37 protein-coding genes and 1 other RNA gene are annotated in these 55,920 nt (G+C 61.4%); 11 read left to right on the top strand and 27 right to left on the bottom strand.

Annotation, left to right across the window (positions count from 1 at the left end):
- Positions 1–281: 281 nt before the first annotated feature.
- The 4 genes from ONB52_08670 to ONB52_08655 form a co-directional block, all read right to left on the bottom strand.
- Complete coding sequence (locus ONB52_08670; protein MDZ7416217.1) at positions 282–1,937, bottom strand: carboxypeptidase regulatory-like domain-containing protein; 1,656 nt, start codon at positions 1,935–1,937, stop codon at positions 282–284.
- Between the two features lie 91 nt (positions 1,938–2,028).
- A complete protein-coding gene (locus ONB52_08665; GenBank protein ID MDZ7416216.1) occupies positions 2,029–3,207 on the bottom strand; it encodes a hypothetical protein in 1,179 nt (392 codons plus the stop codon).
- A gap of 193 nt (positions 3,208–3,400) precedes the next feature.
- Positions 3,401–5,830, bottom strand: a complete 2,430-nt coding sequence (locus ONB52_08660) for a PP2C family protein-serine/threonine phosphatase (protein ID MDZ7416215.1) — start codon at positions 5,828–5,830, stop codon at positions 3,401–3,403.
- 24 nt (positions 5,831–5,854) lie between these two features.
- Complete coding sequence (locus ONB52_08655) at positions 5,855–6,754, bottom strand: toast rack family protein (GenBank protein MDZ7416214.1); 900 nt, start codon at positions 6,752–6,754, stop codon at positions 5,855–5,857.
- Positions 6,755–7,579: 825 nt separating this feature from the next.
- On the opposite strand from ONB52_08655, the gene clpB reads away from it, so the two are divergent.
- The 3 genes from clpB to ONB52_08640 all read left to right on the top strand — a co-directional run bounded on the left by clpB (position 7,580) and on the right by ONB52_08640 (position 14,832).
- Positions 7,580–10,201, top strand: coding sequence for an ATP-dependent chaperone ClpB (clpB, locus tag ONB52_08650; GenBank protein ID MDZ7416213.1), 2,622 nt, complete (start codon positions 7,580–7,582; stop codon positions 10,199–10,201).
- 194 nt (positions 10,202–10,395) lie between these two features.
- Entirely contained in the window at positions 10,396–13,662 is a 3,267-nt protein-coding gene (locus ONB52_08645) for a PDZ domain-containing protein (protein MDZ7416212.1), read from the top strand.
- A gap of 123 nt (positions 13,663–13,785) precedes the next feature.
- Positions 13,786–14,832 (top strand): alcohol dehydrogenase family protein, encoded by a 1,047-nt coding sequence (locus tag ONB52_08640; protein ID MDZ7416211.1) that lies wholly within the window; start codon positions 13,786–13,788, stop codon positions 14,830–14,832.
- Between the two features lie 148 nt (positions 14,833–14,980).
- On the opposite strand, the gene ONB52_08635 is transcribed toward ONB52_08640, so the two are convergent.
- Positions 14,981–16,099, bottom strand: coding sequence for a HupE/UreJ family protein (locus tag ONB52_08635; protein ID MDZ7416210.1), 1,119 nt, complete (start codon positions 16,097–16,099; stop codon positions 14,981–14,983).
- Between the two features lie 280 nt (positions 16,100–16,379).
- On the opposite strand from ONB52_08635, the gene gcvP reads away from it, so the two are divergent.
- From gcvP to ONB52_08610, 5 genes are all read left to right on the top strand, one after another.
- Positions 16,380–19,268 carry an aminomethyl-transferring glycine dehydrogenase gene (gcvP, locus tag ONB52_08630; GenBank protein MDZ7416209.1) on the top strand — a complete coding sequence of 963 codons (2,889 nt, stop codon included), beginning with the start codon at positions 16,380–16,382 and terminating at the stop codon, positions 19,266–19,268.
- A 345-nt stretch (positions 19,269–19,613) separates the two neighbouring features.
- On the top strand, positions 19,614–20,360 hold the full coding sequence (locus ONB52_08625) for an SH3 domain-containing protein (GenBank protein ID MDZ7416208.1): 747 nt from the start codon (positions 19,614–19,616) through the stop codon (positions 20,358–20,360).
- Between the two features lie 402 nt (positions 20,361–20,762).
- Entirely contained in the window at positions 20,763–20,927 is a 165-nt protein-coding gene (locus ONB52_08620) for a hypothetical protein (protein MDZ7416207.1), read from the top strand.
- A gap of 167 nt (positions 20,928–21,094) precedes the next feature.
- Complete coding sequence (locus ONB52_08615) at positions 21,095–23,251, top strand: patatin-like phospholipase family protein (protein ID MDZ7416206.1); 2,157 nt, start codon at positions 21,095–21,097, stop codon at positions 23,249–23,251.
- Between the two features lie 129 nt (positions 23,252–23,380).
- Positions 23,381–24,469, top strand: a complete 1,089-nt coding sequence (locus ONB52_08610) for a cytochrome c (GenBank protein MDZ7416205.1) — start codon at positions 23,381–23,383, stop codon at positions 24,467–24,469.
- 210 nt (positions 24,470–24,679) lie between these two features.
- On the opposite strand, the gene ONB52_08605 is transcribed toward ONB52_08610, so the two are convergent.
- On the bottom strand, positions 24,680–24,889 hold the full coding sequence (locus ONB52_08605; GenBank protein ID MDZ7416204.1) for a hypothetical protein: 210 nt from the start codon (positions 24,887–24,889) through the stop codon (positions 24,680–24,682).
- Positions 24,890–25,181: 292 nt separating this feature from the next.
- Between ONB52_08605 and ONB52_08600 the strand changes: the two genes are divergently transcribed.
- The 3 genes from ONB52_08600 to ONB52_08590 all read left to right on the top strand — a co-directional run bounded on the left by ONB52_08600 (position 25,182) and on the right by ONB52_08590 (position 28,938).
- Positions 25,182–25,778: a hypothetical protein gene (locus ONB52_08600; GenBank protein ID MDZ7416203.1), complete on the top strand. Its 597-nt coding sequence runs from the start codon at positions 25,182–25,184 to the stop codon at positions 25,776–25,778.
- A gap of 180 nt (positions 25,779–25,958) precedes the next feature.
- Positions 25,959–27,431 carry an NCS1 family nucleobase:cation symporter-1 gene (locus ONB52_08595; protein ID MDZ7416202.1) on the top strand — a complete coding sequence of 491 codons (1,473 nt, stop codon included), beginning with the start codon at positions 25,959–25,961 and terminating at the stop codon, positions 27,429–27,431.
- Positions 27,432–27,696: 265 nt separating this feature from the next.
- Complete coding sequence (locus tag ONB52_08590) at positions 27,697–28,938, top strand: ectonucleotide pyrophosphatase/phosphodiesterase (GenBank protein ID MDZ7416201.1); 1,242 nt, start codon at positions 27,697–27,699, stop codon at positions 28,936–28,938.
- A 203-nt stretch (positions 28,939–29,141) separates the two neighbouring features.
- On the opposite strand, the gene ONB52_08585 is transcribed toward ONB52_08590, so the two are convergent.
- From ONB52_08585 to ffs, 21 genes are all read right to left on the bottom strand, one after another.
- Positions 29,142–30,002 carry a ParB/RepB/Spo0J family partition protein gene (locus ONB52_08585; GenBank protein ID MDZ7416200.1) on the bottom strand — a complete coding sequence of 287 codons (861 nt, stop codon included), beginning with the start codon at positions 30,000–30,002 and terminating at the stop codon, positions 29,142–29,144.
- The gene (locus ONB52_08580; GenBank protein ID MDZ7416199.1) at positions 29,956–30,756 is read right to left on the bottom strand and encodes an AAA family ATPase; all 801 of its coding nucleotides are present in this window, start codon (positions 30,754–30,756) and stop codon (positions 29,956–29,958) included. The genes ONB52_08585 and ONB52_08580 overlap by 47 nt, the downstream gene beginning before the upstream one ends.
- 274 nt (positions 30,757–31,030) lie before the next feature.
- Positions 31,031–33,670 (bottom strand): putative LPS assembly protein LptD, encoded by a 2,640-nt coding sequence (locus tag ONB52_08575; GenBank protein MDZ7416198.1) that lies wholly within the window; start codon positions 33,668–33,670, stop codon positions 31,031–31,033.
- Positions 33,671–33,674: 4 nt separating this feature from the next.
- Entirely contained in the window at positions 33,675–35,039 is a 1,365-nt protein-coding gene (locus tag ONB52_08570; protein ID MDZ7416197.1) for a replication-associated recombination protein A, read from the bottom strand.
- A 351-nt stretch (positions 35,040–35,390) separates the two neighbouring features.
- Positions 35,391–37,088, bottom strand: coding sequence for a hypothetical protein (locus ONB52_08565; protein MDZ7416196.1), 1,698 nt, complete (start codon positions 37,086–37,088; stop codon positions 35,391–35,393).
- Between the two features lie 108 nt (positions 37,089–37,196).
- Positions 37,197–38,594, bottom strand: a complete 1,398-nt coding sequence (locus tag ONB52_08560; protein ID MDZ7416195.1) for a sigma-54 dependent transcriptional regulator — start codon at positions 38,592–38,594, stop codon at positions 37,197–37,199.
- Positions 38,595–38,806: 212 nt separating this feature from the next.
- The gene (gene hflX / locus ONB52_08555) at positions 38,807–40,117 is read right to left on the bottom strand and encodes a GTPase HflX (protein MDZ7416194.1); all 1,311 of its coding nucleotides are present in this window, start codon (positions 40,115–40,117) and stop codon (positions 38,807–38,809) included.
- Positions 40,118–40,233: 116 nt separating this feature from the next.
- Positions 40,234–42,369, bottom strand: a complete 2,136-nt coding sequence (locus tag ONB52_08550) for a BatA domain-containing protein (GenBank protein MDZ7416193.1) — start codon at positions 42,367–42,369, stop codon at positions 40,234–40,236.
- Positions 42,370–42,918: 549 nt separating this feature from the next.
- Positions 42,919–43,722: a hypothetical protein gene (locus ONB52_08545; protein ID MDZ7416192.1), complete on the bottom strand. Its 804-nt coding sequence runs from the start codon at positions 43,720–43,722 to the stop codon at positions 42,919–42,921.
- Positions 43,723–43,822: 100 nt separating this feature from the next.
- The gene (locus tag ONB52_08540; protein MDZ7416191.1) at positions 43,823–44,575 is read right to left on the bottom strand and encodes a geranylgeranylglyceryl/heptaprenylglyceryl phosphate synthase; all 753 of its coding nucleotides are present in this window, start codon (positions 44,573–44,575) and stop codon (positions 43,823–43,825) included.
- A 100-nt stretch (positions 44,576–44,675) separates the two neighbouring features.
- Positions 44,676–47,279 carry an alanine--tRNA ligase gene (gene alaS / locus ONB52_08535; GenBank protein MDZ7416190.1) on the bottom strand — a complete coding sequence of 868 codons (2,604 nt, stop codon included), beginning with the start codon at positions 47,277–47,279 and terminating at the stop codon, positions 44,676–44,678.
- A gap of 455 nt (positions 47,280–47,734) precedes the next feature.
- Positions 47,735–48,310, bottom strand: a complete 576-nt coding sequence (locus tag ONB52_08530) for a recombination regulator RecX (GenBank protein MDZ7416189.1) — start codon at positions 48,308–48,310, stop codon at positions 47,735–47,737.
- 12 nt (positions 48,311–48,322) lie between these two features.
- Positions 48,323–49,408 carry a recombinase RecA gene (gene recA / locus ONB52_08525; protein ID MDZ7416188.1) on the bottom strand — a complete coding sequence of 362 codons (1,086 nt, stop codon included), beginning with the start codon at positions 49,406–49,408 and terminating at the stop codon, positions 48,323–48,325.
- An 85-nt stretch (positions 49,409–49,493) separates the two neighbouring features.
- Complete coding sequence (gene thpR, locus ONB52_08520; protein MDZ7416187.1) at positions 49,494–50,081, bottom strand: RNA 2',3'-cyclic phosphodiesterase; 588 nt, start codon at positions 50,079–50,081, stop codon at positions 49,494–49,496.
- Complete coding sequence (locus tag ONB52_08515) at positions 50,078–51,325, bottom strand: competence/damage-inducible protein A (GenBank protein ID MDZ7416186.1); 1,248 nt, start codon at positions 51,323–51,325, stop codon at positions 50,078–50,080. Before ONB52_08515 ends, thpR begins: the two co-directional genes overlap by 4 nt.
- A 105-nt stretch (positions 51,326–51,430) precedes the next feature.
- On the bottom strand, positions 51,431–51,910 hold the full coding sequence (locus ONB52_08510; GenBank protein ID MDZ7416185.1) for a phosphatidylglycerophosphatase A: 480 nt from the start codon (positions 51,908–51,910) through the stop codon (positions 51,431–51,433).
- 2 nt (positions 51,911–51,912) lie between these two features.
- The gene (gene pgsA, locus ONB52_08505; GenBank protein ID MDZ7416184.1) at positions 51,913–52,536 is read right to left on the bottom strand and encodes a CDP-diacylglycerol--glycerol-3-phosphate 3-phosphatidyltransferase; all 624 of its coding nucleotides are present in this window, start codon (positions 52,534–52,536) and stop codon (positions 51,913–51,915) included.
- A 63-nt stretch (positions 52,537–52,599) separates the two neighbouring features.
- Positions 52,600–53,205: a recombination mediator RecR gene (gene recR / locus ONB52_08500; protein ID MDZ7416183.1), complete on the bottom strand. Its 606-nt coding sequence runs from the start codon at positions 53,203–53,205 to the stop codon at positions 52,600–52,602.
- A 1-nt stretch (position 53,206) separates the two neighbouring features.
- Positions 53,207–53,545, bottom strand: coding sequence for a YbaB/EbfC family nucleoid-associated protein (locus ONB52_08495; protein ID MDZ7416182.1), 339 nt, complete (start codon positions 53,543–53,545; stop codon positions 53,207–53,209).
- Between the two features lie 138 nt (positions 53,546–53,683).
- Positions 53,684–55,522 carry a DNA polymerase III subunit gamma/tau gene (dnaX, locus tag ONB52_08490; protein ID MDZ7416181.1) on the bottom strand — a complete coding sequence of 613 codons (1,839 nt, stop codon included), beginning with the start codon at positions 55,520–55,522 and terminating at the stop codon, positions 53,684–53,686.
- Between the two features lie 203 nt (positions 55,523–55,725).
- Positions 55,726–55,825: signal recognition particle sRNA small type (gene ffs / locus ONB52_08485), an RNA gene on the bottom strand.
- Positions 55,826–55,920: the final 95 nt, after the last annotated feature.

The following is a 55,920-nucleotide window of genomic DNA, read 5'->3' as shown; positions in this document are numbered from 1 at the left end:
AGGGCAAGACGCGCCGCGGGACACACCCGCCGTCTGCGAGACCACATGGGACTCCTCCTGGTGAATTTTGCGCAAAGATACGCAGCGATTCACCAAGAGGAAAGATGCGGTTCACCGAGGGGATACGCCTGGCAAAGACTGGCAAAACTAGGCTGGCTCTCCAGCGAACGCCAAACGGCATTGGGAAACGCCCCCACGCCGCAGATTGTATGATCCGCCCAAGAATGCCGATACGTGTCATCGTCAATCTCCCGTGATTGTGCAGCAGCTCACCTGCTTGCTCACTTCACCACCGTCACTCTCCGCTGCCGCACCTGCGCCCCCGCCTGCAACTTCACATAGTAAACCCCCGCACTCAGTTGCCGGCCGGCTTCGTCCCGACCGTTCCAACGGACTTTGTACTCCCCGGCATTCTGCACCTGATCGACGAGCGTAATCACTCGCTGGCCGAGCGCGTTCCACACCGCCAGCCGCACCGGTGCCAACTCCGGCAACCGGTAGGTGAGCTGAATGGCGCCGCCCTTCGCGGCCATGGCGGTCACTGAAAATGGATTGGGATAGCCCGGCAGCAGCACAAAATCCCGCCGCGCGCTTTTCACCAGACGGTCGGCAACGGTTGTGACACTTTTCTGCAAAAAGAAATCCAGCCGGGTGGTGCCGCTGGCGGTCACATTGACCCGCAGGGTGTCGCCGCGATACCCGCGCGCCTCCGCTGCCACCCGCACTTCGCCATCCTTGAACCAGGGCAATTCATAGTTGCCGGCCGCCGTGCTGCGGGTGGTGGCATACTCATCAGGCAGATAGACACAAGCTCCAGCGATCGCGGCCCCCGTGGCGGCATCCCGCACATGGCCCACAAGATTGGCGGGGGGATGCTGATCAAACTCGAAAACGTGCAGGCCGAGATTCATGTCACTCGCGTAGATATACCGCGAAAAAGGATAAATGCCCCAGGTCGAGCTGTAGCCGCTGCACGGCCCGTTGCCGTTCAAATCATACGCTGCAACTGCCACGGGCCGCCGGGGATCAAGCATATCGAGGATGCGGATGCCGTCGCAATAGTAGCTCATGTAGGCATAGCGGCCGCGCACATAAACGTTGTGAATGATCGCGCCCGGCCGTGTCTCATACTCCGCCACCAGGTTGAGACTGCCCGGCGTCTGCGCGTCCCAAATCTTGAGATTGTGCGCCGTGGTGCCGACTTCGTCGGTGGTGAGCACATAGCGTTCGTCCTCCGTGGGCCAGGCATTATGCGTGCCGGCACCCGGATAAAAGGCCGTGGCGAGGTTGCGCGGGGTGAAAGGTTCACGCACGTCTGCCAGCCACAGCCCGGCCGGCTGGAAAATGAAAGCCGCATACAGCCTGCCGCGGATGACGGTGTTGTCGTGCGAGGTGCCGAAGCCGTTGTTGAGCACACCCTTGCGGATGAAGTTCGTCTTGTCGGTGATGTCAAAAACACTGATGCCGCCGGCGAAATTGTCGGCGATGTACAGGGCATTGCCCGCAACCCAAAACGTGTGCGGGCTGATGCGGGGCGAGCGCGGCTCGAAGTGCTGCACCAGCACCGGGGCGGCGGGGTCGAGGAGGTCGAAGACATCGATGTAGTTTTGATTCTGCGCCGCCACATAGAGATAACGGCCGTGCATCTGCACGTCATACACCGAGCCGCTGCTCGGCACCACCGCGAGCTGGCGCGGCGCAGCCGGATCGCTCACCTCGTACACATACACGTTGCGCGCGCTGCCGTCGAAACTCCAGCCGGCGAGAAATGCCAAATCGCCGCAGCCCGTGACCTCACTGTAGCGCACCGGATTGCCGGCAGCCGGGGTGGGGTCAAGCACACTTAACAGCCGCAAATTGGGGGTGTTCTGGGCGAGCAGCAGAGAACAACGCAGACCCAGCAGCAGGGCAGGAGCATACCGTAAAAAGCGCATCATAAACATCTCCTGATTATCTCCTGATTAAATGAAGGGGTGCGCAAGTCCGGGCAGCCGGAATTGAGCGGACATGCCGTTTGTCCCGCCGGCCTCATTCATACAGACACCCGGAGGAACCGATCCATTCCTTGTTTTTGTTGTAATCAACACCCATCATCTTGCCCTTGCTCAGGCGGGCGAGCCAGTTCACCAGCCGCGGCCGGTCCTGCCAGAGGAACATCATGCGGATTTCGACCCTGGCCGGCTCGTCAGGCGTTTGAATGACGGGCGCGTAGCTGATCTTCTCCTGCAAGATATAGTTGTGGCGTTCGGCGGCTGGAATGGCATCGAGTTGTTCGCGGCTCACGTCGATCACCACTCCGCTGCCGGCAAACGAGAACAGCGGCTTCAGGACGTAATCGCTGAGCGGCTCGGGATAGTGTTCGAGCGTGTGCAAAAAATATGTGCGCGGCACCACCGGATGGTCGAGATAGGGCAGGGAAAATTTGCTGATGCGGAAATACCAGTTCGGATGCCCGGCCCACTCCACCTCCAGGTCATCGCGGAAATCGAAGGCGATGGGCAGGCCCTTTTTGACGAACTCATCAACGATGACGCGATTGTAGATGCGGTGAATCGCAATCTCCCGGCCGTTGGCGCGGTAGAACAGCCGGCGGCCGCGCTTCTGCACGCGCGTAATGCACACCGCTTTGACCCCGGTGAAGCGTTCCGTGCAGACGAAATCCACCGCGGTTTTCTGCTTCTCCGGCTCGATTTCCATCAAAATGACATTCTCCGGATCATGGCCGGCGAGCAGGGCCTGACGCAACAGGCGCAGGTATTCCGTCTCGCTCAAATCATCCGGCAAATACCGCAACTCGCCCAGCCCGTAAGCGCGCACATAACTCTGGCACAGCACGAGCTGATAGGCATAGAGCGAGGGGAAACCCTGCAGCTCAATGAGCCTGGGCTGAAGCTGCCCGCGCTCATCGCGCGTGACGGCGAAGTCGATGGCCAGAAACAGGGGATGATCGTCATCGTGCGGCACGTGAAAGGCGGGCGGCACCGCGGCCTGCGAGGCCGCCAGGTAGGCGGGTTGACTGATCAACTGCACCAGCTCCCGCGCCGCCTGCTGGAAGCCCAGCCGCATGGCCGGCGGCAGGAACACCGGGGTTTCACACACACGAAAATCCACCGTGGAGCCGGCTGCCTGCGTCAGCGTGGCGAGGAAATGCTGATAGCGCGCGGCGGTAAAACGGCGGTTGAAATCGTCACGCAAATGGGGAACCATGTCCGCTGCCTCCTCGAGTAGACATGTAAGTTGAGGTCGGGATCGCCCCGGGGACGCCCGTGGTCTGTTACCAATAGAAAACCCGCCCTCGCACTCATGCTGCGGCAAGCCGGTTGGGAGTCACCCGGCACTACGCAGGATTTGCCTGCATGAGATTGCGCGGGCCGCTCTTGCAAATCAGGGCAACAGGGTGTCAGCTCAGCTTCACCACCACACAGGTCAAATCGTCGTATTGATCCTCGCGGCCGATGAACTCTCGGTGTGCCTGGCGGATGGCGTCGAGCAGGCCAGGTGCGCGGCGCTGCTGGTTGCGGGCGATCACCTCGAGCAGGCGGTGCTCGCCGAATTCTTCGCGGCGGTGATTCATGGCTTCGGTGAGGCCGTCGGTATACAACACCAGGGTGTCGCCCGGTGCCAGGATATGCTGTTCCTGTTGCAGGATGCGGTCAAAAATTTCGCCGCGTTCGAGGCCGAGCGCGATGCCCGGCGGCTGCAGCAACCGCACACCGGCGCCATTTTGCGGGTGCACAATGACAGGGTTGTGGCCGGCACGCGCACAGGTCAGGCGGCGGGCCACGGGATCAATGACGAGATAGAACAAACTCACGAACACGTTGCGGTCGGCGGTGGCATAGAAAGCGCGATTCATGCGGCAGAGAATTTCCCCGGGCGAGGCGTGCGGCGAGGCATGCGCCTGCAGAAAACCCTTGGTGAGCGTCATGTAGAGCGCGGCGGGCATGCCCTTGCCGGAGACGTCGCCGATCACCACGCCCAGGCGCTGTTCGTCGAGCATCACGAAATCATAGTAGTCACCCCCCACCTCGCGGGCGGGCTCGGAACAGGCGGCAATGTCGAGTCCGGCGATCCGGGGAAGGTGCTGCGGCAGCATGCGCAATTGCGCCTTGCGCGCGATCTCGAGTTCCATCTTCAGACGCTCGCGCTCGCTGAGATAACGCACGTAACGCGGCGTAATGGCGCGTTCACTCACCGGTTTGCCATGCCGGGCAGCGGCATAGCCATAGAGCAACAGGCCCGCGAGCAAGCCGAGCGACACCATGCCCGCGGCGCGCAACAGGCCGTCGGGCTGCAGCGCCAGACTCAGCGCGCCGGGCAAAGCCGTGGCCATGCCCAGACCCGCAGCCACCGTGAGCAAATCATAGCGCAGGTAAAAAATGTAGATGACACTACTGGCCACCAGCGCCAGCGCCGCCTGCAACCAGCGATCGTGAATGGTGACGGTGCCGTCGCAGACGCTGCAAAAAAAGAACGCGGTGAGCAGGAGGGCGGGGAGCGTATGATGAAATCTGCGCCGCAAAAAACCCAGGGTGAACAGGGGAGCGTAGGCGGTGAGCAGGAGGCTGTGATAAATGCCGAACAGCAGCGGCAGGGCAAATGGCATAAAGGCCGCGAAAACCTCCTCGTCGTAAGGCCCGGACACCAGCCAGTGACCGGGTTGCTTCACCAAGAGATGGAACAACAGATAACTGGCGCCCAAATGAACAAAGGCGAGGGCACTGCCGCGCAGCAGAGCCTGGCCCAATTCGGGGAAGAACATGCGCCCGGCGAACAGGGCATCAAACGCGCGCAACTTCTCGGGCCAGACTTCGCGGGTGAAGGTTTCGCCGCTCATCCACACAATGAAGATGCCGACGGCGGCCGCCAGCGTGAGCAGCAGCAGGTTGATATACGTGGCAAAAATGAAGAAACCGCGGTTGTCGGAGAGCAGGCCGTCGCGGACAACCGCCTGTGCCGGCAGGGTGTCGATGGCCAGCAGCAACACGCAGATGAAAGCGAACCCGGCGAGCAGCAGGGCGTTGCGCAAACCCACCTCGCCGGCGCGGAAACGCAGCACAAAAATCACCAGGCTGATGACAAAGAGGAGAATGAACAAAATCTGTTCGGCAGCCTTGAACCAGTTGGCGGTATTGAGACGACGGGTATACCATTCTGAAAACTCGCGCGGATACTGCACCTGCTGCATCCAGCCGCCGACCCGGTCCCCCAGCACGACTGCTTTCAAGCGCAGCCGCAGGCCGCCGGTGGCGGGCGTGCGGTTTTCCCAAATGAAATTGTGATCCGTGCGCGCCTCCTGCTTGATCATTTGCGCGTCGACGGTTTCGTAGTCCTGCCAGTCGATGCCGCGGTGCTGCACCAGGAAGTCGCGTACCAGCAGGCGCGCCGCAGCCAGCGGCATGCGTTCGCCCGCGACGTTGGGGGGCAGCATGTGCTCGCAATGAAACACCTCGCCCTGCGGGGACAGCCGGAGCTGAAAACGTTCACTGGTTTCAGGATGGCGGTAAATCACCTCCCACGCCGCCACCGGATGATGGCGGGTGATGATCTTCCGCTGTGCCGCCGTGACGTTGTGCGCCTGCAGAAAGCTTTCCAGCTTGTTGTCGATGATCAGCGCGACGTTGTAATCGAAGCCCGTCACGTTGTGGTCCAGGGTCTTCAAATAGTCGCGCGCCGCGCTTTCCGCCTCGCCACGGTTGAGCTCGAGGCCGAGCTTCGCGGCGGGGGTCACCGGCTGGAACAGCTCGAAAAACAACGCCGCGCCGGCGAGTGCCAGCAGCAGGAGCAGGAGATTTTCGCGGGGGGAGGCAGTCTTGGCTTCAGCATTCATGATGGTGCCGGCAACGGGCCGGGGTCACTCGATCCAGCGAATCGAGGTGTGACCCACGCCCATTTTGATGTCGAAAAAGAGTTTGGCCGCGGCCTTCTCGAAGTTTTCGGAGTAATAGGTGTCGCCCCGCTTGTTGAAAGCGCGCAGGCTGATGGGCGCCAGAAAAGAGCCTTCCTTGCGCAGGCGCACGCCCAGCTCACGGTTGAGCAAAACGGTGTTGACGCCCACGCCGAAATTCAGGTCAACCTCCCCCTCGCCGGAGTAACTGCCGTCAAATATCAAATCGGTTTTGCCGGCACCGCCGTTGAACACCAGACGGCGGAAGTTGGCATAACACAAACCGCGAGCTTCCACGGCGGCGGCGCCGGAGTTGATGCGCAGATTGGGTGATTCGGTGTTGGGTTCGCGGAAGGCAATGTCCAGCTCACCTGCACCCACATCGAGATTGAGGCCGGCCACCTTCATGCCGCTGAAATCAAACGAAGCATCAAAGGCCCCGCCTTCAATATCGAACGTGAGGGGAATCTGCCGTGACAACTTCAAACGCCAGTGGTTGTCGCGCAGGCGGTCGATATCCCCCTGGTCCCTGTGCAAACGGGGGCTGCGAATTTGCAGGCGGGCTTCGACCTCGCTGCTGTCAAAATCGACCGTCGGGCGCAACTGCTCGCGGGCGAAAGCAAACTCCAGCTCGGCCAACACACCGGAATCTGCCGGCACCAGCTCCAGGCGGCCGGCGGTGCACTCCAAATCCACATACAGGGACTGTTGCCGCGTGAGTGGAATCGTCTGTTTCTCAACCATGTGGTCCTTCTCCAGGCGTGCGGTGCGGCGGCGGTCGCCGGCGGCCTCCCGGTCGGCCGGTCTTTCCCGACAACCCAGGGCAAGCAGCAGGCTCAGCAACAAAAACGCCCATGATTTCTGCATCGGTCACCTCACACAAAAGCGGTCGGAGGATCGTCGCAGGCTCAGCGCGTGCAGACGGCAAGAGGATTTGGCGGCTCGGTTTTACGCAGGGTGATTCCAAAAGTTGGAAGGCAAGTTGCAACCGGCCGGGGACAAGCGCAAGGGATTTTTTGGGGCGGACTTTGGCGACGAGGCTAGGCAACGGCCAGGCGGTTGCATCATGACGAGGATTGGCGACATTGCCAAAGTCCGGGAACAAACACCGGACAGGGTCGCTTCATCGGCGTCAGGGTCAAACACAAGCACTCCGCCCACGAAAGCGAAGTGCCACAAAAAAATATTTCGCGGGATTTCATTTTCGTGGGCGAAAGTATGAATCGCTCTCGGCGCCAAACACAAACATTCCGTCCACGAAAACAAAACTCACACGGAAAAACATTTCACGGGAAGGTATTTTGGTGGGAAAAAAGTGAAGCCTTGAGCACGCGAGCTAATTTTGAAACGCAAAGCTTCAGCTTGGCACGCCAACTTTTAAAACAACCCTGACGGGTATGGCAGCATTGGGCAGTTTGCCCGCGCTACGCAAACTTCGTGGCCCTGGTAACTTTTCCAGAGCCCCACAATCGCCGGCAAGTTTGCCGGGCTGTGATACTCTGCCATGATGTCTGCCGGATGCTGTCATCTTTGATTTTATAGCAAGTTTTTGCTTGCCAGCTTGTCAGAAAATTACAGTGGTACACTCTTTGTCCATTTCCGTGCGAACGCGGTAACGCAAACATTCCTGTCAAGTCATCCTGTGGGGTTTGGCAGAGATCAAATGCAATACGGAAAGGCGGAGAAGAAATCATGACTCTCGATAAATTCACTCTTAAAGCGCAAGAGGCGATTACCGCCGCGCAGCAGCTTGCCGCAGAGGGCGGGCAGCAGCAAATCGAAGTCGAGCATCTGCTGCAGGCCTTGTTGCGCGACAGCGAGGGCGTCGCGGTGGCGATCTTGAAGAAGCTGGGCGCCAACCTGGGTCTGCTGCAAAGCCGGCTGGAGGAGGAACTGCGGCGCCTGCCGCGTGTTTCCGGCGCCGGTGCCGTCGGCAGCATTTACATTTCGAACCGGCTGGCCGGCGTACTCAATCAAGCACAAGCCGAGATGCGCCAGCTCAAAGACGAGTATGTCAGCACCGAGCATCTGCTGATTGCGATCGCAGAGGAGAAACAGGGCGCGGCCGGCAATTTGTTGCGGCAGCAGGGTGTCACGCGCGACAACATTTTCAAGGTGCTCAAGGAAATCCGCGGCACACAGCGCGTCACCGACCAGAATCCCGAGGGCAAATATCAGGCGTTGGAGCGGTATGGCCGCGATGTCACCGAACTGGCGCGCAGCGGGAAACTCGATCCGGTGATCGGCCGCGATGAGGAAATCCGGCGGGCGGTGCAGGTGTTGTCGCGCCGCACCAAAAACAATCCCGTGCTCGTCGGCGATCCCGGCGTCGGCAAAACCGCGATTGTCGAGGGCATTGCGCAGCGCATCGCGCACGGCGACGTGCCGGAGTCGCTGAAGAACAAGCGCCTCATTCAAATCGAAATGGCGTCATTGGTGGCGGGCGCGAAATATCGCGGCGAATTCGAAGAGCGCCTGAAAGCCGTGTTGAAGGAGATTGAGAGCGCGGAAGGCGAGATCATTCTCTTCATCGACGAGCTGCACACCATGGTGGGCGCGGGCGCCGCGGAGGGCGCGGTGGATGCCGCCAACATGCTCAAGCCCATGCTGGCGCGCGGCGAGCTGCGTTTGATCGGCGCGACGACGCTGGACGAGTATCGCAAATACATCGAAAAAGACAAGGCGCTGGAGCGCCGCTTCCAGCCGGTGCTGGTGGACGAGCCTTCGGTGGAGGATACCATTTCGATTCTGCGCGGCCTGAAGGAGCGTTACGAGGTGCATCACGGCGTGCGCATCGCGGATTCCGCGCTGGTGGCGGCAGCCACGCTGTCACACCGCTACATCTCCGAGCGCTTTCTGCCGGACAAGGCGATCGACCTGATCGACGAGGCCGCGGCCAAACTGCGCACCGAGATCGACTCCATGCCGGAGGAGATCGACGAAATCGAACGCCGCATCAAACAGCTTGAAATCGAGCAGGTGGCGTTGAAGAAGGAGAGCGATGCCGCCTCGAAGGAACGGCTGGCCAAACTCAAGGAGGAGCTGGGCAATCTCAAGGAACAATCGTCCCGGCTCAAGGTGCGCTGGCAGGTCGAGAAGGACACCATCAAACAAATCCGCAGCGTGAAGGAGCAGATGGAACAGGCCAGACAGCAGGCGGAGAAAGCCGAGCGCGCCGGCGACCTGAACAAAGTTGCAGAGCTGCGCTACGGCACGCTGCCCGGCCTGGAAAAGCAGCTCAGTGCCCTGAATGAAAAGCTGGCCGCGCTGCACAAGGACGGCGCGCTGCTGAATGAAGAGGTCACCGAAGCCGACATCGCCGAAGTGGTGGCGCGCTGGACCGGCATTCCGGTGGCGCGCATGCTGGAAAGCGAAAAGGAAAAGATTTTGAAAATGGCGGACCGCCTGCGCCAGCGCGTGGTGGGGCAGGACGAGGCGATCGAGGCCGTCTCGTTTGCCGTGCGCCGCTCGCGCGCGGGCCTGAGTGAGGAAACCCGGCCCATCGGTTCCTTCATCTTTCTCGGCCCCACGGGCGTCGGCAAGACCGAGCTGGCGCGCGCCCTGGCGGAATTCATGTTTGACGATGAAAACGCGGTAGTGCGCATCGACATGTCGGAGTACATGGAGCAGTTCAATGTCTCGCGCTTGATCGGCGCGCCGCCGGGCTACGTGGGATACGAAGAAGGCGGCCAGCTCACCGAAGCCATTCGCCGCCGGCCCTATGCCGTGATCCTGCTCGATGAAATTGAGAAGGCGCATCCCGAGGTGTTCAACATTCTGCTGCAGGTGCTGGATGACGGCCGGCTGACCGACAGCAAGGGCCATGTGGTGAATTTCAAGAACACGATCATCATCATGACCTCGAACCTGGGCGCGGAAACGATCATGCAGCGTTTCGAGCAGGCCGGCGGGGAGAATCAGGAACGCATCTATCAGCGCACCAAGGAGGAGGTGCTGGAGATGCTGCGCCGCCGGTTGCGGCCGGAATTCCTCAACCGCGTGGACGAGATCATCATGTTCCATCCGCTCTCCCGCGCGCACCTGCGCGAGATTGTCGACATCCAGTTCAAACGCCTGGTGGCGGGCGTGCTGCAACGCCAGGGCATCGAAGCGACCCTGACGCCGGCGGCGAAGAATCTGCTGGCCGAGCAGGGCTTCGATCCGGTGTTCGGCGCGCGGCCGCTCAAACGTTTGATGCAGCGGCAAATCATCAACGCGCTGGCCACCCGCATCCTGAGCGGCGAGCTGGCCAAGGGAGACAAGCTGCGCATCGACGCCAAAGACAACAAGCTGATTTATGAAAAGGTGAAATGAACGGCGGCTGACATTGCCCACGGTGGGCCGCCACAGTGTGCCGGCCGGCCGGGCTCTCCCGCCCGGCCGGTTTTCTTTTTCGGACAACTTCCGCCTTGCTTTGCTGTGCCGCATTCTGTAGATTGCCCCGCAGTATCACCAGCACACCGGCTCTTGCCCCTCTCACCCCAAGCGCGCGATGCAAGGAGGCTTCCGTGGCGGAAACTCGCCAAGGTTACTATCATCACCCGACGGTGCAGGGCGATCACGTCGTCTTCATCTGTGAAGATGATTTGTGGAGCGTGCCGCTGGCCGGCGGTATTGCACGGCGACTCACGAGCAATCTTGGCATAGTCAGTTTTCCCCGCCTTTCCCCCGACGGCCGCTGGCTGGCGTTTTGCGGCCGCGAAGAGGGCCAGCCCGATGTCTATGTCATGCCTGCCGAGGGCGGGGAAATGCGGCGCCTGACTTTTTTGGGCGATGTCAAGAAAATCGTCGCCTGGACCGCCGACAGTCAGGCGGTGCTGTTTCTGAGCCGGCATCAATGCCGCGTGGTGCTGGATGATCCCATCGTTTACCGCGTCTCGCTGGCCGGCGAATATCCCCGGTGTTTCCTGCCCTGCCCCACGCTCAACCTGGCGCTCGAACCCGGCGGCCCGGGCGTGGTATTGGGCCGCAACAACGAAGACAACGCCCGCTGGAAACGCTATCGCGGCGGCACCACCGGCGAAATCTGGATTGACCGCGAGGGCCGCGGCCACTTCGAAAAACTGCCGCTGCCGGCCGGCAACCCCAACGCGCCAATGTGGATCGGCGGCCGCATTTACTTCACCTCCGATCATGACGGCATCGGCAATCTCTACTCCTGCCGCCTCAATGGCACGGACATGCGGCGCGAGACCGAACACCGCGAGTTTTTCGTGCGCCATCCTGCCAGTGACGGCCGCACCATTGTTTACCAATGCGGGGCGGATTTGTACGCCTTCGATGTCGCCTCCCGCCAAAGCCGGCGCATTGCCATCGCCTGGCACAGCCCGATGGTGCAAACCCAGCGCAAATTCGTAACGGCTGCCCGCTACCTGGAGCATTATCATTTGCACCCGCGCGGCCACTCGGTGGCGCTCACCGCCCGCGGCAAACTGTTCAGCATGCCGAATTGGGAGGGTGCGCCGTTGCAATACGGCCGCCATGATGGCGCGCGCCATCGCCTGGCACGCTGGCTGCATGATGGCCAGCGGCTGGCCGCCATCACCGATCAGGAAGAAGGGGAGGAAAAAATCGTGGTGTTTGCTGGCGAGCCGCTGCAGGAGCCGGAACGCTTGTTCCCTGCCCCCCCCGGCCGCGTGCAATCGCTGCAAACCTCCCCCACCGCCGCGCAGGCGGCACTCACCACCAGCCGCCTCGATCTCTGGCTGGTCGATTTGGAGAGTGGTGACAGCCGGCGCCTGGACGACAACCCCTTCGGCGAAATTCAAGAGCCAACCTTCTCGCCCGACGGCCAGTGGCTCGCCTATTCCAAGCAGCTCAACGAAAACCAGCGGGCGATTTTTCTGTGCGAACTGCGCAGCGGCACGGTGCATCAGGCCACCGCGCCCATCCTGTTTGATTTTGCGCCCAGCTTCGATCCGGATGGCCGTTACCTTTATTTTCTTTCGATGCGGGTGTTGAATCCGGTTGATGATGCCGTGCAGTTTGCCGTGGGCTTTCCCGCCGCCACCAAGCCCTATCTGCTCACGCTGCGCCGCGAGCTGGCCAGCCCCTTCATTCCCACTCCCGCGGCACCCGGCGAGGAAAGCGCACCCAAGCTGCCGGCCAACGGCGCCCAAAGCACGGCGGACACGGCGGAGAAAAAAGGCGAGGAGAAAGCCCCGCTGGTGATCGATCTCGACGGGCTCGCCCGCCGCATCGTCGAGTTTCCGGTGAAAGAGGGCATTTACGGCCAGGTGCTGGGCATCCGCGACAAGGTGGTGTTCACTTCCTACAATGTGCGCGGCCGGGCCGATCTCGGTGATTTTTCCGCGCTCAATGAGGATGACGAGAAGGGCACGCTGTGGTGCTATGATTTCACCACGCACAAACTGGAAACCCTGGTCAGCGACGTGCAAAACGGCAGCCTGCAAGTCGCCAACAACGGCAAGACCCTGGCCTATCGCAGCAACCGCCGGTTGCGTGTGCTCAAAGCCGGCGAAAAGCCGACGGAAAACAGCGATGCCTCGCCGGCTCGCAAAAACGGCTGGCTCGATCTCAACCGGGTCAAACTCTCGGTCGAGCCGCGTGCCGAATGGCGCCAGATGTTTCGCGAGGCCTGGCGGCTGCAGCGTGAGTTTTTCTGGAATGAAAACATGTCGGGCGTGGACTGGAGCAAGGTGTATGAGCGCTATTACCCGCTGATTGATCGTCTCGCCAGCCGCGCCGAATTTTCCGATTTGATCTGGGAAATGCAGGGCGAGCTGGGTACTTCACACGCCTATGAAAGCGGCGGCGATTACCGCCAGCCGCCGTACTATTCCATCGGGCATCTGGGCGCAGACCTCGAGTTCGACACGGAACGCCAGCAATACCGCCTCTCCAAAATTTATCGCGGCGACCCGTGGCTGAAGGACAATTTTTCCCCTCTATGCGCCGCCGGCCTCAACCTGGAAGAAGGCGACTATCTGCTCGAAATCGGCGGGGTCCCGCTGCGCGCCACCGTCACTCCCGGCCAGCTCCTGGCCAATCAAGCCGGCCAGGAGGTCACGCTCACGGTGCAATCCGCCCGGCCCGGCAGCAAGCCGCGCAAGGTGGTGGTGCGCACGCTCTATTCCGATTTCTGGCCGCGCTATCGCGAATGGGTGGAGCGCAATGCCACGCGCGTGGCCGAAGCCACCGCCGGCCGCATCGGCTACCTGCATGTGCCGGATATGAACACCATGGGCTTGATCGAATTTCACCGTTATTTCCTGGCACAGGCCGGCAAGGATGGCCTCATCATCGATGTGCGCTACAACAGCGGCGGCAATATTTCACAAATACTGCTGGAAAAATTGCAGCGCCGGCCTCTCGCCTACCTGGTGCGGCGCTGGGGCAAGCCCTCCACCTACCCCCGCCATGCCATCCGCGGCCCGATCATCGCGCTCACCAACGAGCATGCCGGCTCGGACGGCGACATCTTCTGCCATGCCTTCAAGCTGCTGAAGATCGGGCCGCTGATCGGCAAGCGCACCTGGGGGGGAGTGATTGGCATCGACAAACGGTTCACACTCGCCGATGGCGGCCGCCCGACACAACCGCAAAATCTCTTCTGGTCGATCGCCGCCGGCGCGCAAATTGAAAATTACGGCGTCGATCCCGACATCGAGGTCGATTGCGATCCCAATGCCCATCTGCGCGGTGAGGATCCGCAACTGGAGCGTGCCATTGTCGAAGCCCTGCGGCTGCTGGAGGAACTGCGCACCGAGCTGCCGGTCTTTCGTGAGCCCATGCCCTTCTCACCGCCGGAATGAGGTCGAAAGGAGATGAGTGAAGTCCGACTTGGGCGCGGCGGGTTTTCAAATCGCAAAATCTGCTGCCCAAGTCGGACTTCGCCCTTTCACCCTGCGTATCACACTGTGCACCGGAATCCTCCCATGCGCGCCCTCACTTTTCACGGCAGAGAAGACATCCGTTGCGAATCGCTTCCCGATCCCGCACTGCAGGCACCCACCGATGTCATCGTCAAAGTGCATCTCGCCGGCCTCTGCGGCTCGGACCTGCACATCTATCACGGACGCGAGAAGGGCCTGGACCCCGGCACGGTGATGGGGCATGAATTCGTCGGGGAAATAGCCGAGGTCGGACGAGAGGTGGAAAAATTCAAGCGCGGCGATCGCGTGTTGGCGCCCTTTACGACGAACTGCGGGAAGTGCTTTTACTGCCATCGCGGTTTGACGGCGCGCTGCCCGCACGGACAGCTCTTTGGGTGGGTGCAGAACGGTGCGGGATTGCAGGGCGGCCAGGCGGAGTTCGTGCGGGTGCCGCTTGCCGATGCGACTTTGCTGAAAATGCCGGCGGAAGCCCTGCCCGAAGAAGCCTTGTTGCTGGGCGACGCCTTTTCAACCGGATACTTTTGCGCGGAGATGGCGCAGCTCGATCCCCGGGCAACCTGTGCGGTGATCGGCTGCGGACCGGTGGGCTTGATGGCGATCCTCGCCGCGCGCCACCTGGGCGCAGAACGCATCTATGCGATTGACGCCATTCCCGAGCGGCTGGCGCTGGCGCAAGACTTCGGTGCCATCCCGGTGAATTTCCATCAGGAAAATCCCGTGGACATTGTGCGCGCGGTGACCGAGGGCCGCGGCGCCGATGCCGTCCTGGAAATTGTCGGGAATGAATCCGCGCTGCGCCTGGCCATGGCCCTGGTGCGGCCGGGAGGCATCATTGCGGCCGCCGGCGTGCACCACGAAGCACAATTCGCGTTCACACCCGCGGAAGCCTACGACAAAAACCTGACCTACCGCACCGGCCGCTGTTCCGCGCGCTATTATGCCGGCCGCCTGCTGTCCCTCCTGCAACAAAGAAAGCATGAACTGGCCCGCCTCATCTCCCATCGCCTGCCGCTCGCACAGGGCGCGCAGGCTTACCAGATCTTCGCGGAAAAACAGGACGGCTGCATCAAAGTCATTCTGCAACCCTGAGGTCGCCGGCAGGTTTTCTGCCCACCGAGGGCCAACCCGCGTCTGCGCCACGCCCGCGCAGGCCTCCATCCGGTGATTGCAAGCCACGGCCCGGCCATTGGCCGGTTGTCGTGCCCGGGCCAACCGCCCGCGCCCGCGGGTGCCCTGCTCAGAAAGGCATGAAGCTCAGAGCCAGTGAACGCTCGATGAACCAGGAGAAGCCGAAAATGAAAATGATCGAGGAGAGCACAAAAACCACACGGCGTTGAAACGTGGTTTTGGTGAGCCACAAGACCGGGGGAAACAGCAGGCCGACAATCACCATCTGGCCCAGCTCGACGCCGAGGTTGAAAGAGAGCAGCGAACCGATCAGGCCGTGGGCCGGCAGACCGAGGTCGCGCAACACATTGGCGAAACCAAAGCCATGCACCAGGCCGAAGAAGAAGGTCAGCAGCCAGCGGTGGCGCATCAGCCGTTCCGTCTCGGCGCGGTCGTTGCCGGCAAAGATGATGAAATTCTCTGCCGCCACGTAAGCGATGCTGAGCGCAATGCCGGACTCGATCAGGCGCGTGGGCAGAGCGAGGATTTCGAGCGCCGCCAGAATCAAGGTCAGACTGTGGGCAATGGTAAAAGAAGTGACGATTTTAACGAGATCGAGAAAACGCCCACCGATGGCGATCAGGCCCAACAGGAACAGGAGATGATCATAGCCCAGAAAAATGTGCTCGACGCCCAGGCGGACAAACTCGCCCAACTGCGCCAGCAACGGCACCGGGCCGCCCAGGCGGAAACGATGGCGCGGCTGCTCCCGACTCAGCACCGCCGTCTGCACGGTATCGCCGGCCACCGCCTTGGCGAGCGTCAGATGCGTTTCACCAAATTTTTCAAAGAAAGCCACGCGCAACGCCACTTCCGCCGGCGGCGGTGACTGGCGCGTGCGGAAGATGAAATCAATGAAGACGTTGCCAAATTCATCCTGATGGAAGCCGGAGGGTTGTTGCGTCAGCTCGGCCGGCGTGTAGCCCAGGGCGAGATTGAAATGCCCGGCAACATAGGTCTCCAGCTCGGGCATGGCCTGCAACAATTCCGCGCGGGCAACGACGCCGTCATGGTCGCGATCGAGCGGGAAAACTCTTTGCAGATCGCCGAGGTCGAACGTCAGCGTGACGGTGATTTCCTCCGCCTGCACGGTGAGGGTGGCATAGCTGCTGTTGATCTGATGCGCGTGGACACCGGCCGCGCTCGCGCCCAGCAGGCCGGCCATCCAAATGAGTGCTCGTTTTCTCAAGAAAAATCCTCCGGCAGTTTTGCTGCTGCCCGGTGTTTTGGGGTTGGCTTCGCGGGGAAGCGGAATGCTGTCGCCACCGCCGGAGCGGGTGCTGTCGCAGCCGCCGGCGGCATTTTGTTGAAGAAATATGAAAGGGCCCGCAAAGTAATTCACGTCCGGCAATTAGTCAAGCCCGCCCTTGAAATTGACCGGCTAATTTGTTATGCTGCCAGCGCATTGCTGTGCGTCTCTGCCAGAGTCCTCCCACTTTGACGATATGCTCGAGAAGGAGTGTGATGCCATGCCGATCGATCTGTCCCGTACCAATGCCTTCCTGCGCCGCCACCTCGGACCAAGCGAGGAAGAGACCGCCGAAATGCTCAATGCCCTGCAATTCCCCTCCCTGGATGCTTTCATCGCAACGGTGGTGCCCGCCCATCTGCGCAGCACACGGCCGCTCGAACTGGGGGCGATTCGCACCGAGTACGAAGTCACCACCCGGCTGAGAGCCATCGCGGCCAAAAATAAAATTTACCGTTCGCTCATCGGCATGGGGTATTCGGATACCATCACCCCGCCGGTCATTCAACGCAACATCCTGGAGAATCCCGGCTGGTACACGCAATACACCCCCTACCAGGCCGAGATTGCGCAGGGCCGGCTGGAGGCGCTGCTCAATTTTCAAACGATGGTCATCGATCTCACCGGTTTGCCGGTGGCGAATGCCTCGCTGCTGGATGAAGCCACAGCGGCGGCGGAGGCCATGACCACGTTTTACCGCGCCAGACACGAGCCGGCCGGCGGCCGTTTTTTCGTCTCCCAGGATTGCCATCCGCAAAACATCGCGGTGGTCAAAACCCGCGCCCTGCCACTCGGCATCGAGATCATAGTCGGTGACCATGAGAAATTCGAGTTCACCCCGGAGGTGTTCGGCGCCCTGTTGCAGTATCCGGCGAGCGACGGCGCGGTGTACGATTACCACGACTTCTGCCGGCGCGCGCACGCGGCCGGCGCCCTGGTGGCGGTGGCAGCGGATCTCATGAGCCTGGTGCTGCTCACCCCGCCCGGCGAATTCGGCGCGGATGCGGCAGTGGGCAGCACGCAGCGCTTCGGGGTGCCGCTCGGCTACGGCGGCCCGCATGCCGCCTTCTTTGCCGTTCGCGAAGAATTCAAGCGTCTGATGCCGGGCCGCATTATCGGCGTGTCGATCGATGCCCACGGCCAGCCCGCCCTGCGCATGGCGCTGCAAACACGCGAGCAGCACATTCGCCGGGAAAAGGCCACCTCCAACATCTGCACCGCGCAGGTGTTGCCCGCCGTGATGGCGGCCATGTATGCCGTCTACCACGGCCCGCAGGGGCTGCGGCGCATCGCCACGCGCATCCACAACCTGACCAAGGTGCTGGCGCTCAGCCTCACGCGCCTGGGCTACCGGCTTTATCATGAGGATTTCTTCGACACCCTGCGCGTGGAGATCGGGCAAAGCGCGCTGCCCAAAATTCTTGCGGCAGCCGATGCGCGGCACTTCAACTTCCGCAAGTATGACAACGGTTCACTCGGCATTGCGCTCGATCAAATTTCCAGCGCCGAGGAGGTGGCGGAATTGCTCAACATCTTCGCGCTGGAGCGCGTGCCGAAATTCACGGTGGCCGAGGTGGCGGCGGCGGCGCCCTCGGGCTATGCCGGCAAGATGCCGCGCCGCTCCGCCTTTCTGCAGCATCCCGTCTTCAACCGATACCACTCCGAAACCGAAATGCTGCGCTACCTGCGCCGGCTGGAGTCCAGGGATCTCTCGCTCACCACCAGCATGATCCCGCTGGGCTCCTGCACGATGAAGCTCAACGCCACCAGCGAAATGATGCCACTGAGCTGGCCGGAGTTCAGCAAACTGCACCCCTTCGCGCCGGTGGAGCAGGCGGCCGGCTATCAGGAATTGTTTCACCAGCTCGAAACCTGGCTGGCGGAAATTACCGGCTTTGCTGCCATTTCCCTGCAGCCCAATTCCGGCGCACAGGGCGAGTACACCGGCCTGCAGGTGATTCGCGCCTATCACCGCGCGCGCGGCGAGCAACACCGCACGGTGTGTTTGATTCCACAGTCCGCGCACGGCACCAATCCCGCCAGCGCCGTAATGGCGGGATTGGAAGTGGTGGTGGTGCGCTGCGACGAACAGGGCAACATCGATGTGGCGGATTTGAAAGCCCGGGCGCAACAACATCGCGACCGGCTGGCGGCATTGATGGTGACCTATCCTTCCACCCACGGTGTCTTCGAAGAGGCAATCACGGACATTTGCGAGGTGATTCACCGGAACGGCGGGCAGGTTTACATGGACGGCGCCAATCTCAACGCGCAGGTGGGGTTGTGCCGGCCGGCGGAGCTGGGCGCGGATGTCTGCCATTTGAATTTGCACAAAACCTTTGCCATTCCCCACGGCGGCGGCGGTCCGGGCATGGGCCCGATCGGCGTGGCTGCACATCTCGCGCCGTTTCTACCCACGCATCCGGTGATTGCAACCGGCGGCGAACAGGGCATCGGGCCGGTGGCTGCCGCGCCCTGGGGCAGCGCCAGCATTCTGGTGATCTCGTGGGCCTATATCGCGATGATGGGCGGCGCCGGCTTGACCACCGCCACCAAAATGGCGATCCTCAACGCCAACTACATGGCACACCGGCTGCAGAAGCATTTCCCGATTTTGTACAAAGGCATCAACGGCCGGGTGGCTCACGAGTTTATTTTGGACCTGCGCGGTTTCAAGAGCAGCGCCGGCATCGAAGTGGAAGACATCGCCAAACGTTTGATGGACTACGGCTTTCATGCGCCCACCGTCTCCTTTCCGGTGGCTGGCACGCTGATGATCGAGCCCACGGAAAGCGAATCCAAAGCCGAGCTGGACCGTTTCTGTGACGCCCTGATTGCGATCAAAGGTGAAATCGAAGAGATCGAGCAAGGCCGGGCGGCACGCGGCAACAACGTGCTGGTGAATGCCCCGCACACCGCCACTGCCGTGGTGGCAGACAACTGGCAAATGCCCTACAGTCGCATGAAAGCGGCCTTCCCGGCGCCGTGGCTGCGACAGTACAAATTCTGGCCGGCCGTCGGTCGCATCAACAACGCCTATGGCGATCGCAATCTTGTGTGCGCCTGCCCGCCGGTTGCTTCTTATCACCGCGAGAACCACGGCACCTGAACCCGGAGCGCCAGGTCCGGGCAAAGCTCGCGGTTTTGTGAGGAGGGAATTTACAGAAGCGGGCTGCAAGTTTGTTGTTCCCTTCAAGCCCGTCTAAAAACAACGCAACGGCGGCGTACAGGTGACCGCCTTCCGGGCGGACCAGGCAAAAGGCCGCAGCAGTGTGTGCTTGTGTGCGGATGAGCAGGCCCGCAGCTTTGCGGAAGCGGAAAGCGCCGGCAGGCAAACGGCCCGCTGCTGGCGGGTGCAAGCGGCGTGAGTTGTTGCCGCAGCCCGGGGGCAGCATCGCCTGCGCCAGCATGTGCCGCCATGCAAAAAGCATGAATCCGATCGAGGAGACTTGTTTTGGTTCAAACCGCCCAGGCAACGGAAATGTTGCGCCATGTCGCATGGCTCGTGATGGCCGGGTTTTGCGGTTGTTCGCCGCACCAGAACACCCCCTCACCCTCTCCCGAGCCGCCGGCTTCACCCCCGCCGGCCATGCAAGCCGCGATCAGTGAGGATTACACCAAAATCATACTGGGCGGGCGGGTGCTGCTGGAGGCGGAGAAAGACGGTTTTCTTTCCGTTCACACCGTGCGCTATTCTCCGGCGCAGGATTATTTCCTGGTGATCGGCTGCGGCTATGAATGCAATGACAACATCGGTTTCCTTTTTGCAGCCGATGGCAGCGGCAGACGCAAATTCACCGGGCGCTGGGACTTCATCCTGCAGGACGCCGCCGAGTGGTCGGCAGACGGCAAGTATCTCTACTACTACCGCATCAACTCCAGCGGCGCCGAAGTTCCGGCAGATGCGCCTGCTCCGGGCTGGGTGCAGGTGGAAGTCGCCAGCGGGGCAAAAACACCGGCAACCACGCGGCGGTTGAAGCCAACGGCGACCTACCGCGTCTTCAATGTTGCCAGCGATGACGTTTTGAACGTGCGCACGGCGGCAGGCCCGAGAGCGCCGCTTGCCGGCACGCTGCCGGCGGCTGCCACGGGCGTGCGCGTAACCGGCGACGGCGTGTTGGTGGGCGGCAGCCTGTGGGTGCCCATCCGGCACGGCGGGTTGACGGGATGGGTCAATCAAAATTTTTTGTGTGAAGAATGAGGCACCCGCAGTCCGGCATCGCCGGGCCGCAGCACATGGCCTCTGCACCGGAAATACAATTCCCCGGGCAGACAGCGATGCAGTTGCTGTGATCAATTACTACTACTAAGTTCTAAAATCCGCTCCGCAACCCCAAACTGTCATTGCGGAGAAATTTGTCCTGCCCGTATGGACACCATCGGAATGAAAATGTAGCGCAGACTTCTTGTCTGCAGCAGGCTGGAAGCCTGCGCTACGGCATTTTCGTGGCAATCTTCCCGAGTATCGGGATTGATGCTTATTCTGACATTATCCCAAGCCCTCAAGAAAATTCTTACAGAATGACATTGCGGGATGGAGGTGCCAACTTAACGTTGTACCATTACCTACATCACTTTAATCTTCCAACACAAGGAGTGAAACATGGCCCGCAAGCTGACCCGAACCACACATCGCAGTGTCGCCGGCAAGAAGCTTTATGCTGTGCGCGATGCCAGGGGACGTTTTGTCGACATTCAAACCTATGAGCGGGCACACCGCCAGGATTTGAAACGCAAGGCCAAAAAGGAGAAGGGCCAGAAGGGATAAGCGTTTCACGGGTACTCCGCCCTGCGGAACCGGCCTGAGTAAAGCAAAGTCGCAGCCGGCGGTTTGCCTTCATAACGGAACGCAGATTTTTCCACTCACAAAGCGCCACCTGCATGAGGCGCGGCGGGATTCATCTGCGTTCCCCTTTCAGGCACAAGCGGATGCGAATGAAGTTTTGGTTCCGGCTGGTGTGCAGCCTGGCAATCTGTTGGCAGGCGGCACCTGCGACTGCGGCGCAATCCGAAAAACCGCGGCCCCGCGTCGGTCTGGCGTTGAGCGGCGGCGGTGCCAAGGGTTTTGCTCATATCGGGGTTTTGCAGGTGTTGCAGGAGGTCGGACTCCCGGTGGATTGCATTGCCGGCACCAGCATGGGGGGCATCATCGGCGGCTTGTATGCCATCGGCTACTCGCCGGATTCGCTGGCAGCGCTGGCGCGCAAGGAAAACTGGGCGGAACTTTTTAACGATGCCGTCACGCGGCGGGATTTGCCGATGAAGGAGAAGCCGTGGGATGGCCGCTATCTCGGCACCTTCCCGATTCGCGAGCGCAACGTGCAACTGCCCATCGCGCTGATCGCGGGTCAAAAAGTAACGGCATTGCTCGCCCGTCTTACCTGGCGGGTGGGAGCCTGCACCGATTTCAAGCAGTTTCCCATTCCCTTTGTCTGTGTCGCCACGGATATTGAAACCGGCGAGGCGGTGACGCTCGACCATGGCCACCTGCCGGAGGCGATGCGCGCCAGCATGGCCATCCCCACCATTTTCACACCCGTCCGGCACGGCCACCGGCTGCTGCTTGACGGCATGCTGGTGCGCAATTTTCCCGTGACCGAAGTGCGGCAGTTGGGCGCTGAGGTGGTGATCGGCGTCGATGTCGGCGCGCCGCTGGCCACCGCCGACAAACTCACTTCGGTGTTCAGTATCATAGATCAGACCATCAGCTTTCGCGGGGCGGAGATCAATGCACAACAGCGGCAGCAATGTGACGTGCTCATTCTTCCCGATCTCAGCGGTCTGGGCGCGGCCAGCTTCGACCGCGCCGACACCTTGATCCAGCGCGGCGTGGTGGCGGCCCGCCGGGTGCTGCCGCGCTTGCGCGCGCTGGCGGACTCGCTTGCGGCTTTCGACCAGCCGGCACCCCGCCGGCGTCTGCCGCCGGCCGACTCGGTGTTTGTAAGCGAATTGACGGTGCAGGGGCTGCGCCACGTTTCCCACCGCCTGGTCATGGCGGAATTCGGTTTGCGGCCGCCGGTGTGGGTCAATGCGATGCAAGTCGAGCGCGCGATCAATCGTGTCTACCGTTCGCAATTCTTCGAGCGTGTGAGCTATCGCTTCGAGCCGCGCGCGGATGGCATGCGCTTGATCATCGAGGTCATCGAAAAATCCGCCGATCTCTTTCGCCTGGGTTTGCGTTACGACACCAGTAGCAAAGCGGCGCTGCTGCTCAATACCGTTTTCCACAATCGTGCCGAGCATGGCTCCACCCTCAGTTTTGATCTGCGCCTGGGAGAACAATTCGAAGCCGCTGCCCAGTACTATCTGCACCTGGGTTTGTTCTCCCATTTGGGCTTGCGCCAGCGCCTGAACTATGGTCGCACTTCGCTGGAGATTTACTCCGGCAGCCGCACCATCGCGCGCTACCGCCAGCGCATGGCCTTCGCCGAGCTGGCGCTGGGCAGCTTTTTCTCCAATGTCCTGGCCGCCGGTTTGGGCGCGCGGCTGGAGTCCAGCCATTTCACTCCCGAAGTGGTTGTGCCCTTCTTTCCCGAGCGCAAAACCGGCATGTTTGCGCTGTTCGGCCTGTTGTGGCTGGATACGCTCGACCGCGCCGTCTTCCCCACCCGCGGCCAGGCGTTGCACCTGCAAAGCACCGCCGCCTACCAGCGCCCCGGCCGCCGGCTGCAGTACCTGCGGCATGCCGTGGATTGGCAGGGCTTCTACCCGCTCTCCCGGCGCCTGACATTGCTCCAGCGCGTGCAACTCGGCAGCGTCAGCAAAGGCAATCCGCCCTTGCATGATTACTTTTTCCTCGGCGGCGCCGACTCGTTTTTGGGTTACCGGCCGCAGGAGCTGTCCGACCGCAACGTGCAAGCCCTGCAACTGGGCGGACAATATGAGTTCATGACAAACCGTTTTTTATCGGTGCGGTGGAATATCGGCGGCGTTACGCCAGTGTGGGAGTGGAACTTCAAGCGCCGGCGCTTTCTCACCGGCGCCGGCCTGTCAGTTGGCACCCCCACGGTCCTGGGCCCGATCGAATTGACGCTCATGAGCAGCAACCGCCATCCCCTCCTGGCGCATTTGAATATCGGCTACAAATTTTAGACGCACGCGGGCGATGCGTTTCGACCGCTGTCAGGCAATCGCACCGCCCTTGCCGGGTGCAACCGTGACTGTTTCGCACACAAACAGGTAACAAGTGGCAAACATTCAAAGAAAGGAGACAAATATCTCATGAAGAAAAAGTTGTTGATCATGGTGTTGCTGATGGCAGGACTTTGCGTTGCAGGCTTCTCCCAGGAGCAAAACGCCACACTCCATTCCCGCGGCAAGTTTTTGTATGAAGAATATGCCGGTTGCGCAAGCTGTCACGGCTTTGACGGCCGCGGCAAAGTCGAAGGTGTCACTCTCAACCCGCCGCCGCCCGATCTGAGTAACTGCGGTTTCAATACCCGCGAGCCACGCCGGGACTGGTTTGCCGTCATTGCACGCGGCGGCAGTGCCCGCGGCCTTTCCATGAGCATGCCCGCCTATGGCGATGTCTTGACCTCCGCGGAAATCGACACCATCATCAGCTATCTGAAAACCTTTTGCCGCGAAGACGACTGGCCGCCCGGCGAGTTGAACTTCCGCCGGCCGCATGTCACCTCCAAAGCCTTCCCGGAGAATGAAGCAGTGCTGGTCCCGACCTACACCGCTGCCACCACCAAAGCCGCCACCACCAAAATGGTTTATGAGAAACGTTGGCGCAGCCGTGGCCAGTGGGAAATTGCGGTGCCCTTCGTCCATGAGACCGGCTCATCCGCCGCCACCGGCCTGGGTGACATCGAGTTGAGCGCGAAATATGTGCTCGCTTACCATGCCCCCAGTCTGTTCATCCTCAGTGGCGGCCTGGAAACCGCCCTGCCCACCGCTGATCTGCAAAGCATCGGTTTGGGAAACGGTGTGTGGAAATTGTCACCCTATCTGGCGGCAGCCCGGGGCTTCAGTAATTTTTACCTGCAATCCAGCGTCAAATTCGAAAAGCCGGTGCACGCCAACGAGGGAGAAAGCGAACTGCGCTACAACCTGGCCCTCACCGTGCCGTTGACCCGCGAGAAAAAGGGCTTCTTTCCCATGCTCGAACTCAACGGCATTACGATCACCGACAACGGCAAAACCGAATGGTTCGTCACGCCACAACTGTACATCGGCCTGGTGCGCCGCGGCCACATTGCCTTCTCACTCGGCAGCCAAATTCCAGTGGGCCGTGAGCGGCCGTTTGACTATCGCCTGATGAGCTTTTTGTTGTGGGAATATGCCGACGGCGGATTGTGGTGGTAACTGCGATGCGCTGCCGGGCGTCGTTTCACCGCGTGGGTGAGTGGCGACCCGGCAGTACAGCTCACGCCCCCGGCGCGGGTTGAAACGTGCCGGGGGCCGTGGCCCAATCTGTCCGTGCCGGGGGGCTCCACCTCACGCAAATCCAACGCACCGCTCCTGCCCGCCACTTTCCTTTGCAAGTTGAGATTGCCGATCGCCTCTCAAGGGGGATCAAGTACCACGCCAGATCCCGCCCAGCACGAATTGCGCTGTTTTTCCGTTGGAAAATTCAAGCATGAGCTTCGCATCGTTCGCATCTTGCTGTGAAGTGCTTTTATTCTGCCACGCCAAAGCAACAGGCGAATGCCAAGTCGTCAGCATGCCAGGCCACCAAGAATCTGGCAGGCTTTTCCCCGGCGGTGTTGCGGCTTCGTGTTTCAAAAAATCTTTGCGGGCATGAGAGTTTTGCTGCGGCCATACTGCAACCGGCGGGTGGGTAAAAAATGGCGGTTGGAATCTCAGAGCCGGTAAAATTTGCCTGCACTCGCAGGCCGGCACGGCGGGTCAAAGATGTGGTTGACCAAATCATCTCGGGAAGCTGCGCCTGGCCGGCAGTTGCGCAAAAAGGCAGGGAACACGGTTTGCAATCTGTCCATCAAAATTGCGGGCTGTCCGCGCGCGAGCACCGGCAGTGGAATCGCAGACAGGCAGGAAGTCTGAGATTGGGACACTCATGCAAGAGCTTTTCTATTTTTCGTTTGCAGACGTGATGGCGCGCATCGAGTATCATCGCGACGCCAACGCCCTGCGCTATGCCACCCACCGCACGCTGACCCTGCAGGAGCGTTTGCTCATCGAACAGCATCTGCTGGCAAGCTTCGCCCGGAAAACAGAATACTTCCAGCGCGCCCCGGCGCTCTTTATCTATCTCGGCACGGAGGAGGAGCCGGCACGCCGGCTGAAAGATTTTCACGCCAGGAGGGAGTTGCAGAAGTTTGATGACGAGGCGATCACAGCATCGGTCGGCAAGCTGATTGCGCAAGCTCTGGAGCAGTACTATTGCGAGCGCATCGGCGATGTGCTGCTGGAAGCGCGGCGGGCATTTGCCGGGAAGTCTGCCGGCGACAGTCTGCAGCAGCGCAAGCGGCGCAAGGCCGAGTTGCAGAAACTCATCGATGCTTACAACCACTACACGGCCCGGACAATCTCCCTGGCCGGGATTGTCCCCGCTGAATTGCAGCCCTGCTTCGACCTGCCGCAGGTGGACAGCGAGGAACAGCCTGACGGCATGCTGACTAATCCCTGGCGCAATCCCGCTTTGCACACGTAGTCCGCCGACTTTCCCACCGGCAATTTTCCTTTGACAAGTTGGACGTTTTTGTTTTAATTCCCAGCCATTCTTTCCGCGCATGGCACAGCCCGTGCCGTGCCACCGCAGTTGACATCTTCCCCGGGAGGTGACGTGCGAAGCGATCTCGACCTTGCGCAAATTACGGCCGCGCGCGCGGACATGGCTGCTTCCGATCTCTATAACGAAGACCTGGCACCCACCACGCTCAGCCAGCGCACCTGGTCGCTGTGGAACATTGCGGCCTTGTGGATCGGCATGGCTGTCTGCATTCCCACCTACATGCTCGCCGCCGGTTTGATTGACAGGGGCATGAGCTGGCGCCAGGCGCTGTTCACCATCATACTCGGCAACGTCATCGTGCTCATCCCCATGGTGCTCAACGCCCATGCCGGCACCAAATACGGCATACCGTTTCCGGTGCTGCTGCGTGCCTCCTTCGGCACCATTGGGTCGAACATTGCTGCATTGATGCGTGCCGTGGTGGCCTGCGGCTGGTTCGGCATTCAAACCTGGATTGGCGGCAGCGCGATCTATGCCTTGCTGGGTGTGCTCTTCGGTCTGCGCCCCGGCATCGACGACACCGTCATCTCCTGGCTCGGCATCTCGCTGCCGCAGCTCGGCTGCTTCCTGCTCTTTTGGGTCATCAATGTTGCCATCATTCTCGCAGGCACGGAATCGATCCGCTGGCTGGAGACGCTGTCGGCGCCGTTTCTGCTCGCCATCGGGTTGGGTCTGCTCTATTGGGCGGTGATCAACGCCGGCGGCCTGGCCAACATTCTTTCCGCCGAAACCGTGGCCAAGATCAAGGCCTCGGCAGGCACCGGCGAGGTGTCCTTCTGGAAAATTTTCTTCCCCTCGCTGACCGGCATGGTCGGCTTTTGGGCCACACTGTCGCTCAATATTCCAGACTTCACCCGCTTTGCCCGCAGCCAGCGTGATCAGATGCTCGGACAAGCCATAGGGCTGCCAACCACCATGGGGCTGTACGCCTTCATCGGCATTGCGGTCACCTGTGCGACCGTGATCATCTACGGCGAGGCCGTTTGGGATCCGGTGCAGTTGCTGGCCAAATTCGACGCGCCGGTGACCGTGGTGCTCTCCCTGGTTTCCATCACCATCGCAACGCTCACCACCAACATTGCGGCCAATGTGGTTTCACCGGCCAATGATTTCTCCAATCTGCGGCCAGCACTGATTTCCTACAAAACCGGCGGCCTGATCACGGCGGTGATCGGCGTGCTGATCATGCCCTGGCGGCTGCTGTTGGATTTGGGCAACTACATCTTTGTCTGGCTGATCGGCTACAGCGCTCTGCTCGGCCCCATCGGCGGCATCATGATCTGCGATTATTTTTTCATTCGGCGCCGCCACCTGAATGTGGAAGATCTCTATCGCCGGCACGGCGAGTACACCTATCGCAACGGCATCAACTGGAGGGCTGTGCTCGCGTTGTTTCTGGCAATTTTGCCCAATGTGCCCGGCTTCCTCAATGCCGCCACCGCACAACCCGTCTTCCCGGCGTTTTTCAATCAGATATACACCTATGCGTGGTTCGTGGGTCTGCTGCTGGCCATGGGTCTGTATTATCTTTTCATGCGGCAGGCAGTCCGGCAGCGACCGGCTTCATCATGATGATGGCAAAAGGCCGCGGTTTGCTTCCCGGCCTGTGTGCCGCGGGGAGATCCGTGCCGGCATTACACCATGATAATTCCTGCCTGTTTGGGCACCTGTCGCGCTGAAAGGCAGCGCAGAGCTTCTGCCTGGAAACAGGCTGGAAGACCGTGCTTCAACGGCTTCTGCCGTGGTCGGTCCGAACGAAGCAGCGGGCGGCATGGACTTTAGTGCCCGCCGAAGTGCGTGCGAGTGCAAAACAAGACACGTGTGAAAGGCAATGATTATGCAACTGAAAAGGCTGGCCGTGCTCGCGGGGTTGATTCTTGCCGGCGGCATCCGTCCAGCGGCGGCACAGGAAGCCGTCGGGCCTGGCAACCGCATCACAGACCTCGCCCCCACCGTCATCCTGATTTCAATCGACGGCTTTCGTCATGATTATTTGGACCGGGCCGCGGCGCCCAACCTCCAGCGTTTGGCGCGGAACGGCGTGCGCGCACATGGCATGATTCCCGCCTTCCCGAGCAAGACGTTTCCGAATCACTACACCCTCGTCACCGGGCTCTATCCTGAGCATCACGGCATTGTCTCCAACACCATGTTGGATCCCGAAGGCAAGGCACGCTTTCGCATCAGCGACCGCGCCGCGGTGGAGGACAGCCGCTGGTGGGGCGGCGAACCGCTGTGGGTGACGGCACAAAAGCAGGGACAGCTCACTGCCACCTATTTCTGGGTGGGTTCAGAGGCGGAAATACTCGGCACACGCCCGGCTTATTGGAAGCGCTACGCGCACAACACCCCCAACCGCGCGCGTGTGGCCCAAGTGCTGGCCTGGCTCGACCTGCCCAAACCGCAGCGGCCGACGCTGATCACGCTGTATTTCAGCACCGTTGACGAGGCCGGCCACGAGTTCGGGCCGGATTCGCCGGAGGTGATGCAAGCCGTGGCAGCGATCGACACGGTGATCGGCACCCTGCTGGAGGGACTGGCGGCGCGCGACATTTTCCAGCAAGTCAACCTCATCATCGTCTCCGATCATGGCATGGCCGCCACCAGTGCCGGGCGCGTCATCCACCTCGACGATTATCTTGATTTGCAGCAGGTTGATGTGATCGACTGGACGCCGGTGCTGGCACTGCTGCCCCGTCCGGGGGAGGAAGAGGCAGTCTACCAGAAATTGAAAGGGGCACATCCGCATCTGCAGGTATATCGCAAGGCGGAAGTCCCCGAACGCTTTCATTTCCGCGGGCATCGCCGCATTATGCCGATCATCGGCCTGGCGGACGAAGGCTGGACCATCAGCACTCGTGGCCGCAACCGGCGGCCGCGCGGCGGCGACCACGGCTATGACAATCTGCTGCCCTCCATGCGCGCCACCTTTATCGCACACGGCCCGGCCTTCAAAAGCCAATTGCAGGTGGCGCCGTTCCAAAACATTCATGTCTACAATCTGGCATGTGAGATCTTGCACCTCGTGCCGGCACCCAATGACGGCAGCCTGGATTCCGTGCGCACGATGCTGAAATAACGTTCATGCAAAACGGCTCCCCATGCGGCAGCCGCCCGGCTTGTGTGGGCGGGGGACACAGTCGCAACGCGGGGAATTGCCCTGCAGCGGCCCGGGCCGTTACAGTTTTTTACACAAGCAGCGCTTTGCGGGGGGCAGGAACCGGCGGTTGGGAAAAACCCAGGCCACTGAGACGAGGTGATGGTGTGGCGGGAGGAAGGGGGTCAGATGTTCTGCAGCAGTTCGAGGAGGCGCTCGAGATCATCGGCAGAGTAAAACTCGATCTCGATCACGCCGCCTTTGCCTTTTTTCTCGATGCGCACCTGCGTTCCCAGTTTGCGACGCAGCATGTCCTCCGCCTGCTGCACGTCGGCGGCAACGCTGCGCAACTTCCGACCGGCAATTTGGGCGGCGCCGTTACTTGCCGTGCGTGCGAGTTTCTCGACCTGCCGCACACTGAGTTGCTGCTTGACGGTTTTTTTCCAGAGTGCGAGCTGCTTTTGCTTGTCGGTCACGGTCAGCAGCGCGCGCGCATGGCCGGCGGTGAGCTCGCCCTTCTTCAAACTCTCCTGGATCGGCTCGGCCAGTTTCAACAGGCGCAGCGCATTGGCGATGGTCACGCGGTCCTTGCCCACCTTCTGCGCCACCACCTCCTGGGTAAGATGACATTCCTCGATCAGGCGCTGATAGCCGCGTGCCTCTTCGATGGGATTGAGATCCTCGCGCTGCACGTTTTCGACAATGGCCAGCTCCAGCAATTGCCGGTCATCTTTGATGTCGAGCACGAAGGCGGGGATGTGCGTGTAGCCGAGCTCCTGCACCGCACGCAAACGGCGTTCGCCGGCGATGAGCTGATAATTCGCGCCGAGCGGCCGGACGGTGACGGGAGTGATCAGACCGTTTTGCAGGATGGATTGTTTGAGCTCCTCCAGACGGGCAGGGTCGAATTCCACGCGGGGCTGAAAGGGGTTGGCCGTGATCCTGGCGATTTCAATCTCCCGAACCGATTCGGACTTGCCGCTGTCGCTGTTGCTGAGTTCAGGAATGAGCGCTTGCAGCCCTCTTCCCAACCGGTTGGTAGCCATTCTTCAAGATCTCGGATGCCAGACTCATGTAGTTTTCCGCGCCGCTGCACACCGCATCATACAGGATGATGGGCTTGCCGTAACTCGGCGCTTCACTCAACCGAACGTTGCGCAAAATCGCCGTGTTGTAAACTTTCTCGCCAAAGTATTTGCGCACATCCTCCGCCACCTGCCGGCTGAGATTCAGCCGGCCATCGTACATCGTCAACAGCACGCCCTCGATTTCCAGGCGGGAGTTGAGGTGCTTCTGCACCAGCCGGATGGTGTTCAACAACTGACTCAAACCCTCGAGAGCGTAGTATTCACATTGAATTGGAATCAGAACCGAATCCGCGGCTGTGAGCGCGTTGAGGGTGAGCAGACCCAGCGAGGGCGGGCAGTCGATAAAAATGTAGCGGTAGGATTTTGCCAGCCGGGAGAGCGCGCGCTTGAGTATCTGTTCCCGTGACATCGCGCCAACCAGCTCGACCTCTGCCCCCACCAGCCGGACATGAGAAGGCAGTAAATCCAAATACTCCAATTCGGTTTTGATGATCGCCTGATTGACGTCCAGGTCATTGATGAGGACTTCGTAGATGCTGTTTCTGACCTTGCGCGGATCCACGCCCAAGCCGCTGGTAGTATTGGCCTGTGGATCAATATCCACCACCAACACCGGATTCTCCGCCACGGCGATGCAGGCTGACAGATTGACTGCCGTCGTAGTCTTGCCCACGCCACCTTTCTGGTTCGAAATCGAAATTGTCCTCGCCATGACTGTTCTTCTCCATAAGACGGACAAAGGTAGGCCAGTGCCGGGTGAAATGCAAGCCGAATTTTGTAATCTGGCGGGATTCTGTCTATTTGGGCTACTGAACGGTTATTCACGGACTAGATATTGTGCCCTGCCGGCATCTCTCCGCGGTGCCAATTTTCCTTCCAGTCTCTGCTCAAGAAGTTTACAGCATGCGGCGCCATGAAAGGCCTGCGCCGTTTGCGAAACGCAGGCCGTTGCTCCTGACCGTAAAACCGGCCACTGTTGCGCGGGATCAATAATACGATCCGCCAAACACGCTGGCGCGGCCACCGCGCTTTTCGAGCTTGATATCCTGCAGCGGCGCCTTCAAACTGATGCTCATGTAGAAGCTCTGGCGCGTGCCGCCGGGAATCCACGTCAGCCGCATCTCCCAGCAATGCAAATCGCGATGCACGCCGTAGCTTTGATAGATGACGGATTTTTTCACCAGATCGAACTGCGCCGAGTAGTCCAGACTCAGATTTTTGGTCAACTGCACGCGCGCATTGGGAATGCCGAGTTGCGCATACTTCGTCGGCCGCCGGGGGTTGGCGCGGTTCAGGCTGTAGCTCAGGCTCACGCTCGCGCTCCACGGCACTGAAATCTCGCCGCCATCCGGCGGCGGTGCAAACGGGCTGAAAGACTCGGGCGGGCCGGTTGTGCCGGTTCCCGCGGCGAACGGCTCCGGGGGGTTGACCTCGACCGGCGCAGGGCTGCCACCGGTTTCGCCCTGCAGTTGCAGACTGGCGTTCAGCGAAACATTGGTGAGACGCAAAAATTTTCCGCTGAGCAGGCCATGCTTCTTCCACAGCAGGCGCTTCACTTCGATACCGCTGGAATCGACATCATAAAAACTGTGTCCCGCGTTCAGACTCAACGACACCCCGCGGCCGGGACTGGCCTGCAAATTGGAGGAGAGCGGGCCCTGCTTGAAACGCCTGGCGGCAAAATTGTAACCGGTGGACAAGCCCAGGTTGAAGAGATTGATCTTTTTCGGTTTTTCTTCGCTGCCAACTTTCATCTGAAAGAGATTGGCCAGGCCGAAACTCACACTGGCGAGCTTGCCCTGACTCGTGCCCCCAAAGCGGTCGCGCTTGACCCTGCTGCCATCGGGCAGGTTCAACTCCTGATAATATCCCCAAAATGCGCTGGAAAAATCCGGCTGATAGAAAAACGACACGCTCGGCGCCATTTCATGCCGCACCGCCTGAAGCGCTCCGATTTTGGGGAAAAACGTGCCGTAAAGTTTGGTGTTTGCGGAGGCCGTGTAGGTGAAGGTATGCCGCGCAAAAAAGCCCCTGACCTCGCGTGCATCGATCTGCGCGGTGGAAGCGGCGCTGGTGTCGACCACGACGTAGCGCTTGGTGCGATCAAACCAATCCTCGCGCGCCGCCACGCTCTGCGAGAGTGAAAGCCAGCCGAAATATTTCGGACTGAATTGTGAGAGGTTGAGCGCATGGCTGGCACGGCCGAGCGCCTGCCTGGGCGGCGCGACATTGCTGACTGCACGGCCGCGGCTGATCTGGAAACTGGCGTTGCCGCTGTAACTGAACTGGAGGTTTTGATACCACGGAATCTCCTCCAGGCTCAGGCTGGTGGCGCCGGCTTTTTTTTTCTTCGCGCCGAACAGCGGTCGCTGCGGCATGCTGAAGCTCAGGTTCGGCAGCGTGCGGGTGTAGGAGCCGTCCTGCAAATCCTTGCTCTCGGAGAGATTGATCGAAAAACTGTTGCTGCCCAGGCGGGTGGAGTAGGTCGCCTGCGAGGTCAGGCGCCGCGTCAGTTGTCGGTCGCGGTCGGGGGTGAAATTGTTGTAGAAACTCCTGCCGCTGGTGAAAGTGCCGGCCACAGCCAGCGCGGCGCTCTCGCCCAGGGGCTGGCTGTGATTGAAGCGCAGGTCCCACAACCTTTCGCGTCGATCGGCGAAGGCGAAATTCTTGCGGGTGAAAGAGCCGCTGATGCTGCCGTGATAGGCATACCGCTTGACATACGTGAGATCGCCACGCAACAGCCAGCCGGAGCGATCATAGAAATCGACGGTGGCGCGGGCATCGAGGTAATCGTTGACCGCCCAATAGTAGCCCAGGTCGCGCAGGAAACGGCCCTCGAGTGTGCTTTGGCCGTATTTGGGAATCAGCAGGCCGGAGTGACGCCCGGTTTTGGTGGGAAACACGGCAAAGGGCAGGATCGCAAGTGGTATTCTGCCGAGGAAAAACACCACCGGCTTCGCCACCACTTTATCCTGCACCGTAATCTTCATCCGTTCACTCCAAAAATGAAAATGCGGATTGGGATTGCGATCACACGTCGTGTAGGTTCCGCTGCCGACATTCAATGTCCTGTCGTCCACGCGCTTGATGCGCTCGCCGAAATAATGCCCGCCGTCGAACTCGGTGCGGCCGCGCAATACCCGGCCCTTTTCTGTGGCGAAATTGAATTCCATGGCCTCACCCACCAGCTTGTCGCCGCCGTCCGTGAAGGTGGGAAGATCGCTGGCGGCCCGGCCGTTCGCGGCGCCGGGCGCAGGGGCGGAAGCAGGCCGCAGGGAGTCGGGCAGCGGTTCGGCGCGCAAGGTGCGGCGCTCCATGTCAACCGTGATGCGGCCGGCGGTCAGCGTGGCCGTTTTGTATTTGACCACCGCCCTGCCGGTAAGCACGATGAGGCGTGCCGGCACAAAAATTTCAATGTCAGCAGCGCTGTACTCAATCGGCGCATCGACTTCCGATTTCGCGGCCGCAGAAGCAGGCGGCGGCGGCTGGTTTGTGACAATAACGGAGTCGGCGGCCGGATTGGCCTGGCTGGCAGGAACCTCCTGGCCGTGCAACGCACGGGTGAGCAGCAGGGCTGCAACGAGCACAGTCACAGCCGGCGGCGGGGTGGCAAACTCTCTCTTCATGGGGTCACGTGGCGTCCGGCGGTGCGGCGGCCTGATCGCCGTTGTACTGCTCGCGGTATTTTTCCCACCAGGCTTGCAAACGCCGGGCAATGTCAGCCTCCATGCCGCTGGCAGAGGGCCGGTAGTAAAGTGCAGCAGTCAAATTTTCCGGCAGATATTCCTGCTCCACAAAATGGCCGGGGAAATCGTGCGGATATTGATAGCCGCGACCATGGCCTGCCTGCGCCAGCAAGTCGGTGGGCGCATTGCGCAAATGCAGAGGAATCGGTGCCAGCGGCTTTTCCCTCACATCCTGGATGGCGGCTGAGAGGGCGCGGTAGGAGGCGTTGCTCTTTGGTGCGCTCGCCAAAAAAGTCGTGGCCTGCGCCAGCACCAGTCCGGCCTCGGGCATGCCCACGTAGGTGACCGCGGTGAATGCCGAGGTGGCGAGCACGAGGGCCAGTGGCTCGGCATTGCCAATGTCCTCGCTGGCGAGAATAATCAGGCGCCGTGCGATGAATTTGGGATCTTCACCGGCCTCCAGCATGCGCGCAAGATAGTGCAACGCGGCATTGGGATCGCCGCCGCGCACGCTTTTGATGAACGCGGAAATCGTGTCGTAATGCTGGTCGCCGGCGCGATCGTAAAGCGGCGCGCGTTTCTGCACCGCTTCCCGAATGTGCGCGACGGTGAGCACACGCTGCCCCTGTGCGTTCGGCCGGCAGAGACGCACCGCCTGCTCCAGGCCGTTCAAAGCCGTCCGGCCGTCTCCGGCTGCGAGCGCCACCAGGAGATCACGCGCCGCCGCCTCCAGCACGAGATTGGCCTGCTGCAGTTGCCGGTCGTGGGCGAGCGCACGTGCAATGATTTGCCGCAAGGCGGAATCCTCCAGCGGCTTCAGTGTGTACACCTGGCAGCGCGACAACAGCGGCGCGATGACTTCAAAGGAGGGATTCTCGGTGGTTGCACCAATGAGAGTGATGGTGCCGTCTTCGACGCGCTGCAACAGGGCATCCTGCTGGGCTTTGTTGAAGCGGTGAATCTCGTCGATGAACAGGATGGTGCGCCGGCCGCTGCGGCGATTGTTCGTCGCTTTTTGCAGTACTTCTCTCACTTCCGCGACCCCGCTCGCCACCGCGCTCAACATAAAAAAATCCGCTTTGGCCGCCTGCGCCAGCAGCTTTGCCAGCGTGGTCTTGCCGCTGCCCGGCGGGCCCCACAGCAACAGGGAGCCGAACGTGCCGGTCTCCCACGCCAGGCGCAAGGCTTTGCCGGGGCCGAGCAAATGCTCCTGGCCGACAAAGTCATCGATCTGCCGTGGCCGCATGCGTTCTGCCAGTGGCGTGCTGTGCTGCAGATTTTCCTGCGCTAGCTGATTGAACAGGTCCATACGCTGCAAAAGATCCCGCCCAACACATCATCCTGTTCCGGTGGCCGGTTTCCTGTGCGACCACTTCCCGCCGACGGGCCAGTGTGCCGCCGGCGTCTGCTGCTTTCAGACTCTCCGCGATCGGCGCGGTTGCCGGTTTCGGCCCGGGAACGCCTGGCGCAGCATCGGCAAATTTCATGGCGCAGCACCGCGGTTGAGGGTTCTGCGTCGCTGGGGTGCAGCCACAACCTTGCCGGCGACCAACTGTGCGGCTGCTGTGACCGGCAGTCCGCCCAGCCTTTGGGCCCCTGGCAAACAGCCGGGAGCTTGAAACGCCGGCAGCGGGCGCAAGCAACACGCCCTGAGCCACCCTCACTCGAACCCGTGGAACGCCTGCCAGCGAAACACGGTCACGCCCAAATCCGTGCCGAACCAGACGAGCTCGCGCTCGAGCGCAATGGCATTGACGTGATCATCGAGCAGGCCGTCTTCGCGGGTGTAGTGTTTCCATTCCCGGCGCCGGGGATGATATTTGAACGCGCCGTTGTTGGTGCCGGCCCAAACCACTTCCGGTCCTGCGACGAGGGCATGAATGGCCGCGCCGCCCAGGGTGTTGCGTGCCGGCGTGGCCAGCCACTGCCGGTGCACGACATCCAGCGCCTCGACCCCCCAGTCGGTGCCGAACCAAACCAGCGAGTCATAGCAGGAAACTGCCGTGGTGACAATGCGGCCCGGCCCGTTCTCGATCTCGATGAAGCCACCGTTGTCTGTGGCCATGTCGTACACCAGCGGCCCATGATCGCTGGCCACCCACAGCAAATTTTCCTGGCGGTCGAGATCATGGATGCGCACGTGCCGCAGCATGTCGGGCAACACTTCGGCAATGCCCAGTGAATCCCTGCCGATGGTGGCAAGTGTGATGCGGTTCAGACCCAGATCGGTGGCGGCATACAGATATTGGCCATAAATGGCAAGATCGTTGACGCGCGGACTGGCCAAACCATCGAGCGAGAGCAGGCGCTGCCAGCGGTCTTTCTGCGGGTCGTAGATGTTGATGCCGTTTTCGGTGGCGCAATACAGCAGCCTGCCGTCATGGGCGAAGCTGTTGACTTCGTCGCTGCTCATGCTGAAGTTGTAGCGTGCATCGTAGTAGCGCCAGTCGCGGTTGTCGGAAGTGCCGGCGCGGGGATTGCGCCAGTAGGTGATGCCTTCCAATGATTCATCGGCGGGCTGGCGGAGGGTGTTGCGCAAGCCGCCAATCCACAGGCCATGCTCATCGAACAGCAGGGCATCGACCCGCTCACTGGCCAGGCCGGTGCTGATGAGTTGCGCCTGGTCGGCATTCAAATCCACGCGCAGTGCGCCCAACCCCCACGTGCCGAGCCACATGTTCCCCCAGCGATCCCGGCTCACGCCGGTCACCCGTGCCTGGCGCAAATGCCGGTCTTGCACGACGCCGCGTGGATCGAAGAGATAGCCGGGGGGCATGAGAAAGTGGGGAAACGGCCGGGGCCGGGGCGAGCGCTCGCCAAACCAGACGACACTCTCTTCCGGAACCTGCCCGCCGGCCGGCTGGAAAAAGTTGCCGAATTTATCCTGCCGGAACAGCCGGCCCGAGCTGGTTTGAAACCAGTTGCTGGTGTTGTCGAATCCCAGCGAGACGAAATCTTCGTTTTCACCCACGCCAATTTCCATCTTGCTGAAGTTGGTCCAGCGCAGGGAGGCGGGATGCTGCCGGCTCAGGCCCTTGACGGTTGCGCACCACAGCGTGCTGGTGATGTGATCGAAACCAACGGCAATGATGCGGTTGTCGGCCAGGCCGTCGCTGGTGGTGTAGGGGGGCTGCCAGATGCCGCGCAGAATATCGAAACGCGCGATGCCGGTGGTGGTGCCGAAGAAGGCCTGCTCGGGGCTGGCCGCCACGGAGCTGACATAGCGATTGACCCCATAGCTCACCCAGTCACCGGGACGGTAATGATCGCGCGCCGGAAACGCGCGCGGGGCCAACGCCGGGAGCGCGAGTGCAGCCACCAGCAACAGGCCGGCGATGCCGGGATAAAAACGGTGCATGAATTTCTTTCTCACTTCCAGGATGAGGCGGGCGGCGCTGCTGGTTCGCTGGGAAGCTAGCAGAATTGCCGTAAAAAACAACGTGCAAAACGGCCGGGACGGCGCGGTTCATGCCTTGATGTTGTAGCGCAGCAGCTTGCGATGCAAATTGGCCCGGTCGGTGCGCAGGCGGCGGGCCATCTCGCTGACGTTGCCATTGGTCAGGGTGAAAAAGCGGGTCAACAGCTCGTATTCGAATTTCTCCAAACGGTCGCGCAGGGGAATGTCTGCCGCCGTATCCAGCAGGACAGAGCCATGATCGCCGGCGGTTGTCACGGGCATGTTCGGGGAGGCAGCGGCGGTGAAAGTGGGCAGGGCCTGCATCACGTGGCCGGCGGTGATGGCCGGCTCATCGTTCATGATCATCAGGCGCTCGATGATGTTGCGCAGCTCGCGCACGTTGCCCGGCCAGTGATGCCGCATCAGCAGGGCCGCGGCCTCGGGGGTCAGGGTTTTGGCGCGGCGGCCATAAGCGGCGGCGAGCTGGTTGAGGAAATGCGCCGCCAGGAGCGGCAGGTCCTCCAGGCGCTCGCGCAGCGGCGGCACGGCAATCGGAATCACCGAGATGCGAAAATACAAATCCTCCCGGAAGCGGCCGGCACTGATTTCCGCGTCGAGATTTTTATTGGTGGCGGAAATGACGCGCACATCGAAGCGGAGGGTTTGCGTGCCGCCCACCCGCATCAGCTCATTTTGCTGCAACACCCGCAACAGCTTGGCCTGGGTGTCGAGCGACATGTCGCCGATTTCATCGAGGAACAGCGTGCCGCCATGGGCTTGCTCGATCAATCCGATTTTGCGCCGCGTGGCGCCGGTAAAGGCGCCTTTTTCATGGCCAAACAATTCGCTTTCGATCAACTCGCGCGGAATGGCGGCGCAGTTGACACGCACGAACGGCTTGTCCCGGCGCCGGCTCTGCCGGTGCAGCGCCTCGGCAACCAGTTCCTTGCCGGTGCCATTCTCGCCCGTAATCAGCACCCGTGCTTCCGAGGGAGCAGCCTTGCGGATCGCCTGGCGCAAAGCGAGCATGGCGGGCGACTGCCCGATCATCTCGTCGCTGATGCCGGCGCGCTGGCGCAAGGTGTCACGCTCGGCCTCCAGCTGCAGGCGCTCGGCAAAGTGTCTCACCTCCAGCACCACCCGCTCCGGCTGCAGTGGCTTTTCGAGCAAATTATAGGCGCCCAGACGCGTCGCCTGCACCGCCAGGTTGATGTCGGCATACGCCGACATCATGATCACGGGAACGGCCAGATTCTGCTCGCGCATGCGTTGCAACACCTCCAGGCCGTTGAGACCCGGCAGGCGCAGATCGAGCAAGATCAAATCGACCGGCTGTTGCAGCAGCACTGCGAGCGCCTCTTCGCCCGAGGCGCATGCGAGCACCACATGGCCGAGATCGGTGAGCAGGCCGCTCAGCGTGTGACGGATGTTGGGTTCGTCATCGACGATCAGGATGTGCAGAGGCATGCGACATGCGGTTTGATGTTGGGAGCGAGCACAAACGCTGCTCTTGCTCCCATTCCGACTCCCACTTTCACCCCAGCCGGGAAAACCAGCGCCGCAACCGTCCCGGGTGTGATGCCGCCCTTGTTCGATTAGGTGATTCTGCGCGCTGTTGCGGCTGCGGGTCACGGGATGCCTGGCCCGTCCCGGGATGACCGCGGTGACGGCGGCACTTTTCAAGATGACGGCTGCCAGCGGGGGGCGGCATGCGGCGCCAGCATTTGCCGGATCTGTGCGGCGGCCGCCTGGCGGGCGCGCAGTTTGAGAATCACCCGGTCGGCTTCAAAACGGCGATCCAGCACGTGTGCCATTTCGTGCAGCCGTGCGAGCTTGGCCGGTTCGGAGAGCGGCAGCTCGGCTTCGAATTCCACCACGCCGGCGGCGGCGAAATCATTGATCCAGCGCTGCAAATCCCCCAGGAACATGCGGCGTTGCGCCGAAACGAAAACCGCCGGGGCGAATTCCTGCTGCAATCGTGGCAACCGCCCGCTGTCCGGCAGGAGGTCGATTTTGTTGAAGACGTGCAGCACCGGGTATTCATTGAGCTGCATCTCCGCGAGCACGCTGCGCACCGTGATGATTTGGTGCTCCATTTGCGGATGCGTGACATCGATGACATGCAGCAGCAGGGAGGCTTCGCGCAGCTCATCGAGCGTGGACTTGAACGAGGCCACCAGGTGAGGCGGCAGCTTGCGAATAAAGCCCACCGTGTCGATCAGCACGATTGGGCCGGTATCCTTGTGACAGCCGTTTTGTGGCCAGCGCAGGGCGCGCACCGTCGCATCGAGGGTGGCGAACAGGCGGTCTTCGACGAACACTTCGGCTTCGGTGAGGGCATTCAACAAGGTCGATTTGCCGGCGTTGGTATAGCCCACCAGCGCCGCCTTGAACAAACCATCGCGATGCTGGCGGCGCACGGCGCGCTGCCGGTCGATTTTCTTCAACTCGCGGCTGAGATGGGCAATGCGCTGGCGCACCATGCGGCGGTCGACTTCGAGCTGGGTTTCACCCGGCCCGCGCAGGCCGATGCCACCCACCTGCCGGGAGAAGTGGCTCCACATGCGGGTGAGCCGGGGCAGGAGATATTCCAACTGCGCCAGTTCCACCTGGGTGCGTGCTTCGCGGCTGCGCGCCCGGCGTGCGAAAATGTCCAAAATCAGGCCGCTGCGATCGATGACTTTCTTTTCGAAAAGTTCTTCGAGATTTTTCGCCTGCCCCGGGGAGAGATCGTCATCAAAAATCACGACGTCGATGTCCTGTTCAGCGACCAGGGCGGCAACGCATTCGGCCTTGCCGCGGCCGATGAAATAGGCCGGGTCGATCCGGGGGCGGGAATGAATGATGGTGGCGACGACTTCGGCGCCGGCGGTGTCTGCCAGCAGTGCCAATTCCTGCAGGGAATCCTCGACAGCAACGCGGGCGTGACCCACGGTGGTGAACCCCACCAACAGCGCGCGCTCGCGCTCACGGGTCTGGGTTTCGTGCATGATGTCTTTGACAGCCTCCTTGGTTTTTGTGAGTGTGCCCCCTCCGCCTGGCAACAGGTTGTTCGTTTTTTGATGATGACTGACGTCCTGCCGCCGGCGAATCCTCCGCCCAAATCTCAGTCCACCTCCGCTTTTTCCCACGGCAAACCCACGGCGGCAGATCGGCTGGCCGTGCCGGCCTCCGCGCGACTGCGATAAAGGAGCATTTCGACAATCATCGCGAGCAGCGCCGCCAGCAGAAAAATTTGCCACAACTCGGAGCCATAACGCGCGGCCTGGATTTGTTCACGCACCCGCCCCTCGCCCGACAAAGGTGCGAATGCAGACACGCCGGCGGCGGCCGCCAGTGCGGTTTCGGCAAGAGGGGGTGTGCTCAATTCCGAGGCATTGAAGTTGACCGCCCAGGTGTGCACCACCCGGTCACGGTCGCGCAATTGATAAAAACCGGGCGCAGCCGTTTCCGTCACCCGCACGTGATAATTCTGCCCCGTCACCTGCACCGGCGCTTTCAGCAACTCGCCGGTGGGCAGCTCCACCACCAACTCCTCCGCAGGCTGGCGCAGCACGCTGCCCAGTTCGCTGCCAACCGTGGCAGCCGCCTGCAGATGGTCGTGGCTTTGCGCAACATATGCCACGCTGCGATGGAGCAACGGCACAAAGATGCCTTTGAAGGCAAAATCCGACCAGTCTTCCTGCAACGCGGAAGTGAACAACAGCAAGCGGCCGCTGCCCACCCGCCGCTCGATCAGAAACGGTTGTTGGTTCGAATAGTCGATGATCGAGTTCGTACCGGGCAGCAAACGCATCTGCACGGCAAAGCGAAACCGGGGGGAATCCACGCGCGGTTTGTCGTCCATGTTCTCGAACACACCGTCGAAGAGCGGGTGGGAGAAATCGATGCGGCCGAGTTGCATGAAGTTTTCCGGCTGGGCGAGACTGCCCATGGTTTCGCCGAATGCGCCGATTGCCAGCCGGGACAACAGCGTTTCATTGTAGTGACGCAAATCGACATCCCGGCCCGGGAACAGGATCACTCCGCCGCCGCTGTTGAGGAAGCTGATCAGACGCTCGGCCACGCCTTCGGCAAAGCGGCTGACATTGGCCAGCACGATGCCGTCATAGTCCTGCAAGCGCTCGGCAGCCAGCTCCCTGGTGGTGATCTCTTTCCAGCTTGGGGTGGCCGCCGCTGTGCTGGCGGACGGCGCTTGCAGGGCGGCGCGCAGAAAGATGAGATCGTCGGGCCGTTCGCTCACCGCCAGCAGCCGCCGGTGTGGCGGAATATAGAAGGTGAAGTACTGCGTGTTATCGAAGGGCAAATCGTCATCTTCCAGCGCCAGCCGGCTGCGAATGAAGCCGGTGGTGTCGGATATGGCACGAAACGTCACCGCGCGCTGCGTGCCGGCAGGCACCGCCACGCTTTGCTGGGCCACGCGTTTGTCGTTGAGGTAGAGATGCAACAGTTGGCTTTGCACATCATTGGTGCCGTGGTTCGCCACCGTGGCGGTGACCTCGAAACTTTTGCCGCGCTCGAAAATCTGATTGCGCAGCACGGCACCGCTGAGCATCAGGTTGGTGGCCGGCGGCCGGTTGTAACGCACAAAGTAACCGCGCACGCCCGGCAGCGCGGGCAGTTCCGGCAGATTCGCAGCACGGCCGTCGCTGAAGAGATAAATTTCGCGGTTGACGTTGCGCGTTTTTTCCAGCAGGCTGCGGCCGAGCGCCAGGGCACCGGCAAGATCGGTCTCCGCCCAGGTTTGCGGCACGGTTTGCACGACTTCCCGCAGGCGTTCGGCCTCCACAAACGGCCCACCCGGCAGGAGTGCGGCCGGCTTCGCCGCGGTAATCAGGTAAATTTCATCCCCGGTGGCAAAAAGATCCGCCATCTCCTGCACCTGGCGCCGCGCCATCGCCAGAAACGAGACGCCTTCGGGTGCGGCGGTCATGCTCAGCGAATTGTCGATGATGAGCACGGCAGTGGTGCGGGCGCGTTGCGCCAGGGCCACGCTGTTTTGCCGCAAAGTCGGCCGTGCAAAAGCCAGCACCAGCAGCGCCACGATCAACATGCGCAGCAACAAAAGCAACAATTGCTTCAATCTGAGCTGGCGGATATTCTCGCGTTCCAGGCGCTTGAGGAAGGCAAGGGTGCTGATCGCAACGACGTTGAGTTTGCGCCTGGTGAGCAGGTGAATGAGAAGGGGCAGGGCGACTGCGGCCATGGCCCACAACAGCGCCGAGTTGAGGAATCCAAACATAAAGTGTGTATGTGCGTTTTCCGACTTTTGAAAACGCTCAACGGTCTGCGGGTTCCGTTTTTTTCAGCGGGAATTCCCGCGAAACTTTTGCACAGCATGCGGGCCGGCATGGCGGCCATCGCCCGCTTTCACGTCCCCTCATGCGCTTTGTCGGCCTGGCAGGAGACAAATATCACATTCTGCCGCGCCAGGATCTTGCGCCGGTTGTTTAGCACGGTGCAACATAGAACAACCCGCAGAAATTAGCAAGGACTATGACGGATGGCTGCCTGTCTGCCGGGCGCCCGGGCGTCAATTGCCGCATCGGCCTGTGCCCGCCTTGCAGCAACCCCGCGGGAGTGAAGAGCAACACCGAATTCAAGACCGGCCGCGAGAACTGTGAAATGGTGGCGCAGGCGAGCACAATGGAGGTGATGGCCGCACATCACCCGCGGCACCATGCCCGGGAAGCGTCTGTCTGGTGCAACGGCAGAGGTGTTGAGCAAGGGCGGCGTGGCCGGTAAAGAGGCAGACCAGGAATTGTTCCGGGGCCGCAGGGATGGCGGCGGTTCAGGCATGGCGCGCAACCAGTTTCTTCAACAAGCGCAGGGGGCTGAAGGTCGCGCGTTTGCGCACGGCCTCCACCGGCAGCGGCTCGGGGATGTCGATGTCTTCTCCGGCAAGCGCGCGACGGGGATTGTCATAAAAGATGCGTTGCGCCGCCTCTTCGCCCCACATATCGCGCACGATGCCGAAGCTGCTGCCGATGCGCATCGGCCGGCGGCCGGCGTTGTGGCCGTCGCTGCCGATGAAGTGAATCAGCCGGCTGTCGAGCAGCGCCATGGCCAGCGCCTTGACGCCTTCGCCATATTTGCCGTCCAGGCTGCCGGCGTTTAACTGCAGCAGGGCACCGCGCTGCACGAAGTCGTAGGCGCGTTGCGGGTTCCGCAGAAAGCCGAGATTGCGCTCCGGGTGCGCGATGATGGGAATTTTGCCCGCGAGCACGAGTTGAAAGAAGGTGTCGTCCGCGCCTCGTGGAATGCCCTGCATCGGAAATTCCACCAGAAAGTAACGCCCGTTGTTGTTGAAGGTGGAGATGGTGTGGGACAGCTCCATCTCGGGCTGGTAGAAAATCTCGGCGGCGAGATGCAGCCTCAGCGCCAGGTTCGCCTGCTGCAACCGCTGTTTCATCTCGGCGAACTTCGCGAGGATTTCCGGCTCGAGGCGATAGTGCGTATTGTCGAGAATATGGTGGGTGACGGCCAGCTCGGTGGTGCCGGTGGTCACGGCCTGGGCCGCCATTTGCAGGGATTCTTCCCAGCTTTCCGCACCATCGTCGATGGCCGGCAAAAGATGCGTGTGCATGTCGATCATTCGATGTCCTAACCGCAAACGTCCTGAAGAGATCCGGCGAAGCTGCTGCTCACAGCGCCCGCCGCCCGCTCACTGACGCAGGCCCGGCATGGGCCTGCTGTTATGGCGCCGGCGGCGGGCCGGCGTGAATCGCATCGGCGAACTCCCGAATCAACGCGCTGCCGCCGGGTTGTTCGAACACGTTACCCGTGACCACGAAAGCCGCGCCGGCCGCCACACACTTGGCCGCCTGTTCGGGCGTGCGAATGCCGCCGCCGGCAATCACCGGCACATCGACATAGCCGGCCACCGCGGCAATCATCTCCGGCGAGATGGCGTGTTCGGCACCGCTGCCGGCTTCCAGGTACACCCATTGCATGCCGAGATATTGTGCGGCGAGCGCCGTGGCTTTGGCGATGTCGAACTTGTCGCGCGGCATCGGCCGGGTGTTGCTCATGTACTCTGCGGAGGTCATGCGGCCGGAGTCGATCAGCATGTAGCCGGTGGCGATGGTCTCGATGCCGAAATGCCGGATGAGCGGCGCCGCCTTGACTTGCTCGCCAATCAGGTAGTTGGCGTTGCGGCCGCTGATCAGAGACAGGAACAGCACCGCGTCGGCATGGCGGGAAAGTTGAATCGTGCTGCCGGGAAAAAGCAGGCAGGGCAGCGCGGTGGCGGCGCGAATCGTGAGCACGAAGTCATCGAAATGCGGATTCAACAGGATGCTGCTGCCGATGAGAATGGCATCGGCTCCGCCGTCACTGGCGGCGGCCGCCAGGTCCGCGAGCTGGGAGAATTCCCACTTGTCGGGATCGATGAGGACAAAGTGGCCCGCGCCGCTTTGTGCGCGCACGGCCTGCAGGTGGTCGAACACTTTGTGGGGGCCGGCACGCTGGCGCCAAACACCGTCGCGCGCCGTGGCCTGGCGGTGGGCAACCGTCGCGTTGCTGTTGCCCGCCTGGGATGCGGCTGGCCTAGCGATTGGTCATCTCCTGCAAGATTTGGGGTACTTGATTCAGGGCTTCCTGCAGACGCTCCACCTCTTTGCCGCCGGCAAGCGCCAGATGCGGCCGGCCGCCCCCCGAGCCGCCGGCGATGGCAGCGACACGTTTGACAATATCACCGGCCTTCAGCTTTTTTTGTTGAATCAAGTCGTCGGTGACAACGCAGGCAAAGGCGAGCTTGTCATCCAGCACCGCCGCCAGCACACCCACGCCGCTGCCGAGCTTCGCGCGCAGCGTATCGCCCATCTGCTTGAGATCATCGGTGCTGCCCGCCTCCACTCTGGCAGTGACCACGCGAAATCCGTTCCAGGGGGTGGCGCGGCTGGCGAGATCATTGATTTCCTGCTGCGACCACTTCAAACGCAACTGGCGCAGCTCGCGTTCCAGAGCCTTGCGCTCCTCCAGAAGCTGCCGCACGCGCTCGATGACGTCATCCTCCCCGGTGTTGAGCAGGGCGCGCAACTCTTCGGCGATCCGCCTTTCCTTGCGCATCAGCACCTCCGACCCGCGGCCGGTGGCCGCCTCCAGCCGGCGAATGCCGGCGGCCGCCGAGCCTTCGCTCAGCAGCGCAAACAGCCCCGCCTCGCCGGTGTGGCGCAAATGCGTGCCGCCGCACAGCTCCAGGGAAAAATCACCGATGCGGACGACACGCACGATGTCGCCGTACTTTTCCTCGAAAATCGCCATCGCGCCGAGCCGGCGTGCCTCCTCGTAGGGCATCTGGCTGGTGGTGATCTCCAAATCGGCGCGAATTTGCTCGTTGACGATGCCCTCGATGTCCTCGAGTTGTGCCGGCGAGATGCGCTCAAAATGCGTGACATCGAAACGCAGACGCGCGGGCGCAACCAGCGAACCGGCCTGGGTGACATGTTTGCCGACCGTGTCGCGCAGGGCGCGATGCAGCAGGTGGGTGGCCGTATGGTTGCGCGCCGTGTCCAGCCGCAGCCGGGCATCGACCTTCGCCACCACCCGGGGATTTTCGATCTCACCGTACAGCACCCTGCCGATGTGCGCAATGTGGGAGCCAACCTTCTGCACATCGACGACCTCGATCACGAAGCCCTCGCCTTCCACCCGGCCCTGATCGCCGACCTGCCCGCCGGATTCCGCATAAAACGGTGTATCGGAAAGCGTGAACACCACGCCCTCGCCCTCCCGCTGCAGCCGCCGAATCTCGGCTTGAATCTCAAGGTCGGTGTAACCGACAAAGCGCGAAGCGGCACCGCTGGTCAGTTCGCGCCACTCCTCCGGTCTCAAGGCGGTGTGATAATCCCACTTGCCGGCTTCACGCGACTTGCTCTTCTGCACCGCCATGGCGGCGTTGAAGCCCTCTTCATCCACCAGCAGGTCGCGTTCCCGCGCCATGAGCTGGGTGAGATCGAGCGGGAAGCCGTAAGTGTCGTACAGGCGAAACGCCTCCTCGCCGGGGATTTTGTTCTTCTTTGCTTTCTCCAATTTGGTGACGATGCCGTTGAAAATCTCCAACCCGCGATCCAGCGTGTGATTGAAGCTTTCCTCCTCGGCTTTGATCACCCGGCTGATGTATTCGTGCTTGTCGTGCAGCTCTGAAAAGGTGTCACCCATGATGTCCACCACCGGCTGCACCAGTTTGTAAACGAACGGCTCGTGCATGCCGAGCTTGCGGCCGAAGCGTGCGGCGCGGCGGAGCAGCCGGCGCAGGACGTAGCCGCGGCCCTCGTTCGACGGCAGAACGCCGTCGGCGATGGCAAAGGTCAGACAGCGGATGTGATCGGCGAGCACGCGATGCGGCACCCCGTTCTCGAAGTCATAGCCCTTGCCGGTGATCGCGCTGATGGCCTCCAAAATCGGGGTAAAGAGATCGGTGTCGTAGTTGGATCGCACGTTGTTGAGCACGGCCAGCACGCGTTCGAAGCCCATGCCGGTGTCCACGTGCTTGGCGGGCAGCTCGACCAGCGCGCCGCCGGGCGCACGGTTGTATTGAATGAACACGAGATTCCAGATTTCCATCACGCGCGGGTCGCCGGCATTCACCAGGTTGACGCCGGATTTGTCCGGCGTGAGATCGATGTGAATCTCCGAGCACGGACCGCAAGGGCCGGTTTCGCCCATTTCCCAGAAGTTGTCCTTTTCCCCGAAGCGCTGGATGCGCTCGCCAGGCAGGCCGGCGATTTTGCGCCAGCAGTCCGCCGCTTCGTCGTCCGTTTTGTAAACCGTCGCGTACAGGCGATCCTTCGGCAGACCCCATTCCCTGGTCAGCAGCTCCCACGCCCAGGCAATGGCCTCCGCCTTGTAGTAATCGCCGAAGGACCAGTTGCCGAGCATCTCGAAGAAGGTGTGATGATAGGTGTCGAAGCCGACATCTTCGAGATCATTGTGCTTGCCGCTGACCCGAATGCACTTTTGTGTGTCGACCGCCCGCTTGTACTCCCGCTGTTCCGTGCCCAGGAAGATGTTCTTGAACTGGTTCATCCCGGCGTTGGTGAACAGCAGCGTCGGATCATTGAGCGGCACCACCGATGCGGAGGGCACGATGGTATGCCCCCGCTGCTTGAAAAAATCGAGGAAGGATTGCCGTACGACTTTGGACTTCATGTGAATATCCTGAATTGTGCCTGTCATCCACTGATTTCTGTTCTGGCGGGTTTCCCGGCGCGTCCACCAGGCCACCCAGATGCCGGCCGGCGCCACCGCTGCAATCATTAGAGTGATGTCCAGCTCCGCTGGCCGTCACCTGCCTCCCTGTGAATCATCTTCTGCTTTGCGCAGGCGCCGAAGACGGTAATCAGGCAAGGCCATGCTCACCCAAAAACCGAAAATGCACCCAGCCAGCAGGCTGCGTGGGTATGGAGGAAGCGCAATTGACCAATGCCATCCGGCGTGAGCACCACCGCAATGATCTGCAGGGACGTTCTTCAAAAAACCGGGGCAGAACTTGTAAATTTCTTTTCGGCGGCCGGGTTGACTGCGGTTACTCAATAATTCCACTCTCTCGGCAGGTATTCTTGTCACACCGCCGGGAACCCGGTCGCTTCAGGACGATGCCCGTTTCATTCCTCCAGCTCGCTGTCTCCCAGCTCCCGCCACAGCGGTGTCGCCCGAATCGTCTCCCAATCAAAACCCCGGCGTTGCAGAAAATCCGCGAGCTTTTGCCGCGCTTTGCGCGGCGGCAGGGCGGCAAGTTTTTTGCGCTGTTTTTCAGCAAGCTGGCTTGCCAGCGACAGGGTTGCGCTGTCCGTGAAAACTTCGTCGAGTGCGGTGGCAATGATCTCGGCCGCAATGCCTTTTTGCCGCAGCTCGGCAGCCAGCCGTTCCCGGCCCATTGGGCGATTGCGCAGCCGGCTTTGAATGAACGAACGTGCGAAGCCGGTATCGTCAAGATAATGCCGGCGCCGGCATTCGGTCAGCACAGCCGCCACGATCTCTGCGGCGAAACCTGCTTTTTGGAGCGCATCGTGCAGTTCCTTTTCAGTGCGGCTGCGTTGCGCCAGCAGGCGGTAGGCTTTGGTCAAAGCCGCTTTCAGCTTGTCTTCGCCGTCTTCGAACAAATCGGCCTGCCGGCCACTGGGGGCAATCATCTTGGCACTTGGGAGAAAGGAGTAAAGTGCCCGGCGCACTTCACCCATTCCAAACAGCCTTTATTTCTTCGCCGGCGCCGCGACTGCCGGCACGGCCGCCGCCGGCCTGGCAGATTTGCCGGCCTCCGCAACTCCTGCCGGTGGTGCCTCCTCCTTGATCAACCCCACCGCTTTGCGCACCTTGAACTCCAGATTCTTGCGCACCTCGGGGTTGTCGATCAAATACTTTTTCAAATTCTCACGGCCCTGAATGCGGTCTTCGCCGACGGTGAACCAGGTGCCGCTTTTCTCGATGAGTTTCAAAGTGATCGCCAGATCGGCAAGATCCCCCTCGGAGGAGATGCCGGTGCCGTACATCAAATCGAATTCCGCCTCTTTGAAGGGCGGCGCCACTTTGTTCTTCACGACCTTGACCTTGGTGCGATTGCCGGTGGTGTTCTCGCCTTCCTTGATCGAGGCAACGCGCCGCACATCCAGGCGCACCGAAGCGTAGAACTTGAGCGCACGGCCGCCGGTGGTGGTTTCGGGATTGCCGAACAGGACGCCGATCTTTTCGCGGATCTGATTGATGAAAACCACGCAGACGTTGGTGCGGCTGATGGCGCCGGCGAGCTTGCGCATTGCCTGGCTCATCAAACGCGCCTGCAAGCCCATTTGCGCCTCGCCCATTTCACCTTCGATTTCAGCCTTGGGGACCAGCGCCGCCACCGAGTCAATCACCACCACATCGAGCGCGCCGCTGCGCACCAGGGTTTCCGTGATCTCCAGCGCCTGCTCCCCGGTGTCGGGCTGCGACACGATCAGATTGTCCACGTCGACGCCCAGATTTTTGGCATAGTTGGCATCGAGGGCATGCTCGGCGTCGATGAACGCCGCCACGCCGCCCAGCTTCTGGGCCTCCGCGATGATGTGCAGCGCCAGGGTGGTCTTGCCGCTGGATTCCGGTCCGAAGATCTCCACGATGCGGCCGCGCGGCACGCCCCCGATGCCCAGCGCGGCATCCAGGGAAATCGAGCCCGTGGGGATGACGTCGATTTGAACTTTTGCGCGTTCATCACCCAGTTTCATGACCGAGCCTTTGCCAAACTGCCGGTCAATCTGCTGGATGGCGAGATCCAGCGCTTTGAGTTTTTCGCTTTTATCCACTCATCCCTCCGGAAATGGTGAGGTGGTTGAGATTGATTGACCTGGAATGCCGCGCGGCACACAGGAGCCGGCGGCACGGCACGGATTACGCCGGCCCGGCATGCGAACCCTGGCCGAGCGCAAACCGCTGCAGCGCCGTGTACACCGCGCCATCGCGCTGCAGCACGCTTTGCATGAGCACGATTTCCCGGCACGCCAGTTGGTGCGGAGGAAACGGGTGCCTCTTCATTTCCTGCACCACCGCTGCGGCCCGGCCGTCACGCACGCGGCCAAGCGTCACATGCGGTGCAAACGGCCGTTTCTCGCGTGCAAAGCCCAGCCCATGCAGCGCACGATCCACCTCCGTCGCCAGTCTGGCGAGCCGGCCCTGGGGATCATTGAGCCCGACCCACAACACCTGCGGCCGCTGCGGGTTGGGAAAAACACCAGCGCCGGCAATTTCACAAACAAATGGCGCGAACTGCCGGCACACCTCCACGAGCGCGGCCTTGATCGCTGCAACTCTGGCAGCCGGCGTTTCACCAAGAAACTTGAGCGTGAGATGAACCTTTTCCGCTTTTACCCAGCGCACCCCGCTTGCCAACGCACGCAGCGGTGCCATGTAGGCCGCCAACCCGGCCGTGATCGTCTCCGGCAGCTCGCAGGCAACGAACAGGCGCAGCAGGTCACTCATGTGTCCGTCTCCTGCAGCACACGATAGAGCAGGCTGAGGGCCAGAGTGCTGAAGCGTTCCTTGTTGAACAGACGGTCGCTGGTGTAGATCACGTGCCTGGCCGTCACTTTTACGGGCGAGGCAACCGCCGCCCACACCAGGCCAACGGGCTTCCCGGGGCTGCCACCCGAAGGGCCGGCAATCCCGGTGGTGGCAAGGCCGTAGTGGGTGCCGCTGCGCTGGCGCACCCCCTCGGCCATGGCGCGCACGCATTCTTCGCTCACGGCGCCGTGCCGGGCAATCACTTCCTCCGGCACGCCCAGCAGGGCGGTTTTGGAGGCATTGCTGTAGGTCACCAGCCCGCGCTCGAAATATTCCGAGCTGCCCGGGATGTTGGTGAGACGGTGTGCGATCAATCCGCCGGTGCAGGATTCCGCGACGGCCAGAGTGGCCTTTTGCTCGCGCAGCTTTCTGCCGATCACTTCTTCGAGAGTTTCGCCGTCGAAACCATAGACATATTTTCCTGCTTTGGCGAGGATGCGTGCTTCCGCCTGGCGAATGGCATGTTCGACTTCCGCAGTGGTGCGGCCGGTGGCGGAGATGCGCACGTTGACGCCGGAAAGGCCCGCCAGAAAGGCAAGCTTGCCGAATTGCTCCAGCTCACTGATCGGTGCGAGTAGTTCGGCGAGCGAGGATTCGCCGATGCCGTGGGTGCGAATCGTGCGATGGCGGATGATCACTCCACCGGCCCATTCCCGCAGATGCGGCAACAGCGGGCCGGCAAAAATGTGCTTCATCTCCGCCGGCACCCCGGGCAACACCACGCCCCGTCTGCCCTCTTTTTCGAAAAGCAAACCCGGCGCGGTGCCGAGGTCGTTCCACAGCACGCTGGCGCCTTCCGGCACCCGGGCTTGTTCGACATTCACCGCCGGCATGGCCACCCCGCGCCTGGCAAACAGGTCTTTGACATGCTGCAGTACGTTTTCGTCGGTCACCATCCGGCGTGCGCCGAGGAATTCCGCCACCGCCTTTTTGGTGACGTCATCGTGGGTGGGCCCCAGCCCGCCGGTCAGCAAAACGACCCCGGCACGTTTCCAGGCATGGGTGAGACTGCTGAGAATGTCATCGTGGCGGTCGCCGACCATGGTGACGTAGCGCAGCGGGATGCCGATTTGGCTGAGTTGTTCGCCCAGCCAGGAGGCATTGGTATTCACGACTTGCCCGATCAGCAGTTCATCACCGATCGTGATGACTTCAGCGATCATCACGGCTCCTTGTGAACGGAACAACCCGCCACGACAGCGGGCGCTATTGCATCAATTACAATGCAGCCGGCGGTCTTGCGGAAACGCCGGCCGGCTTGCCGCGGCTCAGGTCGAAAGCACGCCGGGGATGAGGGCAGCCAGCACGCGCAGGCTCCCATTCGCGTACACCCCGGCCGCCATATCGTCCAGGATGATGCCCCAGCCGCCGTGGAGCTTTTCCACCTGCCGCACCGGAAACGGCTTGGCAATGTCAAACACACGAAAGAGTGCGAAACCGGTCGCAATGGTGAGCGGGTCGAGTGGAACGAAGGCCAGGGTCACCGCCATACCGATCACTTCATCGATGATGACTTCGGAGGGATCGCTGTGCTGGCGGGCGCTGGCGACACGCTGCGCGGCCCAAACCCCGATCAGCATCAGGGCGAGAACGGCGGCGGTGAACCAGAGCGGTGGAAGATAAGTCGGAAAGCAGAGAAATGCAAGGGCGGCGACAAGGCTGCCGGCAGTGCCCGGTGCGATGCGAACACGGCCCAGTCCTCCCACCGTTGCGATCAGATGGGCCAGAGTGTGGAAAAAGGCAGGCACCTTTACTTGGCCAGGTTGCGGGCGGCAAAAATGCGAAAGAAGAAATGACCCAGGCTGCGCAGATGATGGCGATTATCGTAGAGATATTGCAAACCGGTGACCACGGTGATCAGGGTGACGAGATGCATCATCACCGGAATGATGTGGAAAGTCGCGATCCACTGCAGCCATTTCGGCGGATTGGCTCCGATGAAATAGGACTCGGCAATCAGGTAAAGCATGATGAGGTAGATGGCAGCCATCTGGCTGGCGGTTTTCCATTTCGCCGACATGCTGGTGACCACGGGTTTGTTCTTGTGTTGCGCATAAGTGCGCAGCAGGGTAATGAGAATGTCACGCGCCGCAATCGCGACCACCATCCACATCGCGACATACTCATAAAGCGCGAATGCGAAAAAGGTCGACAACGTGAGGATCTTGTCGGCCAGCGGATCCCAAAACGCCCCCCATGCCGACAGGTTGCCGGATTTGCGGGCGAGGTAACCATCATACCAGTCGGTCAACACCGCAATCAGAAACACTCCCAGCGAGGCGAAGCGATACGCCAGCCCCGCCGGAAAGAGCAGTGCGACGACCACCGGTGCCAGCACCATGCGCAGAATCGTGAGCACGTTGGAAACGGTCATGGTTGGCCTCAACAGTTGATGGGAAAGCCCGGCCTGCCTTGCAGAACGTGGAACCTCATGACTTCACCAGGGCACCCGTCCCGTGAGAGCGCGGGCGAGCGTGAGGTCGTCGGTGAATTCCAGGTCGCTGCCCACCGGCAGACCACGCGCCAGACGGCTGATCTTCACGCCCAGAGGTTTGAGCAAATTGAGCAAATAAACCGCCGTGGCTTCGCCCTCGGTGTTGGGGTTGGTGGCGAGGATCACTTCCGATACGGCCGGCTGCGCCGACTGGATTCGTTGCAGCAGCTCGCGGATGCGCAAATCCTCCGGCCCGATGCCGTCCAACGGGGAAAGCGCGCCACCCAGCACGTGATACAAGCCGCGATGCTCGCCGGTGTTTTCCAGCGCCAGCACATCGTTGGCCTCCTCCACCACACAGATCACCGTATGGTCGCGACCGGGGTTCGCGCAGATGACACAGGGATCCGATTCCGTCAAATTGAAACAGCGCGAACAGTACAGCACTCTCTCCTTCAACGCCAGCAGCGCCTGCGCCAGCATTTCCACCTCGGCGCGCGGCGACTTGAGCAGAAAGAAGACCAGCCGCTGCGCCGTTTTGCGTCCGATGCCCGGCAGCTTCGACAACTCGATCACTGCGGTTTCAACGCTGCGCGAAAGATATTGCATCTCACAGCCCCGGCATCTGCAAACCGCCGGTGAGCTGGCTGAGCACGCCACCGGTGACTTTGCTCATCTCCGTCATCTCAAGTTCCTGCGCCTTGACCAGCGCCTGGTTCACCGCCGCGACAACAAGGTCCTCGAGCAATTCCTTGTCGTCCGGGTTGATGATTTCTTTTTCAATTTTTACCTGCAGCACTTCCCGCCGGCCATTCATCACCACGGTGACCATGCCGCCGCCGGCCGTGCCCTCCACCCGCTGGTTGGCCAAGCTCTCCTGCGTCTCACTGATCTTTTCGTGCAGCGCTTGCGCGCGCTTGAGTATTTCACCCAGGCTGGGACGGCTCATGGTGGTCTCTCCTGCAATAATTTTTCAAAAAATCCTGCCGGCTTCTGCCGGGGCCATCATGCCGACTCGCGGAAACCGGCGTTTCGTCCGCCTGGCGCATACAGCGTCTTTCCGCACATCCAGTCAATAATCCCCGACTCACCGCTTGGGCTGGCAGCGGATCAACTGCCCATCCAGTGCCTCCACCAGTTTCTTGACCAGCGGATATTGTTCGAACAGCATCTGCAGGTTTTGGGCGTTGTCGGAACTGACTGTCACTCTCGCAGCGCCATTGCTCGCCGGCGCATCGGGGGAGGCAGGCGCGGCGGCGTCCACTGGCGGCAGCGGGTGCACACTGCCGTTGTCACTCTTTCGGCAAATGATGCGCACCGTGTAGCCCGTCTCGGCCCGCACCACCTTCTGAATGATGGTTTTCTGATTGTTCACCGAGTTGAGGTGAAAGCCGTTGCAGTCACTGCCGAAAGTCAGCTCCAGCGTTCCCTCATGCAACGCGGTCGGGGCGCCCATTTCCAAAAACGATCCCAGTGAAATCTTCTCACTCTTGACGCGCTCGAGAATTTGCGGCCAGGACTGTTGAATCGCCTGCAGCGCCGCCGCTTCGTTTTCGATATGCGCCGCCAGCGGCAGCACCGGTTCCCTGGCTTTCACCACGGGCACGCCTTGCACACGCGCCAGAGGCCCGGCGTTGAACAAGCCGCCCGCTGCCGGGCCGGGGCCGACCGGGGAGGGCGTGAGTTTGGGGTTGATTTGCGGAATAACCGCGATGCCTTCCAGGCGCGGCATCACCTCGGTTGCCACAATGTTGACTCCCGCAGCGGCGGCTGGCGGCGACGGCTTGGCCGCCGCAGCCGGTGGGGCTTGCGGCATGGAACCACCAGCGGCGTTGTCATTGGTGCCAGCATGCACCATGCGCAGCAGGCACATCTCCAGCAGCACACGCGGATTGGCCGTGCGCGCCAATCGTGCCTGCGCTTCGGTGACGAGCTGAATGCCGCGCATCAACTCGAGTTCACTCAGGGCATGTGCCGCGGCGCTGTAGCGCTCGGCGTAATTTTCCAGCCCCACCAAATGGCTGGTGCCGGCAGTGACCCGGGTGGTGAGGATGTAGCTGAGATGCTCGGCGAGGCGCTCGAAGAACTCTCCGAGATGAATGCCGGCTTCGTGAATTTTCCCGCTGAGCGCCAGCGCGCGGCGGGCATCCCGTGCAATGAGCGCATCGCTGCATTCAAAAAACAAATCCTGATCGATCAAGCCGAGCAGCCGGGAGACGTCTTCCTTGGTGACCCGGTTGCCGCAGTAGGAAATCACCTGATCGAGCAGACTCTGGCTGTCGCGCATGCTGCCTTCGGCGCGTTTGGCAATGAGATGCAGCGCGGCCTCCTCGGCCTGCACCCCTTCACTTTGGCAAATCATCCTGAGCTGACCGGTGATTTCACCGAGCGGCACACGGCGGAAATCAAAGCGCTGGCAGCGGGAGAGAATGGTGGCCGGGACTTTGTGGATCTCGGTGGTGGCGAAAATGAACAGGACATGCGCGGGCGGCTCTTCGAGAATCTTCAACAGTGCGTTGAAGGCCGGTTCGGTGAGCATGTGCACTTCGTCGATGATGTAGATCTTCTTGCGGCTGCTGGCGGGCGCGAAACGGGCGTTCTCGCGAATGTTGCGGACTTCATCGATGCCACGATTGGAGGCACCATCGATTTCGATGACATCGATGCTGCGGCCGGCGGTGATTTCCTCGCAATTGCTGCAGCGATCACACGGGGTGGTGGTGGGGCCATGTTCGCAATTCATGGCCTTGGCCAGCAGGCGGGCCATGGTGGTCTTGCCGACGCCGCGCGGCCCGGTGAACAGATAGGCGGAGGCGACCCGGTTCTGGGTGATCGCATTCTCGAGGGTGCGGGTGACGTGTTGCTGCGCCACGACCGAAGCAAACTGCCTGGGCCGCCATTTGCGCGCGAGCACAAGATACGACATGAGAGCTCCGAGCCACGATGCGCTGGTCGGCGATCATGTTCTGCGAAATGTTGAACCGAGTACCTCCCGCCCGGCAGGAGGGCAGGGAAAATTTTGGTGCCTGCAGGGGCGCAACTTGCCGGCTGCGCCCGCTTTGACGAAGCGAGGAGTGATATGATTTCCTCTCCTCCGGCACCCGGTTGCTGGCGCTGCTTAGCCATCAAAAAGGCCAAGGTGCCCCGCGGCACATCTTTGCATTGCTTACCGTTGCTGCCTTCCGGCCCTGGCGGGGTTCGGCACGCGCCGATTGCGCGGGCCTTGGCCATTTCATACAGAGTGAAGATAATCGTTGGTAGGATGTAGAAGCGTCACCAACCGATTCCGACGTGCCAGACCATTGCTTTTCAGGTGGCGCAAAA

This window comes from candidate division KSB1 bacterium, assembly GCA_034506255.1.
Taxonomy (GTDB): domain Bacteria; phylum Zhuqueibacterota; class Zhuqueibacteria; order Zhuqueibacterales; family Zhuqueibacteraceae; genus Coneutiohabitans; species Coneutiohabitans thermophilus.
This window is presented reverse-complemented; position numbering and strand designations above follow the sequence as displayed.

Coding starts and splice junctions, on each gene's coding strand:
- ONB52_08670 (MDZ7416217.1), bottom strand. CDS start 1,937: ATGATGCGCTTTTTACGGTATGCTCCTGCCCTGCTGCTGGGTCTGCGT.
- ONB52_08665 (MDZ7416216.1), bottom strand. CDS start 3,207: ATGGTTCCCCATTTGCGTGACGATTTCAACCGCCGTTTTACCGCCGCG.
- ONB52_08660 (MDZ7416215.1), bottom strand. CDS start 5,830: ATGAATGCTGAAGCCAAGACTGCCTCCCCCCGCGAAAATCTCCTGCTC.
- ONB52_08655 (MDZ7416214.1), bottom strand. CDS start 6,754: ATGCAGAAATCATGGGCGTTTTTGTTGCTGAGCCTGCTGCTTGCCCTG.
- clpB (MDZ7416213.1), top strand. CDS start 7,580: ATGACTCTCGATAAATTCACTCTTAAAGCGCAAGAGGCGATTACCGCC.
- ONB52_08640 (MDZ7416211.1), top strand. CDS start 13,786: ATGCGCGCCCTCACTTTTCACGGCAGAGAAGACATCCGTTGCGAATCG.
- gcvP (MDZ7416209.1), top strand. CDS start 16,380: ATGCCGATCGATCTGTCCCGTACCAATGCCTTCCTGCGCCGCCACCTC.
- ONB52_08620 (MDZ7416207.1), top strand. CDS start 20,763: ATGGCCCGCAAGCTGACCCGAACCACACATCGCAGTGTCGCCGGCAAG.
- ONB52_08615 (MDZ7416206.1), top strand. CDS start 21,095: ATGAAGTTTTGGTTCCGGCTGGTGTGCAGCCTGGCAATCTGTTGGCAG.
- ONB52_08610 (MDZ7416205.1), top strand. CDS start 23,381: ATGAAGAAAAAGTTGTTGATCATGGTGTTGCTGATGGCAGGACTTTGC.
- ONB52_08600 (MDZ7416203.1), top strand. CDS start 25,182: ATGCAAGAGCTTTTCTATTTTTCGTTTGCAGACGTGATGGCGCGCATC.
- ONB52_08595 (MDZ7416202.1), top strand. CDS start 25,959: ATGGCTGCTTCCGATCTCTATAACGAAGACCTGGCACCCACCACGCTC.
- ONB52_08590 (MDZ7416201.1), top strand. CDS start 27,697: ATGCAACTGAAAAGGCTGGCCGTGCTCGCGGGGTTGATTCTTGCCGGC.
- ONB52_08585 (MDZ7416200.1), bottom strand. CDS start 30,002: ATGGCTACCAACCGGTTGGGAAGAGGGCTGCAAGCGCTCATTCCTGAA.
- ONB52_08580 (MDZ7416199.1), bottom strand. CDS start 30,756: ATGGCGAGGACAATTTCGATTTCGAACCAGAAAGGTGGCGTGGGCAAG.
- ONB52_08575 (MDZ7416198.1), bottom strand. CDS start 33,670: ATGAAGAGAGAGTTTGCCACCCCGCCGCCGGCTGTGACTGTGCTCGTT.
- ONB52_08570 (MDZ7416197.1), bottom strand. CDS start 35,039: ATGGACCTGTTCAATCAGCTAGCGCAGGAAAATCTGCAGCACAGCACG.
- ONB52_08565 (MDZ7416196.1), bottom strand. CDS start 37,088: ATGCACCGTTTTTATCCCGGCATCGCCGGCCTGTTGCTGGTGGCTGCA.
- ONB52_08560 (MDZ7416195.1), bottom strand. CDS start 38,594: ATGCCTCTGCACATCCTGATCGTCGATGACGAACCCAACATCCGTCAC.
- hflX (MDZ7416194.1), bottom strand. CDS start 40,117: ATGCACGAAACCCAGACCCGTGAGCGCGAGCGCGCGCTGTTGGTGGGG.
- ONB52_08550 (MDZ7416193.1), bottom strand. CDS start 42,369: ATGTTTGGATTCCTCAACTCGGCGCTGTTGTGGGCCATGGCCGCAGTC.
- ONB52_08545 (MDZ7416192.1), bottom strand. CDS start 43,722: ATGATCGACATGCACACGCATCTTTTGCCGGCCATCGACGATGGTGCG.
- alaS (MDZ7416190.1), bottom strand. CDS start 47,279: ATGAAGTCCAAAGTCGTACGGCAATCCTTCCTCGATTTTTTCAAGCAG.
- ONB52_08530 (MDZ7416189.1), bottom strand. CDS start 48,310: ATGGGTGAAGTGCGCCGGGCACTTTACTCCTTTCTCCCAAGTGCCAAG.
- thpR (MDZ7416187.1), bottom strand. CDS start 50,081: ATGAGTGACCTGCTGCGCCTGTTCGTTGCCTGCGAGCTGCCGGAGACG.
- ONB52_08515 (MDZ7416186.1), bottom strand. CDS start 51,325: ATGATCGCTGAAGTCATCACGATCGGTGATGAACTGCTGATCGGGCAA.
- pgsA (MDZ7416184.1), bottom strand. CDS start 52,536: ATGACCGTTTCCAACGTGCTCACGATTCTGCGCATGGTGCTGGCACCG.
- recR (MDZ7416183.1), bottom strand. CDS start 53,205: ATGCAATATCTTTCGCGCAGCGTTGAAACCGCAGTGATCGAGTTGTCG.
- ONB52_08495 (MDZ7416182.1), bottom strand. CDS start 53,545: ATGAGCCGTCCCAGCCTGGGTGAAATACTCAAGCGCGCGCAAGCGCTG.
- dnaX (MDZ7416181.1), bottom strand. CDS start 55,522: ATGTCGTATCTTGTGCTCGCGCGCAAATGGCGGCCCAGGCAGTTTGCT.